Source organism: Streptomyces sp. BK022, from assembly GCF_004217355.1.
GTDB lineage: Bacteria > Actinomycetota > Actinomycetes > Streptomycetales > Streptomycetaceae > Streptomyces > Streptomyces griseoluteus.
In genome coordinates this window covers 57,672-113,267 of sequence record NZ_SHKU01000006.1, presented here as the reverse complement: position 1 = coordinate 113,267, position 55,596 = coordinate 57,672, and the positions used below count along the sequence as shown (strand labels likewise).

Sequence of the window (55,596 nt, the reverse complement as noted above, 5' to 3'; positions counted from 1 at the left end):
CACCTCCGAGGTCATGCGGGAGTCCCGCGCCCTGATGGACGCGCGCGGCGGGGACACGGTGCAGGAGATGCTCGACCGGGACTTCGACTTCGCGCTGGAGCTGCTGATCGCGGGCATCGACGCGATGGTGGCCCGCGGCTGACCCCGTCCAGGGTCGGCCACGGGCCACCACGACGCTGCTCTACGAGTCGGACGCCGGCCGCGCCGGGAACCCGCCCGTCGCCACCGGCCCCCACCGCTGCGGTGTGATGCGGATGATGGACTTGCCCTGCTCGGCCATGGCCGTGCGGTACTCGTCCCAGTCCGGGTGCTCACCGGCGATGTTCCGGTAGTACTCGACCAGCGGCTCGACGGAGTCCGGCGTGTCGAGCACCTCGGCCGTGCCGTCGATCTGGACCCAGGGCCCGTTCCACTCGTCGCTCAGCACGATCAGGCTGACCCGCTCGTCCCGCCTGGCGTTCCGGGTCTTGGCCCGCTCCGGATACGTGGAGGCCACGATCCGGCCGGAGTCGTCCACCCCGCAGGTCAGCGGGGAGCCTTGCGGGGAGCCGTCGGAGCGCCGGGTCAGCAGGATGGCGCGATGGCGGGGGCGTACGAAGTCCAGCAGTTCCGGCAGGGTCACTTGGGTGTTCGTAGCGATGTTGGGTGCCATACCGCCGAGCCTAGGGCGTGTCCTGTCAGAGCGACGGCAGCGTGTCGCCCTGGACCGCCTGGATGTCCAGCTCGATCCGCAGGGTGGTGCCGATGGCGGCGATGCCGGCCTGGAGGACCTGGTTGTAGTTCATGGCGAAGTCGTCCCGGTGCAGCTCGGCCGTCGCCCGGAACGCGGCCCGCGTGCCGCCCCAGGGGTCGGCGCCGGTGCCGAGGTAGGCGAGGTCCAGGTCGACCGGGCGGACGATCCCGCGCATCGACAGCTCGCCGTGCACGGTCCACCGGTCGGGGCCGGCCTGGGTCAGCCCGGCCGAGCGGTAGGCCAGCTCCGGGTACGTCGCCACGTCCAGGAAGTCGGCCGAGCGCAGGTGGGTGTCCCGCATCCCGTTGCCGGTGTCGATGGACTCGGCCCGGATGACCGCCTCCACGCGGGACTTGGTGATGTCGTCGGGCGCGATCTCGATGCTCCCGCCGAACTCGGTGAACCGGCCCCGCACGCTGGAGATGCCCAGGTGCTGCGCGACCGCGCCGACCGAGGAGTGCACGGGATCGATGGTCCACGGGCCGGGCGGGGGCAGCTCGCTGCCGCCCTGCCGGGCCAGGGTGACCGCGCCGACCTCGGCCCGGCCGCTCGCGGTGACCAGCGCGCTGGAGGCGACGGGCGCGTACCCGACGGCGGTCACGATCACCGTGTACGCCCCCGGAGCCAGCGCGGTGTCGTCGCGCACCACGCCCTCGGCGTCGGCCTCGGCCCGCAGCACCTGCGTACCGGTCATGTCGGCCACCGTGACCACCGCGTGCGAGACGGCCCAGCCGTCACGGGTGCGGATCCTCGCGGTCAGTGCCATGGCGTTCTTCTCCCTGCGCGGCTGAGCGCGCGTAGATCAGGGGACCGGCCCGTGACCCGCTCTCAAGGGCGGGCCACGGGCCGGTCGGGGGAACTACTCGCCGGGGTGGGCGAGTTCGATGTCGTGGCCGTCCGTGCCGGTACCGGCGACGGTCAGCGCGGTGGCCACCGGCGGGTAACCCGTGGCGATCACGGTGTACTCGCCGCCGTCCAGGTCGGTGAAGGCGTACGCGCCGTCCGCACCGGTGGTGGCGGTGCCGACCACGTTGCCCGCCTGGTCGACCAGGGTGACGCGGGCGTCGGCCAGCGGACCGTGCGGGGCCCGGACGACACCGCTGAGCAGCGCGCCGGTGTCCAGGTCGACCTCCACCCGGGTGACCCCGGTGGTGGCGACCTCCACGGGCAGCGCGCGCGGCCGGTAGCCGGCGGCGTTGACCGCGATCGTCACGGTGCCGGGCACCAGCTCGGTGAACCCGAACTCGCCCTGCTCGCCGGTCTGCGCGGCGGCCAGCAGATCACCGCGCACATCGGTGACGACGACCATCGCGTCCTTCACCGGCAGCGCGTTGCCGGCCGCCCGGACCACACCGGTCAGCCCGCTGGTGCCGCTGAGCAGGATGTCGTACGACAGCGGCTCCTCGCCCACCACGACGGTGGACGCCTGCGGCTGGAAGCCGTCCGCGGAGGCGATCAGCACGTACGAGCCGGTGCCGGGGGCGGCCAGCGCGTAGGAGCCGTCGGCCTGGGCGACCGCGCGGCCGAGCTGGCGGCCGGCCAGCGAGATCAGCGTGACCGCCGCTCCCGGGACCGGGGCGCTCTCGGCGCCGCGCACGAAGCCGTGCAGCGGGGTGCCGCCGGCCGGAGCGGTCTCACCGGCCATGGCGACGGCCGTCACCTGCGGGGCGGTCGCGGCCGTGGCGGCCGTGCCGTCGGCCGAGGGGGCGCCCTCGGTGGTGGCGAAGGCCATCGCCGGGACCTGCTGGGCCTCGGCGACCGCGGGGGCGGCGGCCGGGTCCGTGACGGGGGCCTCGGACTCGGAGGACTGCGCGAGCGCGCCCTTCGTCTTCAGCGGGACCTCCTTGATGAACAGCGTGATCAGGAAGGCGACGGCGGCGAGGCAGCCCGCGATGAGGAAGACATCGGCGATGCCGTGGCCGTAGGCGCTCTCCAGCAGGTTCCGGATCGGACCCGGCAGCGTGTTCATGTCCGGGATGGTGTCGGTCGAGCCGGACTGCGCCATCGCGGCCTGGTACTTCGGGCTCAGCGAACCGATGCCGTCCGTGACGTAGTGCGTGATCCGGTGGGCCATCACCGCGCCGAGCGCCGAGACGCCCACCGCGCCGCCCAGGGAGCGGAAGAAGGTGACCGTGGAGCTGGCCGAGCCGAGGTCGGAGGGCGCCACCTGGTTCTGCGTGGCGAGCACCAGGTTCTGCATCATCATGCCGATGCCGAGACCCAGCAGGGCCATGAAGATGGCCATCTTCCAGTAGTCCGTGTCGTACCGGATGCCGCCCAGCAGGAGCAGTCCGGCGGTGACCAGGACGCCACCGCTGACCAGCCACGCCTTCCAGCGGCCGGTACGGGTGATGAACTGGCCCGAGACGGTCGAGGAGATGAACAGACCACCGATCATCGGGATGGTCAGGACGCCGGACATCGTCGGGGACTTGTCGCGGGCGAGCTGGAAGTACTGGCTGAAGAACACGGTGCCGCTGAACATGGCGACGCCGACGAACAGCGAGGCGAGCGAGGCCAGCGTGATGGTGCGGTTCTTGAACAGGCGCAGCGGGATGATCGGCTCGCTGGCCTTGGCCTCGACGAGCACGAACAGCGCGCCGAGCACGATCGACCCGGCCACCATCGCGTAGGTCTGCCAGGACAGCCAGTCGTACTTGTCACCGGCGAAGGTGACCCAGACCAGCAGCAGCGAGACGGCCGCGGAGATCAGCGCGGCGCCGCCCCAGTCGACCTTGACCTCGCGCTTGACCACGGGCAGGTGCAGGGTCTTCTGGAGCACGATCAGCGCGAGGACCGCGAAGGGGACGCCGACGTAGAAGCACCAGCGCCAGCCGAGCCACGAGGTGTCGGTGATGACGCCGCCGAGCAGCGGGCCGCCGACGGTGGCGACGGCGAAGGTCGCGCCGAGGTAGCCGGAGTAACGGCCGCGCTCACGCGGGGAGATCATCGCCGCCATGACGATCTGCGCCAAGGCGGACAGACCGCCGACGCCGATGCCCTGGACGACGCGGCAGGCGATCAGCATGCCGGGGTTCTGCGACAGACCGGCCGCCATCGAGCCGACGACGTAGATCACCAGGGCTATCTGGACGAGCGCCTTCTTGCTGTACAGGTCGGCGAGCTTGCCCCACAGGGGGGTGGCGGCCGTCATGGACAGCAGGGCCGCGGTGACGACCCAGGTGTAGGCGGACTGGCCGCCGCCGAGGTCACCGATGATGTGCGGGAGCGCGTTGGAGACGATCGTGGACGACAGGATCGCCACGAACATGCCGAGCAGCAGCCCGGAGAGCGCCTCCATGATCTGCCGGTGGGTCATCGGGGCCTCGTCGGCCCCGCCCCCGTGCTTGGCGTGAGCCCGCACACCGGATGGTGTGGTCGTTGCCATGGGCTTCCTTTACTTACGTGATCGCGGGTGTACGGGTTTCTGCGGAAACGGGGGCGGCCGGTCTCGGCACACCGGAGCGGCAGTCGCCGAACGACGCGCGCAGCCGGGTCATGAGCTGGATGAGCTGGGCGACCTCGTCGTCGGTCCAGTCGCTCAGCCGCTCGGCGAGCAGCCGGCTGGTGCGCAGCGACAGCTCCACGAGCTGGTCGTTGCCCGCGGGCGTCAGGCGCAGGATGCGCGAGCGCTTGTCCGCCGGGTCCGGCGACCGCTCGATCCAGCCGCGCGCGGCCACGTGGGCGACATGCCTGCTGGTCACCGACATGTCGACGGCGAGCAGCTCGGCGAGCTTGCTCATGCGCATCTCCTCGTGGCGGCCGAGCAGGGTCAGCACGGCGGCCGAACCGGCCGGGCAGTCGGGCGGGAGTATCCGCCCGATGTCGCGCTTCACGGCGCCGACGGCACTGAGCTGACGTGCCAGCTCCTCGAACTGCGCCTGCTCGGCCATCACACCTCCCGTATTCGTTGCTTTGGGCAACCATAGGGATACTTGGTTGCTGTAGGCAAATAGATCAGTGGCCGGCGGCGCAAAAACTTGGCAAAGACAAGTATTGCGATCGTAAATGTGCAGGTGAACGCGGGTGACCTGCCCGCCTCTGTCCCCATGGCCCCGCACTTGGGGTGGGCACCCGGATTCGCTAGTGTCTCGGCCCATGGCTAACACCCAGGGCCCCCAGGGCAATTACGACCCCGCAGGCAGCACTCAGATGTTCCGCGCGTTCGTCGACGAGACTCCCCCGGCTCGCCAGCAGGAGGCGGCTTCCTCCGGTCCTCGCGTCGGCCTGATCATCGGCGTCATCGTGGCCGTGACCGTCGTCGCGGCCGTCGCCTGGCTCGCGCTGAAGTGACCCTCCGGCTCCCTCCGGGAGCCCTGTGAAAAGGCCGCGGCCCGCGTCCGCGCCGAAGCGCGCGACACGGGCCGGGCGGGCCTTTCGGCCCGTCGGTCTGCGGGTCCGTCAGTCCGAGACGAGACCCTCGCGGAGCTGGGACAGCGTGCGGGTCAGCAGCCGCGAGACGTGCATCTGCGAGATGCCGACCTCCTCGCCGATCTGCGACTGGGTCATGTTGGCGAAGAAGCGCAGCATGATGATCCGGCGCTCGCGCGGCGGCAGCTTGGCCAGCAGCGGCTTGAGCGACTCCCGGTACTCCACGCCCTCCAGCGCCGTGTCCTCGTAGCCGAGGCGGTCGGCCAGCGAGCCCTCGCCGCCGTCGTCCTCGGGGGCCGGGGAGTCGAGCGAGGAGGCGGTGTAGGCGTTGCCCACCGCCAGACCGTCGACCACGTCCTCCTCGGAGACACCGAGCGCGGCCGCGAGCTCCGGCACGGTCGGGGAGCGGTCGAGCCGCTGGGACAGCTCGTCGCTCGCCTTGGTCAGCGCCAGGCGCAGCTCCTGCAGCCGGCGCGGCACCCGCACCGACCACGAGGTGTCGCGGAAGAACCGCTTGATCTCGCCCACGACCGTCGGCATGGCGAACGTCGGGAACTCCACGCCCCGTTCGCAGTCGAAGCGGTCGATCGCCTTGATCAGCCCGATGGTGCCGACCTGGACGATGTCCTCCATCGGCTCGTTGCGCGAGCGGAAGCGGGCCGCGGCGTACCGCACCAGCGGGAGGTTCAGCTCGATCAGGGTGTCCCGGACGTAGCCCCGCTCCGGGCTGTCCTCGCCGAGCGCGGCGAGCCGCAGGAACAGGGAACGGGACAGGGTGCGGGTGTCGATGTCCCCCGAGGGCACCGGCAGTTGCACGGCCTCCTCGGCGGCCGGGGCCGCGTCGGGCGCCGGTGCCGGGACGGCGGGGGCGGGCGCGGCGTCGAGGGCCTGAGCGCCCTCGAAGCCGTCGAGGACGTCGAGAGCGTCGAGCTTCTGCGGCGCTGCCACGGTCTTCGTGAGCACCTTCGAGCTGCCCTGTTCTGCGGACATGCCACCCCCTTTGGGTCGCGGGACGGTCGCGGCGCACTGCCCTGATCGGACAGCGCGGCCTTCACCTGAATACCGGCGCCGAAGCTCCGGCAAACGCGCTTCCCGCAGAATGTCACATGTCGGCAACGCGCTGTAGTGACATGTCGACACGTGAGACGCCAAAAAGCCCTGGCAGAACGGGGTCTGACGGGCTTTCGGCGCACAATTGCCGACACTGCCGACGTGCCGTGATTCGCTCCTGGCGGTGATCATTCGATCCCGCATGCGAACGGCTGCTACCTGCTGTTTTCCGTTCCGTGCTCCCGTGCGCCGGTCATGCCTCGATCCGGTTGGCCGATCTGAGGCGCTGGAAGCTCCGGGCGAGCAGCCGGGAGACGTGCATCTGGGAGACGCCGAGTTCGGCGCTGATCTGCGACTGGGTCAGGTTGCTGTAGTAGCGGAGCAGCAGGATGCGCTGCTCACGCTCGGGAAGCTGGACCAGCAGGTGCCGGACGAGGTCGCGGTGTTCGACGCCGTCCAGCGCCGGGTCCTCGTACCCGATGCGGTCCAGCAGTCCGGGCAGCCCGTCGCCCTCCTGCGCGGCCTCCAGCGAGGTGGCGTGGTACGAGCGGCCCGCCTCGATGCAGGACAGCACCTCCTCCTCGCTGATCCTGAGGCGCTCGGCGATCTCGGCGGTGGAGGGCGATCTGCCGAGCGCGGTGGTGAGGTCCTCGGTGGCCCCGTTCACCTGCACCCACAGCTCGTGCAGCCGGCGCGGTACGTGCACGGTGCGGACGTTGTCCCGGAAGTACCGCTTGATCTCGCCGACCACGGTCGGCATGGCGAAGGTCGGGAACTGCACGCCCCGGTCGGGGTCGAAGCGGTCGATGGCGTTGATCAGCCCGATGGTGCCGACCTGGACCACGTCCTCCATCGGCTCGTTGCGGGAGCGGAAGCGTGCGGCGGCGTAGCGCACCAGCGGGAGGTTGGCCTCGATGAGCGCCCCGCGGACCCGGTGGTGCTCCGGGGTGCCCGGTGTCAGGTTCTTCAGCTCACCGAAGAGCACCTGGGTCAGGGCGCGGGTGTCGGCGCCCCGGCGCTTCTCGGGAGGGGGTGCGGCGGAGGGTTCGGCGGAGGGCTCGGGGAGGGTCGCGGGCGCCTCCGCCTGGGGCGGCGCAGTACTGGCCGACACGGTCAACGCCACCTCTTCATCGGTCAATCATCCGTCAAAAGCGGTCATAGCATCACAAGACATGTGCACTGTGTGCAAGCACCGCATAACGCCGTGTTGGCCCTCAAACGACGCCAATGGATGGATCGCCGGACAGGAAAAAGCCCCCCGCCGTAACGGCGGAGGGCTTCTCGTTCCGGGGCCGCCGGGCCCTCAGAACTCGTAGTCGGCGATCACCCACGTGGCGAACTCCCGCCACAGCGCGACGCCCGCCTGATGGGCGGGGTGGTCCAGGTAGCGCTGGAGGGCGGCGGCGTCCTCGACGGAGGAGTTGATGGCGAAGTCGTAGGCGATGGGGCGGTCGGTGACGTTCCAGCCGCACTCCCAGGAGCGCAGCTCGTCGATCTGGCCGCCGAGCGCGCGGAAGGCGGCCACGCCCTCCTGGACGCGCGGGTCGTCGCGCTCGACGCCCTCGTCGAGCTTGAACAGGACCAGGTGCCGGATCATGCGGCGTACCTCTTGCTCTTTCGGCCGGTCAGTTCTTCGCGCCGCCCACGACCCAGGTCATGAAGTCCCCGATGGCCCCGGCGGCGTCCGATATGCCCTCGAAGGCTATCTGGACGTAGTCGGCCGCCTTGGCCGGGTCGGTGATGATCACGTACATGGCGAAGACCACGAGCGCGAACACGACGATCTTCTTGGCGTTCACCGCCACCGCGGCCTCCCCTGTCCCATCGGCCCCACTGACCTGCCTGCGGCGGCGAGTGTAACCGCCACGGGCCTTCGCGCACCCAACAGGACGGCCACGATTGTCGATTGGGAGCCCCGAGCCGGGACGCGGCCGGGACGCACGAAGGGCCCCGTCCGAAGACGGGGCCCTTCTCAAGCGGTAGCGGAGGGATTTGAACCCTCGGTGACTTGCGCCACACTCGCTTTCGAGGCGAGCTCCTTCGGCCGCTCGGACACGCTACCGAGGGAGACCTTACAGCAAGGTGCCCCATCGGCAGAAATCGATGGCCGGAGCCCCTCCCGGCAGGGCTTTCAGGGTCTCTCAGCGCCCTCTGAAGAACTCCGTCAGCGGCCGGGCGCACTCCTCGGCGAGCACGCCCTCCACGACCTCCGGCCGGTGGTTGAGCCGCCGGTCGCGCACGACGTCCCAGAGCGAGCCGGCCGCGCCCGCCTTGTCGTCGCGGGCGCCGTAGACGACCCGTTCGACGCGGGACTGGACCAGGGCGCCCGCGCACATCGTGCACGGCTCCAGCGTCACCACCAGCGTGCAGCCGGTCAGCCGCCACTCGCCGAGCGCGGCGGCGGCCCGGCGCAGCGCCAGCACCTCGGCGTGGGCGGTCGGATCGCCGGTCGCCTCACGCTCGTTGTGCCCGGCGCCCAGCACGGTGGTGCCGTCCGGGCCGAGCACGACGGCGCCCACCGGGACGTCGCCGCCGAGCGCGGCCCGCCCGGCCTCGGCCAGGGCGAGCCGCATCGCGGGACGCCAGGGGTCGCGCACCGGGTCCACGGTTCCTCGGGTCTCGTGCGGCGCGGTCAGCGGACGGTCTCCAGTACTTCCGAGGCGCCCAGCACCTCGGCGATCGTGCCCAGGGCGTCGTTCGCGTCCAGGGCGCGCAGCTCCTTCTCGCCGATCCCGAGATCGCCGAGGATCTCGCGGTCGCCGACCGGGCTGTGCGGGACGGCGTCGGTGTCCGGGGAGTCCTCGCCCTCCTCGGCCTCCCCGGACTCGCCGTCCTCGGTGCCGTCGAGGTCCAGGGAGTCCAGGTCGGGCCCGTCGTCCGCGCCGGGCTCCCGGCCCAGCAGCTCGTCGGTGAGGAGCAGCTCCCCGTAGGCGCTGCGGGCGGCAGCGGCCGCGTCGGAGACGTAGATGCGGGGGTCCTCCTCCCCGTCCACCCGGACGACCCCGAACCAGGAGTCCTCCTGCTCGATCAGGACGAGCACCGTGTCCTCCTCCGGCGACGCCTCGCGGGCGAGGTCGGCCAGATCGGACAGGGTCTCCACGTCGTCAAGCTCCGTGTCGCTCGCTTCCCACCCGTCTTCGGTGCGCGCGAGCAGTGCGGCGAAGTACACCGTGACTCTCCCACTGGTCATAGGTGTGCCGGTCGGGGGGTCCCCCCGGCGGAGGTCCGGGCGGGGGAGCAGCTGCACTCCGGGGTCCGCCCACTGGGAATCGTGGCAGAAACAAGTCGTTCAGGGGACGTCTTCGGCTCCCTGTGTCCGGCTGTTTCGGCCGGCCGTCACCAAACCGGCCGACCGTGGGTCCGTGAAGGGCTCACCAGCGCACCCGTTGCCGCCACCTGCGGATCGTACGCGGCGTCGCGAGCGCCGATCATCCTCGCCGGGAGCTTTGCCCGGTGCCTGCTGACGAGACCGTACGACGGCCGGGGCTACCAGCGGAACGTTCGCATGCGCATGGCGTGGCGCAGCCGGGCCGCCTTGGCGCGGCGCGGCTGGATCCGGTCGCGCAGTTGCCGGGCCTCGGCCAGGTCACGGAGGAACTGGGCCCGGCGGCGCCTGCGTTCGGCCTCCGTCTCGGGCCGTGGGGGCCGAAAGGGCCCGATCTCCCCGGTCGTCGCCGGGCCGTTGTTCGGCAGGTTCGGCAGGTCAGCCACGGTTTCACCACCCCGGTCGGTCCTGTGCGCATTCCCCCGGACGGGCGTTTTGATGCCGAGACGGGGCACAGGGCGGGCACGGTTACTGTTGAAGGCATGCGTCTCCACGTCGTCGACCACCCCCTGGTCGCTCACAAGCTCACCACGCTGCGCGACCAGCGCACCGACTCCGCGACCTTCCGTCGTCTCGCCGACGAGCTGGTCACCCTGCTCGCCTACGAGGCCACGCGCGACGTGCGCACCGAGGCCGTCGACATCCAGACCCCGGTCGCCCGGACCACCGGCGTCAAGCTCGCCCGCCCGCGCCCGCTGGTGGTGCCGATCCTGCGCGCCGGCCTCGGCATGCTGGACGGCATGGTCCGGCTGCTGCCGACCGCCGAGGTGGGCTTCCTCGGCATGATCCGCAACGAGGAGACGCTCCAGGCGGAGACCTACGCCTCCCGCATGCCGGACGACCTCTCCGGCCGCCAGGTGTACGTCCTGGACCCGATGCTGGCCACGGGCGGCACCCTCGTCGCGGCCATCCGCGAGCTGATCGGCCGCGGCGCGGACGACGTGACCGCCGTGGTCCTGCTGGCCTCCCCCGAGGGCGTGGAGATCCTGGAGCGCGAGCTGGCCGGCAGCCCGGTCACCGTGGTCACCGCCGCGGTGGACGAGCGCCTGAACGAGCAGGGCTACATCGTGCCGGGCCTGGGCGACGCCGGCGACCGCCTGTACGGCGCGGCCGAGTAGGTACGAGGACACCGGAAGGGGGGCCGCCCGGCCGGGTGGCCCCCCTTCTTCGTGCTTCCGGGTTCAGCAGGTCTTCTTCTTGGCGGTCGTGGCCGCGGCCACCTGCTCCGGCGCGGTCAGCTTGGTCACCGCGCTGTCGGCCGCCGGCCGCTGGGTCAGGGACGTGAACCTGTCCCCGATCACCAGGTCGAGCACCGCGCCCTTGCGGGCCGCGTCGGTCCGCCGCTCGGCGTCGGTGAGCTGGGTGCTCAGTACCGGCAGCGTGGTGTCGAGGGCGGTGGCGGGACCGATGAGCATCCCGGTGCCCTTGACCTTCTTGTCGAACTGCTTGTCCGCGTTGCCCACGTCGCCGATCTTGAAGCCGCGCTTCTTCAGCTCGTCCGCCGTCTGCTTGGCGAGCCCGGAGCGCGTGGTGGCGTTGTAGACGTTCACGGTGATGGTGCCGGGCTTGGGCAGGGCCTTGACCGGAGCCGCCTTGGCGACCTTGGTGCGGCAGTCCGCCGCGTGACCGGACACCGAGCCGTCGCCGCCGGTGAAGACGTCGATGAGCTGCAGCGTGCCCCAGCCGGCGACGCCCAGCGCGGCCACGGAGGCCACGACGGCGGCGACGAGCCTGCCGCGTCGCCGGGGCGGGCGCATCCGAGGGTAGGTGTCCCCTGTGATCCGGTATTTACCGCCCATGCCGGGGGGAGTCAGCATGCTCATGAGCGCAGCGTAGTGCGCCGAGGCCGCGATGCCTATTAGATGATCAGTCCATCCGGCGTAGCCGCACCCGAAAGGGGTAACCGGCGGTCCGTACGGGCCAGTCGGGCTTGCCCGGAAGGCCCGTCAGCCCAGTTCGAGGACGCGGGCGTGCAGCACCTGGCGCTGCTGGAGCGCGGCGCGGACCGCGCGGTGCAGCCCGTCCTCCAGATAGAGGTCGCCCTGCCACTTCACGACGTGGGCGAAGAGGTCGCCGTAGAACGTGGAGTCCTCGGCGAGCAGCGTCTCCAGGTCGAGCTGCTGCTTGGTGGTCACGAGCTGATCGAGGCGGACCGGGCGCGGCGCGACATCCGCCCACTGCCGGGTGCTCTCCCGGCCGTGGTCGGGGTACGGCCGGCCGTTTCCGATGCGCTTGAAGATCACACGGAAAGCCTACCGGCCCAGACGTTCCGGGCGCAGCCATGGCGGCGGAGTGCGACGCTGAAAAAGACACGGCAAAGCGGGCATTACGGCGACTACCGGCAGTAGCCGTCGCCGGGACGAGGGGCCTTGAGATGAGCGACCGCGCGACCACGCCCGCCCCCGGCGGTCCCGGCCCGGCACAACTGCCCGACGCGGCACGCCCGATCGCGGCCGGCTACGCCTTCACGGGCCCCGCGCTGGACCTCGGCGCGCTGCTGTGGGACGGGGTGTGCCACCCGGAGGCGCGCGTACGGGTGCCCCTGCCGATGCTGAACCGGCACGGCCTGGTCGCGGGCGCCACCGGCACCGGCAAGACCAAGACGCTCCAGCTCGTCGCCGAGCAGCTCTCCGCCCAGGGCGTCCCGGTGTTCCTCGCGGACGTCAAGGGCGACCTCTCCGGTATCGCCCGGCCCGGCCAGGGCGGGGACCGGGTGAGCACGCGCGCGGCTCAGACCGGGCAGAGCTGGTCGGCCGAGGGCTTCCCGGTGGAGTTCCTGGCGCTCGGCGGGATCGGCCACGGCATCCCGGTGCGGGCCACCGTCACCAGCTTCGGGCCCGTCCTGCTCTCCAAGGTGCTGGGCCTGAACCGTACTCAGGAGCAGTCCCTCGGCCTGATCTTCCACTACGCCGACACCAAGGGCCTGGAGCTGATCGACCTCAAGGACCTCCGCGCGGTCGTCGCCTTCCTCACCTCCGACGAGGGCAGGCCCGAACTGAGGGGCATCGGCGGCCTGTCCACGGCCACGGCCGGGGTGATCCTGCGTTCGCTGACCGCGTTCGAGGCGCAGGGCATGGCGGACTTCTTCGGCGAGCCCGAGTTCGACACCGCCGACCTGCTGCGCCTCGCCCCGGACGGGCGGGGCCTGGTCTCCGTACTGGAGCTGCCCGCGGTGCAGGACAAGCCGCAGTTGTTCTCGACGTTCCTGATGTGGCTGCTGGCCGACCTCTTCCACGACCTGCCCGAGGTGGGGGACGCCGACAAGCCGAAGCTGGTGTTCTTCTTCGACGAGGCGCATCTGCTCTTCCACGACGCCTCGGCCGCGTTCCTGGACGCCATCACGCAGACCGTGCGGCTGATCCGGTCCAAGGGCGTCGGCGTCTTCTTCGTGACCCAGACCCCCAAGGACGTCCCCTCCGACGTGCTCGGCCAGCTCGGCAACCGCGTCCAGCACGCCCTGCGCGCCTTCACCCCGGACGACCAGAAGGCGCTGAAGGCGACCGTGAGGACCTTCCCCGACTCCCCCTACGACCTGGAGGAACTGCTCACCGGGCTCGGCACCGGCGAAGCCGTGATCACCGTGCTCAGCGAGAACGGCGCCCCCACCCCGGTCGCCGCCACCCGGCTCTTCGCCCCGGAGTCCCTGATGGGCCCGGTGGACGCGGCCGAGCTCGACCGGGCGGTGCGGGAATCGCCGCTGCACGGACGTTATGCACAGGCTGTGGACCGCGAGTCGGCGTACGAGAAGCTGACGGCGGCCCAGGCCCGGCCTCCCGCCTCCGCCGAGGCACCCGGGACCAGGCGGGAGAAGGCTCCGGCCGAGGAACCCTCGCTGGTGGAACAGGTCGTCGGCAGCGGGATGTTCAGGTCGCTGGCGCGCTCGGTGGGCACGCAGCTCGGCCGGGAGATCACCCGCTCGCTCTTCGGCACGGCACGGCGGGGGAGGTGAGCCGCCCCCGCCGGTGCGTCAGCGGTGCTTTTCCTCGGTCGGCCGCTGACGCTGGGCCGTCTCGTCCCGGTGGTGGGGCGCGTTGCGCCGGGCCTCGGCGCGCAGCAGGGCGCGCAGGACCGCGTAAGGGTCGGTGGGCATGGCTGTGGTCCTCCTGTTTCGGAGCTGACATGGGCGGTGCCGACTGCTCGGCCCGCTCAGCAGCGCAGGACGACCGTGCTCAGGAGGGGGGTGGTGTACGGGGGCCGCGTGCGCTCCGGGCCCGGTGCCGCGCCGGCCGAGGCGGACGCGGGGGCGGGCGGGGGAGCGGTGCGGTCGGGGGCGTCGGCGTGGTGCCGGGGGCGGGCGCCGGGGCGGGCCGGGGTGGCGTGCACGTCGTGCTCGTGCTCCTGGGCCATGCCCGGCACCGGGCCGGTCTGCGCGAGGGCCACATGGCCGCCGGACACCGACAGGGCGAGCAGCAGCACGAGCGCCCGGAACCAGCTCCGGGCGCGCGAGGCACGAGGACGCGCGGTGCTCACGCGGGATTTCTGCCCGCCGGAACCCCCCGCTCCGCCTCCGGCCGCCCAAGTCCGCCCGCACGGCGTACGACGACGGCGGGAGGTTGACGACCGGAGACGGAGCGGAGGGAACCCGGGATCAGACCGTCTGCGGGATGTCCTTGGCGCGGCCCTTGATCCGGATGGAGGTGATGATCTCGACGATGCCGACGACGATCAGCCACCAGCCGCCGACCAGGGTCAGCACGGCGATCGACTCGAAGGGGGAGTCGATCAGCACGATGCCGGCGATGAAGGTGACGACGCCGAGGAAGATGTGCCAGCCGCGCGCCGGCATCCCCTTGTCGGAGACGGCGGCCATGGTCTGCGTGACACCCCGGATCAGCCAGCCGATGCCGATCCACAGCGCCAGCAGCAGGATCGACTGCATCGGCCCTCTGAAGCAGAGCAGGCCCAGCAGGATCGACAGCCCGCCGCTGAGGAAGGCCAGCACCCGCAGCGAGGTCTTCTTGTGCGTACCGAAGGCGGAGACCAGCTGGAAGACGCCGCTGACCAGCAGATAGAGGCCGAACAGCACGCCGACCGCGACCAGCGTGGCGCCCGGCCAGACCAGCACCAGGATGCCGAGGATCAGCGACGCGATACCGGTGAGCAGCACGACCTGCCAGGCCGCCTGGGACAGCATGTGCAGCGGTCCCTCGAACGGCTCCTCCTGGTCGTGGCGCTCCCGCTCCGCGCGCTCACGGTCCTTGTCCATCCGGACCGCGTCGGGGCCGGGAGCGGTACCGGGCTGGGCCTGGCCCGGGCCGGCGTTCGGTTCGTACGGGCCGCCCTGCGTGGGGCCGCCGATGGGAGGCTCGGTCATATTCCATGCTTGGACCGAACGGGGACATTCCGCCACTCGGGGGGCGCCCGGCGGGTGTTACTCCGCGGGCCTGGCCGCCTTCGCCGCCTTGGCCGCCGCCTTCATCTCCTGCTTGTGCGCCCGCACCTTGGCCAGCGACTCCGGCCCGGTGATGTCGGCGACGGAGCGGTACGACCTCGTCTCGCCGTACGCCCCGGCCGCCTCCCGCCACCCCTTCGGCGTCACGCCGAGCTGCTTGCCGAGCAGGGCGAGGAAGATCTGCGCCTTCTGCCTGCCGAACCCCGGCAGCGCCTCCAGGCGCCTGAGCAGCTCGGCCCCGCTGCCGGCGTCCCGCCACACCGCCTCGGCGTCACCGTCGTAGTGCTCGACCAGGTACTGGCACAGCGCCTGCACCCGCTTGGCCATCGACCCCGGATAGCGGTGCACGGCCGGCTTCTCGGAGAGCAGCGCGGCGAACTCCTCGGGGTCGCGGGCGGCGATGTCGTGCGCGTCCAGGTCGTCGGCGCCCATGCGGCGCGCGATCGTCTCCGGGCCCTTGAAGGCCCACTCCATCGGGATCTGCTGGTCCAGCAGCATCCCGGTGAGCGCGGCGAGCGGGCTGCGGCCGAGCAGCGCGTCGGCGTCGGGGTCCTGGGCGAGGTGCAGGGTCACGTCCATGCGGCCATGATCCCGCGCGCGGGTTCAGTCCGCCCGCCAGTACCCCTGCGCGTGCACCCGCTGCCTGGGCACGCCGAGTTCCCTGCGGACGTACGAACCGAGCGCGCGGGTGGTCGCGGTGTCGCAGGCGATCCAGACGTACGGGTGCTCGGTGCCGGACAGGATCTCGGGCAGCTCGGCGCGGACCCGCTCGACCAGGTGCCTTCCGGCCTCCTGGCGCGGTACCTCGCGGATCTCGTGCCGTTCGGGATCGGCGACGGACGGGAGTCCGTCGAGGGTGCCCTCGAACCAGACGGTCGCCGGGGCCGAACCCAGCGCAGTGAGAAGGGAGTTGATCGCGGGAAGCGAGGCGGTGTCGCCGACCGCCAGGATGTGCGAGGGGTCGGGGTCGGGGCGCTGGAAGCCGGTGCCCTGGACGGTCGCCTCGACGGTGTCGCCCTCCTTGGCCGCGCGGGCCCAGTCCGAGGCGCACCCCTCGTGCAGGGCGAACTCCAGGGCGAAGGTGCCGGTCCCGGGATCGGGGTCGACCAGGGTGTACGCGCGCTGGTGGGGGCGGCCGCCGGCGGAGAACCACAGGCGGGCCCACATCGTGGGGTGCACGCCGGTCGCCGCGAGCAGTCCGCCGTCGGTCATCCGCAGCCGGCGGTAGTGCGGGGTGACGTCCTCGGTGCCGGTCACCGTGAACGTGAAGTCCCTCGCCCGCAGCAGTCTGAGTACCGCGCCCTCCCAGCCCCGGCCCTGACCCATCGTGTCCCCGCCCCTCGCGTACGATTCCCTCACCTGACTGTGAAGTTAGGCAAGGCTAACCTAAAAGGGAAGGGTGCTCCAGGGTGACCACCGAGACCTACCGCGACGCCTGGGGCATTCCCCATCTGCGCGCCCCCAGCGCCCGCGAACTCGCCCGCGCCCAGGGACGGGTGACCGCCGTCGACCGCGCCTGGCAACTGGAGGTCGAACGGCACCGCGCGCGGGGCACCTCGGCCTCCTTCCTCGGCGCCTCCGCGCTCCCCTGGGACGTCTTCGCCCGCCGTGCCCGCCTCGACGACACGGCGAGACGGTGCTTCGCCGCCCTGGAGAGGCGGGACCCGGAGACGGCGGACTGGGTCCGCGCCTACGCCGACGGCGTCAACGCGGGCCTTGCCGAAGGGGCCGCGCGCACACCGGAGTTCAGGCGGGTGGGCCTGGCTCCCGGTCGCTGGGAGCCGTGGACCCCGCTCGGCGTCTGGCTGGGCACGCACATCCTGTTCGCCGGGTTCCCGGCCAAGCTGTGGCGCGAGGAGGCGATACGGCACCTCGGTCCCGACGCGGTCGGCCTCTTCGCCACGGACGGCCCCGGCACCGCGGGCAGCAACGGCTGGCTCCTCTCCGGCACCCGCACCACCACCGGCCTCCCCCTCCTCGCCGGCGACCCCCACCGCTTCCTGGAGGAACCCGGCGTCTACCAGCAGATCCGCCTGTCCTGCCCCGAGTTCGACGTCGTCGGCCTCGCCGTCCCCGGCGTCCCCGGCACAGCCCACTTCGCCCACACCGGCCCCGTCGCCTGGTCCATCACCAACGCCATGGCCGACTACCAGGACCTCTACCGGGAGCGCCTGCGCCGCACGGGGGCGGGGGTCGAGGCCCTCTCCCCCGAGGGGGTCTGGCAGCGGGCCGTCCGCCGGGTGGAGGTCGTCGAGGTCGCGGGCGAGCCGGCGGTGGAGGTCGAGGTCATCGAGACCGAGCGGGGACCGGTGATCGCGGGGGGCCCGGAGGGGCTCGGCGGGCTGGAAGGGACGCGGGTCCCCTCAGGGCGTCCAGGTGACGTCGACGCCACGGCCATCGCCCTCCGCTACCCGCCCCGAGTGACCGAGGACCTCGGCTTCAGCGCCCTCCTCCCCCTGCTCAGGGCCCGCACGGTCGCCGACGTGGACAGGGCCCTGGACGCCTGGGCCGAGCCCGTCAACGTCGTACAGGCCGCCGACACCACGGGCGCCGTGCTCCACAGGGTCGCCGGCCGAGTCCCCGTACGCGCCCGTGGCAACAGCCTTCGCGTGGTCCCCGCCTGGGAGAAGGGCCACGCATGGCAGGGGTGGCACACACCCCCGCACGCCGCCGTGGACGACGGCATGGCCGTGATGGCGAACCAGCGCGGCCCCGCCGGCCCCCTCGGCGTCGAGTTCGCCCCGCCCCACCGGGCCACCCGCATCCGCACCCTCCTCGGACAACGCCCCGCCTGGTCCGCCACCGACCTCCCCGCCATCCACACCGACACCCACCTGGCCTCGGCCGCCCCCCTCCTGGCCCGGCTCGCGACCCTGACCGCCCTCACCCCGGAAGCCGCCCGCCTGCGCGACCGGCTGCTGTCCTGGAACCGCCACATGGACGCCGACAGCACCGAGGCCGCCGTGTACGCGGCCCTCCGCACCGCAGTGGTCCGCCGCCTCGCCGCCCACCCGGCATTCGCGGCCCTCACGGAACCCCCGGCCTACCCGGAGGTCCTCCTCCCCTGGATGTCCCTCACGGCCCGCGTCGGCTTCGCTCTCGAACACCTCCTGGCAGCGGAGGAGTTGTACGGCATAGACCGCAGCGAGACCGTGCGCGGAGCCCTGGAGGAGATCGCGGAGGCGCCCCCGGCCACCCCGTGGTCCGACGCCCACCGAGTGGCCCCCTGGCGCGCGCTGCCCGAACCTCCCTACACGGAACCGGGCCTGGCCGGCGACCACGACTGCGTCAACTGCACCACCGCGGTCCCCGGCATCACCGACCTGGCGGCCCGAGGCCCCGCCGCCCGCTACGTCTGGGACCTCGACGACCGCGAGAACAGCCGCTGGATCGTCCCCTTCGGCGCGGACGGCGTACCCGGCAACCCCCATCACCGCGACCAACTCCCGCTGTGGCTGGGGGGAGATCTCGCCCAGGTCGTCACCGACTGGACCCGGCTCACCCTCGAACACACCGACACCCCCGAGGAATCCCATGCCTGAGACCCCCCGCCACGAACAGCACGTCCCCGACTACGGCACCGTGGGCATCCGCCCCCTGGACCCCGGGGCGGACGCCGCGGTGATCCACACCTGGGTCCGTCAGGAAAGAGCCGCCTTCTGGGGCATGACGCACCTCACCGAGGCCCAAGTGAGCGAGATCTACGCCCACATGGCCACCCTCGACACCCACCACGCCCACCTCGTCACCAAGGACGGCGAGCCCGTGGCCCTGCTCCAGACCTACGACCCCGCCGCCGACCGGGTGAGCGAGTGCTACGAGGTCCGCCCGGGAGACATCGGCGTCCACCTTCTCGTCGCCCCCGCCGCCCCCGACGCCCACCGCCCCGGCTGGACCTCGGCCCTGCTGACCGTGGTCGCGGAGTACGTCCTGCGCGTACTGGACCGCAGCCGCGTCGTGGTGGACCCGGACGTGCGCAACACCAAGGCCGTCACCCGCTTCGAACGCCAGGGCTTCGAAGCGGGACCCGAGGTCGTCCTCCCCGAGATCGACCTGCCGGACGTGTACCTGCCGGAGAAGCGCGCCCGGCTCGCCTTCCTCACCCGCGAGACCGCCTTCACGGAGGCCACCGGTACGGTTTGAGCGCCCCGCCGCCGGCATCCGTACAGGCGGGGGACAGGGGCGGGGTCGAAGACGGAGGCGGGACGACGTGCGCGACCGTGAAAGAGCGCTGAGGCGCGTGCTGCTGGCGGCCGCGAGCCTGCTCCTGCTCGTCCTCGGCACCGCGTCCCCCGCCTCCGCGCACGCCGCCCTGCGCGCGACCGACCCCGAGGACGGAACGATTCTCCAGCGCGCCCCGCGCGCGCTGACCCTGACGTACACCGAGTCGGTCGGCCTGCTCACCGACTCGTTCCGGGTCTACGATCCCGAGAACCACCGCCTGCGCACCGGCCAGGCCGACCACGCCCCCGGCCGGGCGGACACGGTACGCGTCCCGCTGCCGGCGCGGATGGCGAAGGGCACGTACGTGGTGGCCTGGCGCGTGGTCTCCGCCGACAGCCACCCCGTCTCCGGCGCGCTCACCTTCTCGGTGGGCGAGCGGACGGTGACGACGGCGACGGCTCCCGGCGCGGCGGAGAACGGCACGACCACCAGCCTGTACAACATCGCCCGCTACCTGGCGTACCTCGCGGTGGCGCTGGTGCTGGGGGCGGCCGCGTTCGTCGCGTACTGCCGCCCGCCTCATCGGGCCGCCCTGCGCCCCCTGTTCGTCTTCGGCACCGCCGCGCTGCTCGTCTCCACGCTGGCCCTGCTCCTGCTGCGCGGTCCGTACGAGGAGGGCACGGCACCGGCGTTCACCGCGCTCGGCCGCACCCTGACCACACGGCCCGGTGAACTTCTGCTCGTCCGGCTGGCGTTGCTGCTGTCGGCGGTGGCCGGCGCGCTGGTCCTGCGCCGCCGGCCCGTACCGCGCCGGGCCGCCCTGACGGCGGGCGCGACCCTGGCCGTGGCCCTCGCCCTGACCTGGTCGGCCGCCGAACACGCCTCGGCCGGCATCCAGGTCCCCCTCGCCATCGCCTCCACCACCCTCCACCTCCTGGCCATGGCGTCCTGGTTGGGCGGCCTGGCGGCCCTGCTCGTGACCCTGCGAGCCGCGGCCGTCCCCCCGCAGGTGGTGACCCGCTTCTCGCGCCTCGCCCTGACCTCGGTGATCGTCCTGGTCGTGACCGGCGTCTACCAGTCCTGGCGCGGCCTCGGCTCGTGGCAGGCGCTGACGGACACGACGTACGGGCGGGTACTGCTGGCGAAACTGGTGGCGGTCGGGGTGCTGCTGGGGGCGGCGGCGTGGTCGCGGAGGTGGACGGGACGGCTGGCGAAGACGACGGAGGCGGCGGTGCCGGTGCCGGTGCCGGCGGGGGGCCCGGCCCTCCTCCCGGAACCACCCGCCCCCGAGACGGGCCTCCCGCTCCGGCACCTGCGCCGCCCCGTCCTCGCGGAGGCGGCCGTGGGCGTGGTCGTCCTGGTCCTGACGACCCTCCTGACCAGTACGCTTCCGGGCCGCGCGGCCGAGGAGGCGGCCACCGCGGAGACGGGCATCCCGGCGGCCTCGGTCACGACGGTCCCGTTCACGGTGGGCGAGAACGGCCGCGGCAAGGTCCAGATCACCTTCGACCCCGGCCGAGTGGGCCCGAATTCCGTCCAGGCCGTGGTCTACGGCGCGAACGGAGCCCTGGCGGCCGTGCCCGAACTCCGCATCACCATGACCCTGCCGGCCCAGCGCCTGGGGCCCCTCGACACGGGGATCACCGACCGGGGCGGCTACTGGGCCACGAACTCCTTCAACCTCCCGATCCCCGGCACCTGGACCATGAAGGTGACGGTCCGCGTCTCCGACCTGGACCAGGTGACGGTCTCCCGCCGGGTACGGGTGGCACGCTGAGGGGCGATGCACACGGAGCGAGTGACGATCGAGGGCGCGGCCTTCCTGACCACGCTGCACCTGGCAGGCCCCATCGGCCTGCTGGCCCTGCACGGTTCGGTGGAGGGCGGCACGGCGGAACTGGCGAGGGAGGTGGCGGCCCGCACCGGAGCCACCCTGCTGACCTTCACGCAGCCGACGGGTCCCCCGAGACACATCCCCTCCACCCGCATGTCCCCCTGCGCCCCCCTGACCGCCTTCCTCACCCACACGACCCTGACGGTCTCCCTCCACGGCCACAACCGCCGCTCCGCCCCCCGAACGATCTACGTGGGGGGCTCCAACCGCCCGGCGGCCCGGCTCCTGGCCACCGCCCTGGCCGACTCGCCCTTCACCCCGGTCACCACCCTGTCCGGCATCCCCCACCCCCTGCGGGGCCTCCACCCGGACAACCCGGTGAACCGGACCCGTGACGGCGGAGTCCAACTGGAACTCCCGGTGCGGGCCCGCACGACCCACCCCGTGCGGACGGAGCCGGAGGTCCCGCCGCGGGTCGTCGTGGACGCGCTAGAGGCGGTGGTACGGACGCTGATGGAAAGAGAGGGAAGTCACCGGTGACCCCCCGACGCACCCTGCTCACGACCTTCGGATGTGGACCACGGAGGATGTGCTGTGGCAGTTGTACCTAGGGTTGCGGAACCGTCGTGCCGTATGCGTCGTAAGCGGACTTGGCGTCTGCGCGCATCCTGTCCAGCGCGGCTCGGGTTTCCTCATGCGACAGCACGGACAGCATGACCAGCTCAGCACGAGCCGCGCGCTCGATGTCGGACCAAGCCTTGTGTGCTCGCTTGTTGTTGGCGATTCTCTGGTCCGGCCTGACGAACCCCAATGCCGCGGTCAGGGACGCGGATACGAGGGCCAGAACGCCAGCAAGGACTCTCAAGCCCGCTTCTGCGAGTCCTGTGCCGCCTGCCGCCGCTGCGGCCATGGCGGCAGCACTGCCAAGCGCCACGTGTGCGAAGTTCCAGAACCGCAGACGCTGCTCTGCACCCTTGGCCTTCGCCGCGGCGGTATCGCGCATGGTCTCGAAGTACTCTCGGGCGCCGCTCTCCACGTTGTCCGGTGCCGTCATGAACAAAGACTGGCACCTCTAGGAGCGAGGCAGAAGGGGGCGTATCCGGCATCCACCACCAAGAGCAGCGATCTCGTGCACTGTCTCCATCGGGGGCTCCCCGCGCACGCCCCTGTACGCCCGCAGTCGGCGACGGCCCCTCCCTCCCGGTGCCGACCGATCCCCCGTCGAAGGCATTGCCTTGACTGCGGGCCGCTCTCTGCGGTGCTTGGCCCCATGGCCTCTGGCCTTATCTACGTGTGGGCGCGCGTCGGCGAAGCGCGGTTCGTCCAGTCCGTTGGTGGTCCAGCGGCAGCATCCCCGCGCGTTCACCGGGTTTCACGCCCGTCCGCATGCGCAGCGGAAGTCGTCGGCAGGAACCGCCTGAACGACAGTGACCGTCGCTGGATGAGACGGAAACTGGGACGGAGGGACGCGGGCTGATCAGGGGCCGTTGGTCGCTAGCAGCAGGTGCGTCCTGCCGCTGCCGGGCTCTCCTCGGCGGCCTGGCCGGTGCGGCCGCCGGTGGCGTGGGGGTCGGCGCTCTTGCCGAGGGTGCCGGCGTCGGCCTTCACGACGTAGACCTCCCAGGGCTCCTTGCCGGGGCCGTGGACCCAGACCTTGTCCTGGAGGGCGTAGCAGCAGGAGGTGTCGTTCTCCTCGAAGGTCGCCAGGCCGGCGCCCTTGAGGCGGTCGGCAGCGGCGTTGACCTGGTCGGTGGACTCGACCTCGACGCCCAGGTGGTCCAGGCGGGTCTCCTCGCCGGGCTCCCCCTCGATCAGTACGAGCTTGAGCGGGGGTTCGGTGAGTGCGAAGTTGGCGTAGCCCTCGCGCCGCTTGGCCGGTTCGGTGCCGAACAGCTTCGAGTAGAAGGTGATCGACGCTTCCAGGTCACTGACACGCAGGGCGAGCTGAGCGCGGGACATGGCACGACTCCCGTCGGGTTGCATTGATATCCGTCGATGCAAGATTGTGTGTTGGATCGACAGCTGTCAACATAGAGGCATGTCGAATCAAGAGCTGGTGGTGCTCGGCCAGAGCGATGACGCCGGAGCGTGCTGCCCTGGGTTGCTGACCGCTCCCCTGGATGAGGACCAGGCCGTGGAGCTGGCGAAGGTGTTCAAGGCGCTGGGCGATCCCGTGCGGCTGCGCCTGCTGTCGATGATCGCCTCGCGGGCCGGCGGTGAGGTGTGCGTCTGCGACCTGACCCCGGCGTTCGAGTTGTCCCAGCCGACGATCTCGCACCACCTGAAACTGCTGCGGCAGGCAGGCCTGATCGACTGCGAGCGACGCGGCACCTGGGTCTACTACTGGCTCGTTCCGGAGATGACCGACCGTCTCGCCGGCATCCTCACGCGTCCCGCGGATGAGTCCCGGCCCGAGCGCACCGCCCCGGCGGGAGCTGCCTCGTGAGCACTGCCGCACCCGAAGGCGACGTGGCCGGACGCCTGTCCTTCGTCGACCGCTACCTGGCCGTCTGGATTCTCGCGGCCATGGCCGTAGGACTCGGACTGGGCCGCCTGGCCCCCGGCCTGGGTGACGCACTGGCCAAGGTGACCGTGACGGGAGTGTCCCTGCCGATCGCCCTGGGCCTGCTGGTGATGATGTACCCGGTGCTGGCCAAGGTCCGTTACGACCGCCTCGACACCGTCACCCGCGACCGCCGCCTGCTGCTGCCGTCCCTGCTGCTGAACTGGGTGGTCGGCCCGGCGCTCATGTTCGCCCTGGCCTGGCTGTTCCTGCCGGACCTGCCCGCCTACCGCACCGGCCTGATCATCGTGGGCCTGGCCCGCTGCATCGCCATGGTCATCATCTGGAACGACCTCGCGTGCGGCCACCGGGAGGCCGCCGCCGTCCTGGTCGCCCTGAACTCCGTCTTCCAAGTCATCGCGTTCTCGGCGCTGGGCTGGTTCTACCTCTCCGTCCTGCCCGGCTGGCTCGGCCTGGAGCGGACCGCGCTGGACGTGTCCGTCTGGGAGATCGCCCGCAGCGTGCTCATCTTCCTCGGCATCCCCCTCGCGGCCGGCTACCTCACCCGCCGCATCGGTGAGAAGGCCAAGGGCCGCGCCTGGTACGAGGCCAAGCTCATTCCGCGCATCGGCCCCTTCGCCCTGTACGGGCTGCTGTTCACGATCGTCATCCTCTTCGCCCTGCAAGGTGACGCGATCACCTCACAGCCGCTGGACGTCGCCCGCATCGCCCTGCCGCTGCTGGTCTACTTCGCCGTCATGTGGGCCGGGTCCATGGCCCTGGGCCGCGCGGTCGGCCTCGACTACCCGCGGACCACGACGCTGGCGTTCACCGCCGCGGGCAACAACTTCGAGCTGGCCATCGCCGTCGCCATCGCCACCTTCGGCGCCACCTCCGGCCAGGCCCTCGCGGGCGTCGTCGGCCCCCTCATCGAGGTGCCCGCTCTGATCGGCCTCGTGTACGTCGCCCTGTACGCGCGCCGCTGCTTCCCCGCGCCGGCCGCCGTCCCCACACCTCAGGAAGATCCAGCCCATGTCTGACACCGCCGCCCCGTCCGTCCTGTTCGTGTGCGTCCACAACGCCGGACGCTCGCAGATGGCAGCTGCCTTCCTCACCCACTTCGCGGGCGACCGCGTACAGGTGCGTTCGGCCGGCTCCGCGCCCGCCGACACCGTCAACCCGGCCGTCGTCGAGGCCATGGCGGAGGCGGGCATCGACATCACCGCCGAGGTGCCCAAGGTGCTCACGGTGAGAGCGGTCCAGGCATCCGACATCGTGATCACGATGGGCTGCGGTGACACCTGCCCCGTCTTCCCCGGGAAGCGCTACCTCGACTGGGAGCTCCCCGACCCGGCCGGGCAGGGCGTCGCAGCGGTTCGCCCGATCCGCGACGAGATCGAGAAGCGCGTACGCGGCCTGGTCGACGAGATCGCTCCGGTCAGCTGACCCGTCGGCGCAGCCGGAGGAAGCCGACCGGGACGGACAACGTCGAAGGGCCCCGCTGCAAGCAGCGGGGCCCTTCGACGTTAGTGCCCGGTGAGGCACTGGCGGAGGATACGAGATTCGAACTCGTGAGGGGTTGCCCCCAACACGCTTTCCAAATGTTCGTATGGGGGTCCGGCGGGGGTCGTGGGCGTCCTGACCTGTGGCGGAGCCTCTGGAGCGACTGCGTGCGGACGGGGTCGGACCGGGGTGAATGAGACCAGAACTGAGACCAATGAGAGTCGTGTCGAGGAGGCGGCTCACGCCTGCGCGGCGCTGTGCGCACCCGCGGCGACAGCCCGCCGGCGTGGATCAGGTGCTGTCGCAGGCTCCTGGGTCACTCGTCCTGGAGGCGGATAGCCAGCACTGTCCCGTCGGCTCGGATCGACACCGTGTTCCAGTACTTCGATGTGCTGCGCGGTGGCCACTGGCCTCGCAGGTCGTGTACCTGGCGACGGTACTCGTTGACGTGCCCGTGGTGGAGATGCGTGTAGAGACTTCTCTCGAGCCCGGAGAACGCTTCTACCCGGGTGCCGTTGAGACGGTAGATGTGATCAGTGCCGACGAAGTCGATGTCGTGGATGCGGTGCTCCGCGTCTCGCAGCCTGTCCGTGCCGGCGTGGGTGTCGTGCTGGAAGTGTCGTCGCCCTTGTTCCTTGGTCAGGAACTGGGCGGTGGGTTTGCCACCGCCGGTGAAGGCGGTGAGTGCGGCTGCTTCCGTCCGGGCCAGCACGACGCTGAACCAGGCGAAGGATTCGGGTAGTACCTGGAATCCGGGAATGGTCGCCCTGTCGCCATCGGTGGGCAGCTCGACATCGGGCATGAACTCTTTTTGCGCGAGTGCGAGGTCGAGGTCGATTCCTGGTTTCTCGCCGGGCGGGCGGAGCAGTGTCGTGCCCGGCGCTTCCAGAACATGCAGGGCGAGACTCTCCTTGGCGGGGATCTCGGTGCCTATGAGGAGGTAGGGGACAGTGCCGTAGGGGCCGATGTGGACTGACTCCACGTGGGCACTGGCGGTGCTGAGTTGCTTGTACACCTGGTGAACGCTGCTGTGCGTCCCCTTCGAGGACACCAGGAAGATCTTGGACGGCTGTCCGGGCTGCCAGGCTTCGACGAAGAAGTGGGGGCGTCGCTGCAACGGCTCCGGGCGAGGCCCGGTGCCAGCGCTGCGCAGGGTCCAGCCGGCTTTCAGGGCGATGTCCGCCGGGATCACGGAAACCGAGTGGTCGGGGTACCGGGACCTGACTATGTGCTCGGCCAGCAGCGAGGCGAAGCCGGTGCCGATCTCTCCGGACTGCGTGGCCTTGTAGAAGCGCAGGAGCTCGCGCCCCTCGGACGACAACTGCAGGAAACGCCCTCGGTCCGCTTCCAGTGCCTGGCTGTAGCGCAGGCTGCCCCAGTGCTCGGCGAGTCCTCGGCCGGCTCCCTGACGGGCCGCAGCAGCGCCGAGGCCGATGGCGTGCAGGACTTGCCAAGGGGTGAGTGACAGCGATCGCGGAGCTTTCCGAACGGCCCTGTAGTCAGTGCGCCTGCGCAGCGGGCCCCGACCATCCTCCGCGCGCTTCTTGTCTTCGTCTGAAGCCGCCTTGCTGACCTCGGCAGCGAGTTCATGGGACGAGCGGACCTGAATGTTGGAGGTGGCGCTCAGTTCGTCCAGGATCTCGGTGATGGTCTTGGTTCCGTCCTCGTTCACCAGCGCCCCCTCTGTCGTTGCCGTGTGGTGTGAGCCGTTGGACGCTAGAAACGTGGCGGGGAGCGCAACAAGTACGCACCAGGGGGCGCACGACTGGAATCAGCCACGGCCTCTTTGAGAACGAGCGGACACCATCTGCGACCACAAGGTGAGCCTGTGGCTGCTCTTTTCCCATGAGGTGGTGACGGGAACAACAGAGCTGGCTCAATAGACACATGGAGATGGGTGAGCACTGGGCGTACCGAGCGAGGCCGAAGGAGCTGGGTGGCGCGGTTCGCCGGGTCGAGATCGTGCGTGTGGGCGGGCGTGGCAGGACTGGGTGGCTCCACGTTCGGTTCCTCGAAGGCGATGATGCGGGACTACAGGAGTGGGTCAACTCAAGCTGCCTTGTGTCCCGCTGGGAGGGCGTTGAGACATTTCGCAAGGACGATGCGAGCGAGCTCGCGATGGCCGAGGCATCGCGGGAGGTACGGGGGACCGCGGACTTCGAGGCTGCGCGGATGATCCTCGGATTCGTCCGTCCGAAGAGCAAGCTGCGACTGCGTCGAGGCGTCGCGGACGCCGGGATCCTGGAGCTGAGCCGCCTCGAAGAGGGGGCCCGGCTTGTTGGGATGGATGTTGCGGACCTGCGAGGCGACCCGATGGTCTACGAGAACCGCGACGGTCTGTGTCTGGCCGGGTGGCCGGTCACTGAGCGCATCGCGCGTCACGTGGCCGGCCGTCTCGCCGACGACATCCTTCCGGAGGTGGACCGCAAGCAGCAGGCAGTCGAGCAGGAGCGCACGCAGTCGTCCTGGTATTCCTACCGCCGCCGGGACGACCGCAAGCTGGACGCGGAAGCAGCGGTTCTGCGGACCGTCCGGGAGTGGTGCGGCCAGGACAAGGCCGAGCGATACGACGAGTTGATCGCCCTGCGGGATGAGGTCGTCCGGCTCGGGAAACTCGTGGAGAGATCGGTGAAGGCGCTACGTGACCGCGGACACGGCGTCATCGCCTCCACCATTGAGCGCGACCTCGGGGTCCAAATCTCCAGCCTTGGTCCAGACGTTCGTCGGTGAAGTTGCGCCACCGCTCCGGTTCAGGTCGGGGCGGTTCGGCTTCCGCCTCAGGCTCTTCCCTCTTCGGAGGCTGCTCCTTTTTTGGCCGCTGCGGATGCCATCCGTCGAGGAACGGCCGTAGCTGGTCGCCTGTGGGCTCGACATGGAAGTTGTGGTCGGTAAGGCCCCTGCCGGGCGCGGTCGGATCGAGTCTGTTCGCCTCGGCCTTCCCCCACGCGGACCACTCGCGCAGCCGCTCGACTTCGTGGGTGTCGTCCGAGACGGAGGCAGCCTCGTCGAGCGCGGCGCAGAAGGCCCGCATCTCCCCTGCGGCTCGCCACTGCGCCAAGGCGGTACCGAATCGATCAACCCGCGCGGCATCCACTGCCTTGATCGTTGCGACGCTGATCGCTGCTTCCCACTCCCGCCGCGTGCGTTCCTTCTCCTCCGCTTCCTGCTGACGACGCTCCTCTTGTTCCTTGACTTCCCGCCGGTGACGTTCTTCTTCCTGTCGTTCTCGCTCCTCACGCTGACGTTGCTGCTCCGCCTCACGTGCCAGCCGAGCCTTCTCCTCTGCCTCCGCGTTCGCTTTCAGAGCTCGGAAGACGGAGTCGATCTGGCCCTCCAAGGGCTTCTTGGCGGTGTCGGCCCACTCCTGCTTCCAGCTGTGGCGGTAGCTGTAGCCCGAGCCCTGGCTCAGGGCAAGTTCCAGTTCGCCGGACGGTTCAAGCCGGTTTGCAGGGTTGACTCGCTGCCAGTCGTACGTCCGCCGTCCCGGTTGCGTGGGCACGTAACGGACCTGCTTCTGCCGCTCTTTGAAGCTGATCTCGTACGTCCTGCCGTGGACTGTGAGCAGCGGTCTCGGCTGTCTGCGTTTCTTCGACACCGCGATATCGCCGTGCCGTGCGAGGGCCTGTTCGGCGAGGAGCCGAAGGAGCGAAAGCACCCGTGGGAGTACCTCGTCCGAGATCTCGAAGGCGCTGTGGTCCGCGGTGACCGCCGCGATCACGTCATCGACATCGGTGATCACTCGGCTGCGTGCCAGGCGGATTCGGTTCCACTCAGTATCGTCTTCGCCCGTCACCCGGAGCAGACCGAGGAAGAAGTCTCCCTTCGCCCGGCCGCTGTACTTCAGGTGGTAGCCCTCCGGGGCGCACTGCCGGGCGGCGTCGAACGCCCGGCGATAGCGGCCCCTCTCCTCGGCGCTAGGGTCCGGGATCCGAAGGAACCGACCGGCCTTCTGCACCTCCGCGATCAAGGCCGCGCCGATTTCTGCGGGCGACTGCCGTGGCGGCTGCGTGGGACGCGCTGGCGGCGGCTTCGCCTCGGGTGGGCGTGTCGTCCCCCGGCGGGGAGGTTTCGCAGCCTCCGGCTTCGGCTCGTCGCCTACCTGACGTTGCTTGCGCGGGGTCGGTTCAGGCCGGTCCGGGTGGTGGCCGTGTTCCAGGTAGAAGCGACCGTCATCGGTGATCTCCGCCTGCCACTTCCCGCCACGCCTGGGCATGGTGATGAGGCCCCGGCCCTTCAGGGCACGGGCGGTGTGGGCAAGTTCCGGGCTAGCCGAGGTAACAGGATCCGTTCCCTCTCTGATGCGGGTGAGCAAGGTCAGCTGGCGATCGTTGAGCGGCGACCATCGGTGCATGGTGACTGTCGTACCGGGCTCGACAAGCCGCACACAAGCAGAAGGGTGAGGTTCCCGCTTCCGCTTGCCGCAGGGGCGGCGAAGCCACCAGTTATCTCGCATGATCAGGGCAGAGACGGGGCGGGTATTCAGCCGCAGTCTGAAGGGGCTGCCCTCTCCCCGCGTCGCACCGTCTAACCTGCGGAGCATGATTCGTGCGGTGGTGTTCGACGTGGGTGAGTGTCTTGTCGACGAGACCCGGGAGTACGGGACCTGGGCGGACTGGCTGGGAGTGCCGCGTCATACGTTCGCGGCGATGTTCGGGGCGGTCATCGCGCAGGGGCGTGACTACCGCGAGACGTTTCAGGAGTTCCGGCCGGGGTTCGATCTGACCGAGGAGCGCGAGAAGCGCGCAGCGGCCGGGAAGCCGGAGTGGTTCGGCGAGGACGACCTCTACTCCGACGTGCGCCCCACGCTGGCCACGCTGCGGGAGGCCGGCCTGTGGGTGGGCATCGCGGGAAACCAGACCGTGCGGGCCGGTGGCCTACTGCGCGGGCTGGACCTTCCGTCCGACCTGATCGCCACCAGTGATGACTGGGGGGCGTCGAAGCCGGACGTGAAGTTCTTCGACCACGTCATCGAGGCGGCGCCTGCCGAGGCGGGCGAGATCCTGTACGTCGGCGACCGGCTCGACAACGACATTCGCCCGGCCGTGCGTGCGGGGCTTCTGACAGCTCTGATTCGGCGTGGGCCATGGGGCACGATTCAGCAGCGTGACCCGGATGCGGACTCGATCACCACGATGCGCATCGACTCGCTCGCGGAGCTGCCTGAGAAGATCGCCAAGTTCAACGCTGGAGAGCGCTGACTGTCGTACCCCAGTCGTAGAGACGATCGTCAAGGTCTCGGACGCACTGCTCGTTCTGCCATGGGGCGAGCGTGCGTCGGACTTCGCGGATCCGCTCCATGCCCGTCGCGTACCAGGTGATGGCGAGCTGGTCGAGGGCTTGGACGGCGTACTGGCATGCCGCCTCCGGGTGGCGGTCCGCGGCCTCGACCGCGGCGAGATCACCGAGGATGACCGTGCGCTGCTTGTCCGACTCGGGTGGCAGGTCGTCGAGAACCTCCTGAAGGGTCTGGCGGGCCTGCGGCAGGTGGCCGGCCTTCAGCTGCGTGTTCCCCTTGAACGCGGACAGGCGCACCCGGCTGAACCAGTCCAGCCAGTCAGGAGTGGGGTGCTCCGGACCCGAGGAAAGGACGTCCTCGGCGTGATGGATCAGGCGGAGCGCCGCACGAGGGTCGCCGCATCGGGTCTCGCATTCCGCCTCCACCGCGTCCAGCCATGCCCAGAGCTCCGCGGAGGCGTCTCCACGTCGAGCGTAAGTGCGGGCCGCCACCATGCGCTCGATCGCCGTTTCGCGGTCATCGGCCCAGCCGGGGGCGAAGGCCATGTGCGCGAGGATGGCCGATCCGAGAAGAGGATCGTCCGCTTCACCCGCCGCCTGCAGGGCACGCAAGAGGGTTTCCGAGGATTGCTCGGACTGGCGTAGGTCGAAGAACTCGATGCGGCCGGCCAGAAGATAGGACTCGGCGAGTGCGCCGGCGAGGGTCTGACGAGCAGGGTTCGGCGTCTCGGGCAGGAGAGCGCATCCCAGACGGGCGTGCTCCAAAATCGCGGGGTGAAGTACGGCCGGGGCCACGGACCAGTAGAGGTGCCGATGGGAACGGGTGACGGCCTCGAAGTCCCTGCCTACCGTGACCGGCTGCCTTGTGATGCCCGTCTGCGCGGGGACGCTGGCTAGCCGTGCACCCGTCAGGGGGGTACGAGGCGTGCTGCGGACCGTCGAGCCGGCAGGGCGGCTCTCGGTTCCCCAGGGCGGGGTGAATCCCAAGTCCTCCATGCTCTGACCCAGGAGATGGGTCAGAACTCGGTGGACGTCAGGCTGTGGCCAGGGCGGTGTGGCGGACTCCCAACGCCGGATCTGGCGGACGCCGACAGCGAGCCCCCTGATGCCCAACTTGGGTGCTGCCTTGGTGATGGCGTCGGCCAGGGCCTGTTGCGAGTTGTATCCGGCAGCCAGGCGAGCGGACTTGAGTCGGGTGTTGCCTGCGGGACGGGACATGAATCTCCTCCGGGACGAACTCTCGTCTGAGAGTGACACGCGGTGTCCCCATCGCGGCGCAAAATCATCCACGAGAAGTCAACAACGCCCTTTGGAAGTCCTTTTGATGTCCTGTCAGAGCCCTCGAATGGGACTCGTAGGGCCCGGATAGTTGCCATCTCCGCAAGTCTCAGTAGCGCTCGTCCCTGTCCTGTCCTCCGGTGAACGGGAGTTCGTGATGCCTCGTACGAGCACGACCATCAACCACAGCCACCTCGTCATCGACACCGGCTCGGCCACGCCGGACGCGACGACCATCGTGGAGCGCAAGGGCCTCGGCCACCCGGACACCCTGGCCGATCACCTCGCCGAGCGGCTGTCCCGCGCGTACAGCCACTACACCGTCCAGCGTTTCGGCGCCGTGCTGCACCACAACTTCGACAAGCTCGCCCTCCTCGGCGGGGCCAGCGAGGTCCGATACGGAGCCGGCCGGATCACGGACCCGGTTCGCGTCCTGGTCAACGGGCGGGCCGCGCCCATGTGCGGGGGTGAGAAGATCCCCGTCGAGGAGATCGTCGAGGCCGAGGTCCGCGCGTTCTTCGCCGAGAGGCTTCGCGAGGTCTCGGACCATCTCGACATCAAGTTCAACATCACCAGCAATTCCAGCCCCGGCGCCGTCCTCACCGGCGACGAGGTCCCGGACCGCACCCGCTGGTTCAACCCCCGCTCCATTGACGACCTGCGCGAGCGGCGGGTCCGGCTGTCGAACGACACCTCGCTCGGGACCGGATGGGCTCCGGAGAACACCTTCGAGTCGTTCGTCCGCGAACTGGTGAACCACTTCTCCGGCGAGAGCGAGTTCACGCTTTCCCACGCCTGGTGCGGCTCGGACGTCAAGCTCATGGGCTACTGGGACGGTGACCAGGCCGATGTCGTCCTGTGCGTGCCGCAGAAGTCGCGCCACGTCGACAGCCGCACCGAGTACGTCCGGAACGCCGAGAGCGTCCTCGCCGAGTGTTACCGGCTCGCCGGCCTCAGGCTTCCCGGCGCCGACGCCCGCTTCCGGCTCAACGCCCGCGACGTCCCGGAGAAGGACGAGCTGTACCTCACCTACACCGGCAGCTCGATCGAGTCCGGAGACGAGGGCGTCGTCGGTCGCGGTAACCGCGTCAACGGGCTCATCACGCCCCTGCGGCCGATGAACCTGGAGGGCGCCAATGGCAAGAACCCCGTCTATCACGTCGGCAAGCTCTACAACATAGCCGCCCAGCGCCTGGCCCAGCGGCTGCACGAAGCTACCGACGGCCACGCCGAGGTCCACCTGGTCAGCACCACCGGCAAGCGTCTCGACCAGCCATGGCGCATTCTGATCCGGCTCTCCTCTCCGCACGTCGAGACCGACAAGGTCCAGGCCATCGTCGCCGAGACCCTGGAGGGATTCCCCGCCCTCACGGACGAGCTGGTCTCCGACGGGATCGTGCTGAGCTGATGGCCAGGCGCACGCTCGGAGATGTGCCGTCGGGGTGTCGGGAGCGGTTGCTCACGCACTACGGCCCTTCGGTCGAAGAGTGGCTGGACACTGCCCCTGGCCGCCTGGCCCAGGCGGCCAGGCGGTGGAACCTCTCGCTGAGGAGCTACCACGACGCGGGACACGCCTCGGCGGTCGCGCTCGCCGTGGCCCCTGATCGGAGCCGCTTGGTGCTGAAGGCGTGGGTGGAGCCCGCCCGCTACCGCCAAGAGACGGCCGCCTTGCGGGTGTGGGCCGGTGGCCCGACCGCGAACGTTGTCCACGCCGGGGATGACCTGTCGGTGGCTGCCCTTGAGCTTGTCGGCGGGCAGCCTGGGGGCGATGTCCGTCCCGTACGCGAGACACAGGCGGTGGCCGCCGCGATCCACAGGCTTCACACGCTCGGCCGGCGTACGCCCGGACCGGGCGTGCCCAGCCTGGATGACTTCCTTCACGAGGTCGTCCTACCGCGCGTCCACCGACGGATGCGCGTCCTCGACCTCGGCTCCCACGGAGGAATCGCGAGGCAGGTATGCCACGAGCTCGCCGGCCTGCGCGAGGTCCCCACCCGGACGACGGTCCTGCACGCCGACCTGTACACGGAGAACGTGATCTTTGACGTGGAGCAGCGCCCTCATCTGATCGATCCCCACCCTGTGGAGGGTGACGCGGTCTTCGACTGGGCCTTCTGGAGCGTCTACTACGACCTCGAACAAGGGATGGCCGATCGGCTCGCCACGGCCGCCCGGATCTCCCGCATCCCCGTACCGGAGATCACGCCCTGGTGCAGGGCGCTCGCGCTCGACGGGCTTCTCTACTACACGGAGATCGGCGACCCCGCGAGGCCGAAGATCGCGGCGGTGTTGTCCTCTCTGATGGCAGTCGGGACGGCGACGTTCGGGACGGGGCGGGACCGATGACGACGTACATCCTTCGCCACGGCCAGACGAACTACAGCAAGCGCTACCTCGTCAACGGCGACCCGGAGAAGGGCATCCACCTCGATGAGGAAGGCCGGGCGTCCCTGAGCCACGCCTGGACCACGCTCCCCCTGCACTCCGTGGCCACCTGGCTGACCAGTGAATTCCCCCGGGCGCGGCAGACCACGTCGCTGTTGATGGGCGTTCCGTCCGCCGGGCTCGTCGTCGACGCGCGGCTCAACGAACTCGACTACGGGCAATTCGAGGACGGCCCTTTCCTCGACTATGCCGTCTGGCTCGACGCCCACGGAGCCGACGAGCGTCCGCCCGACGCGTCCGAGTCCCAGCGCGAGGGCATCCGGCGGATGCTCACCGGGTTGCTCTCCGCCTGTGAGCACCCCGGTCCCAGGGTGCTCGTCGGCCACGGCCTCATGGTCTCCGTCCTCCTCTGGTACCGCGAGCGCGGCGAGGGGGAGCCCATGCCGCTGTTCCTTCCCGAGGCCCCGTACGTCGAACCGATCGCCATTCCCGACGATGAGCTGCCCGTTCTGATCACCACCCTCCTGGATGATCTTGATTCGAGCATGTGCGAAAAGATCAGCGGCGCCGGTGGCACGGCCATATTCCGGATCAGCGAGGGGCCGGCGGTTGCTACCGTCGATTCGGTATCCCCATCCCATTCGCTGGATAAAAAGGATCTTCCTCATGCATGACGCCCGCGCCCTGATCGAAATGGGTGCCGAAGCTGTTCGTCGGCTCGCTCGTCGCGGCTACTCCCTGGACCTGCCCGAGCTGGAGTCCCTCCAGTCCCGGCGCAACCAGAACATCCGCTCTGCCGACGAGCTGCGGGCGGAGTCCAAGCGGGTGGCGAGCGAGGTCCAGCAGACCGCGAAGCAGGGCGGGGACATCGGCAAGCTGAAGGAGCGCGCCCGCGAGCTGAAGGACCAGATCCGCGACATCGAGGCCGAGCAGGAGGGGATCGAGGCCCAGCTCCGTGACCTGCTCCTGAGCATCCCGAACCTGCCGGACGATTCCGCCCCGGACGGCGACTCCGAGGAGTTCGCCATCGAGGTACGCCGCGTCGGTACGCCCCCCGCGTTCACCTTCGAGCCGAAGGACCACGTCGACCTCGGCGAGGCCACCGGCATCCTTGACTTCGGCAGGGCGACGAAGCTCTCCGGGCCGCGTTTCGCGGTCTCCCGCGGTGCCGGTGCCGCCCTGGAGCGGGCGCTGGCCACGCTCTTCCTCGACCTTCATACCCGTCGCCACGGGTACACCGAGTACGCGGTCCCCTACCTGGTCACCCGCAAGACGATGACCGGTACCGGCCAGCTCCCGAAGTTCGAGGAGGACCTGTTCAAGACCGGCGTCGCCGACCGCGAGCTCTTCCTGATCCCGACGGCTGAGGTCCCGCTGACCAACCTCTACGCCGACGAGATCATCCCGCCGGCCGAGCTGCCGCTGGCCATGACCGCCCACACCCCGTGCTTCCGCTCCGAGGCCGGCTCCTACGGCCGGGACACCCGCGGTCTGATCCGCCAGCACCAGTTCGCCAAGGTCGAGATGGTCAAGATCGTCGACCCGGAGACGGCGGACGCCGAGCTGGAGACGATGGTCGGTCACGCCGAGGCATGCCTGAAGGAACTCGGCCTCGCCTACCGGGTCATCGAGCTGCCCGCCGGTGACACCGGCTTCTCCGCCCAGCTCACGTACGACATCGAGGTCTGGATCCCGAGCCAGAACACGTACCGGGAGATCTCCTCGGTCTCCAACTTCGGCACCTTCCAGGCCCGCCGCGCCAACATCCGGACCCGAGGCGAGGACGGCAAGCCCAAGCTCGTCGCCACCCTCAACGGCTCCGGCCTGCCCGTCGGACGCACGCTGGCCGCGCTCCTCGAACAGTGCCAGCAGGAGGACGGCTCGCTCGTCCTGCCCGAATCCCTCTTCCCGTACCTCGGCTTCCGCCGGATCAAGGCGGACGGAACACCGGAGGCATAGCGTGCTCGTCGGCGTCTGCGATTTCCCTGGTAGCTACGCCTTTCCGCCCGCCGGCTACGGCGGGATCGAACGATGGCTGTGGGCGGTCGCCGTAGGCGCCCGGGCCGCAGGCGCCGACGTACACCTCCTCGGGCCGGGCTGGCTCACGGACCTGGAGAACGACTGGGTCCGCAAGCCGGTCCGCCTGGAGGACATCACCCCCGGATCGCTCGCCGAGCGCGACGTCCGCGACACCAAGTACGACCTCCTGATCGTCGGGCACGAGTACCCCTCGCTGCCCGCCTGGACCCGCACCTGGAACGCGCTGGACTGCGACGTCGCCACCTTCCAGCACTCCCCGGTCTTCCAGCACACCCCCACCACCTTCGACGGCAGACGCTCCCGGCTGTACTGCTACTCGCCCGAGATGATCGAGCGGTACGCGGACCACCGGCCGATCCCCGAGCTGGCCGTACACCTCGGCCTCGATGAGGAGGAACCGCCGGCGACCGCCGGACGCGACCTCGTCTGGCTCGGCCGGATCGACGAGGACAAGGCACCACACATCGCCGCCCGCGCAGCGCAGATCCTCGGTCGGCGCCTCCAGATCGTCGGCCCCGTCTTCGACGAGACGTACGTTCGTCGCCACGAGCGCCTCCTCACCGCCAACCACGTGAAGTGGGGTGGCGAACTCGGCGGCCCCGCCAAGACCGCCGCCATCGCCGAGGCGTCCGTCTTCGTCTACACGTACGCCCGGTCGTACGTGGAAGCCGGCGCCGCCGTCTTCGGCGAGTCCCTCCGTGCCGGCACTCCCATGGCCGCGCTCACCTGGCGTACGGGCACCTGTGCCGAGGCGGCCCTCTGCGAGCAGACGGGCGCCATCACCGTGGCCGACCCGGACGAGGACGCCGAGACCGCGGCCCAGCGGCTCGCGCTCGCCATCGAGCAGGCGGAGACCCTCGACCACCGGCGGGTCCAGGAGATCGGCCAACACCGCTTCGACCCAGCCCGGCACTTCCTGGCGATGGCGTCGCGGTCGTGCTGACCAGCACAGCTCGTACGACCGGAGACGCGCTGGCCTCGCGGATACCCTCTGTACTCCGTGAGGCGTTATCCCACCCTCAGTGGGAGTTCACCATCGACGGTCCCCACGTCGCCATCCGACACCAGCGGCGAGACACCCCTTACCGCCCACCGCGCCAGCCATCCTCGTGGAGGGAGTTCCTCCGCAGCGTGGAGACCGCCTTCGCCCACGTCGGCGCTCCACGCGATGACTGTCTCCCGCTCCGCTGGGGGCGCGACACGGAGCTGACCATCTCGGCGATCCAGGCCCTCGACCCGCTCCTCAAGGACGGAAGACCCCAGACCTACCGAAGGGGCTTCCTCCCCCAGCCCGTCGTCCGCTTCACCGGTGAACGCGATACCTCCGGCGACCTCTGCGACGGCTTCCTGACTTCCTTCGTCAACATCTCCCGCGTCCAACCGGTCGAAGGGCTCGACGAGTACGGCGCGATTCTCGACGGCTGGTTCTCCGTCCTCTCCCAACTCGGCTTCCACGCCCGCCACCTGAGCATCCACGGGACCTTGACACCCTGGCGCCGGCGCGAGGTCGCGGGCATCACACTGCACTTCCGCCACCTCGGGCTCGATCTCGGCGACATCGTCCTGCTGTGGAATGCCAATGACCCGACCCACATGGCCGTCGATCTGGGAACCGGACTGGAACGTCTCGCCTGGGCACGCACCCAGCAGCGCTGGCGCGACCTGGTCTACGGAGACTTCGCCGGCTCGGCACCGCCCACCACACTGGACGCCATCCGTACGGCCACGCTCCTCTTGGGCAGCGGGATCAACCCCGCACCTCGTGGGGCCGGGGGTATCGCCCGGCGGGTCATAGGCACGATCGACCCCGAAGCGGTACGCCTAGGTGTCAGCGCCGTAGTTCGCGAGGCGCACGGCTACTGGTCACTCTTCGGTGCCCTACGTGCTCCGTGGCCGCATATTGCTTGTGCCATCGAGGAAGAGGTCCGCAGATGAGGGAAGGGGGCCAGCGGCCCATCGCCGCAGCCATCGTCGTCCATGAGGGGCGCGTGCTGATGGTGCGCCGCCGCGTCAGCGAGGGACAGCTCTCCTGGCAGTTCCCGGCTGGTGAGGTCGAGCCTGGCGAGGCCCTCGAGGACGCCGCTGTGCGGGAGGCCCGGGAGGAGACTGGGCTGACCGTGGCCGCTGTGAAGCTGCTCGGCGAGCGCGTTCACCCGAAGACGGGCCGGCTGATGTCGTACACGGCCTGTGACGTGTTGGGCGGAACCGCGTACGTCGCGGACACCGAGGAACTGGCCGAACTGGCCTGGGTCGCCCACGGCGAGATCCCGCAGTACGTGCCGTACGGACTGTTCGAGCCGGTACAGGAGTACCTGGACTCGGTTCTTATCTCCTGATTGGCCCTGGGGTCAGGCCATGTTCGTATCGCGGTCCTGGGATACGCCGAAGAAGGCCATGGATCGCTAGGAACCAGTTGACTTGGCGCGGGTCCGCTTTCACCCGGTGAGCTTCCCGCGAAGACGTTCGTTCTCCTCTTCCAGAGCCTTGAGGCGTCGTTCGAGCTGGGCTCGTGTCGGCTTCTTCGGAGGTGGCGGAGGCGTGGGTTCCGTTGGTTCCGGTGGCTCGGCGCGCAGTCCGATGGGTTCGAAGGCCACGATCGTTTGCTCGTCTTCCCCGCACTCAGGGCATCGCTTGCTGTATGCCCCAGCGGAGATGGGGTCGGTGTACGTGTAGTGGGCTGCAATCTCGATGATGTGGCCGCAGTACAGACGGACACGCCACCGCATGATCTCGTGGTCCTGCTTCTTGAAGGACTGCATCAGTTTGGCGGCTGCCTCGAACGCCTGGCGGCGGCGCTCCGCCCTCGCCGGGTCTGCCCGGCATTTGGCGTTGTCCTCCTCGACCTGAAGCCGAATCGACTCGCCGGTCTCCTCGCTCTGATTCTGACGGCGGTGGTCCCTGCGGGTAAGTGCGTATTCCTCCAACGGAACGCCACTGCTCCGGTATTCGACTTCTCGCATGACCGGCACCGTAGTAACGGCATACCGCCCAGCCGTGAAGGAGAACGGTCTTGGTCGACGATCTTGCGGTTTCTGTGGCGAGATGCCGCGAGAAGCCCAAGTGTGACCGTCGGGGGATTTTTGCGTACCGGCCCCGGGTGGCGTCGGGCCGACCTCCTTACATCCGTGGACGGTTGATCGGATTCACGGTTACAGGAGTCGAGGCTGGCTGTGTCGCGTACGTCCCGAGGCCGGTCGCATGCGTTCGAGTGGTGGTGCGTAGCCGGGCGGCTTCAGCGCGGGGGTTAGGGGCGGGGTTGCGGCTGGTGTGCTGGATGCGGGTGATCAGCACGCGGGCGGGTTGGCGGGCGGTGGTGAGTTCACGCTGGGCGGCGGCCTCCTTGAGGAGCTGGTGGGGTTTGTGGCCGCCGGCCTCGGCATCAGCCAGGACGGTGGCGAGGGCCGGCCAGGCGGGGTCGGTCAGGATGCGGTCGGCGTGGTCGGGGATGGCGGCGCGGACGTCGTGGGTTAGGGTCCGGTGCGCCTGGTCGCTCGGCTGACGGGCCGCGAGGTTGTCGACGACGGGCGCGAGGGCGTCATCGGCGGCAGTCTTCAGGTGGTGGAGGGTCTGGCGGGCGGCTTCGGCCTGGTGGGCGTGGTTCTTCGCCTCGTGCCAGCGGGCGGCGATGATCGTGGCCCAGACGAGGGCGGTGAGCAGGGCGGCCAGGGCGCTGCCGTCGGGGCCGGTGGCGGTGTGGGCGATGTCGCGGGCGGCTTTGCGCAGGGTGTGGGCGGCCTGGTTCTCGGCGCGGATCTGTGAGCGTTGTGCGCGGGCGAATGCCTTTGATGCTGCTCGTAGTTCGGCTTGGAGGTGGGCGGGGGCTTTCTGGGCGGTGGCTTCGATGAGTTCACCGAGCGCGGTGATGTGGGCCTGGACGTGGGTGTCGTCGGCCATGCCGGCGTGGAAGGTGTCGAGGGCATCGGTGGCCTGGTGCCAGGGGGTGCTGGGCCGGTTGCGGCGGGCGGTGGGATGTTCCTCTGGCGCTGCGGTTTCGAGGCGGGCCTTGAGCTTGGGGAGGGTGAGGTCGGGGGCGATCTTTCCGCCGGGGTGGAAGATCTGTTCGCCGTCCTTGTTGAGGTCGCCGGGGCGGCCGACGGCGTAGCCGAGGAGGTCGCCGGACGGTCCGCGGCGAGGTTTGACCGCGATGCCGTCGGCTTGGAGGTAGGCGAGGAGTTCTTCAGCGCTGCTGGCGTGGGGGATGGCGGCGCGGATGCGGTCCTGGAGCCATGCGCGGCTGGTTTGCTCCCAGCCGAGGCGTTGGGCCTTGTGCATCTCGGCCTGGGTGGGTCGGCCTTCGGCGGTGCGGTCTCCCTTCTTCAGTTGGCGCAGGCTGTAGTCCTTCTCGATCTGGCGGCAGGCGTCGCCGACGCGGATGCCGCTGTCATGGAGCTTGGGGCGGCGGCCGTCTTCGCGGACGGTGGTGGCGAGGATGTGGATGTGGTCGTCTGCGTGACGTACGGCGATCCAGCGGCAGGCCAGGTCGTCTCCGGGCGGGGCGATGCCGGCTGCTTCGACGATGCGCTGGGCGATGTCGGCCCATTCGGCGTCGGAGAGGTGACGGTCCTCGGGTGCGGTGCGGACGGGGCAGTGCCAGACGTGGTCGGTGATCTTCCTTCCGAACTCGCTGTTCCGGAGATGAACGGGCTCGTCGAGGTGGTGGGCGAGCTGGGTCAGGGTGGCGTCTTGGTCGCGGCCAGGGTCGGGCATGCCGAGCATGGCGAAGCCGGCGACGATGTGCGGGTCGTTGTGCTCGTCGTGCTGGCCGGGGCCGTAGAGGTAGGCGAGCAGACCACGGGTGTTGGACCCAGCCTGTTTGATGGCGGCGATCACGCGGCCTGGTCCTTCCTGGAGTCTGCCGGTTCGCGCAGGGCCTCGGCGATCAGCTCCAGCAGGCGGTGCAGCTCGTCGAGTCGGTGGCGGATGCCGGGCGGGGTGAGGTCGCTGTTGAGGGCGCGGGCGATCTGGTTGACGTTGACGCCGATGCGGTTGAGCTCGCGCAGCACCTGGGCGCGGAACATGTGGGTGCGGCGGCGGTCCTCGGACAGCGGCAGGTTCGCGGTGAACCGACCGGATACGAAGGCGAGGACGATGTCGGCGGCGAAGCCGGATTCGCCCTTGTATCCGTGCTCGGCGGCAGCCTCGTGGAGGTCGGCGTGCTCGTCGCTCGTGAAGCGCAGCGGGCCGACGCGTACGGTCCGCTTGGTGCCGGTGAAACGGCGGATCGTTGGCTGGATGCTCTGCGCCGCTCGCTCGCCGGCCGTCGGCTCGGCGGCAGGTGCGGGGTGCAGGATCTGCTGCTGGACGGCGTGAAGCTCTTCCGAGTCGGGGCCGCCCTCGGTCCCGGCTACCTGGTCCGGCGCCCCCTGGCGCTGGGCCGTCTCCGCCACCCCCGGGGCGGAGACCCCCGAAGACCGGCCTTGAGTCGGACTCGGGGTACTACTGGCTCCGCCAGGAGCAGCCCGTCCGAACGCACGCCGCAAACGTCCCAGCAGCGTAGGCGACTGCGCCTGAGGCAGCAGTACGTCGGGGTTGTGATCGGTGTGGTGGGGGTCGTGCGTCACGATCGGGTTCTCCGTGAGGGGCGGGAGGATGGGCGAGGTGGTCGTCAGCCTTGGCGGGCGGTGCTCAGTTCGGCCTTGACCGCGCGGACGATTTCGCCGGCGTGGTCGCTGGCGACGCTGTATCCGTCGCCGCGTACGACCTGTTCCAGGAAGTCACGGGACAGGCGACCGTGCTCGTCATGGAGACGGTGGGCGTAGCCGCGAAGGATCTCGTCGGAAGCGCGGGGTTTGCGGCCCGAGCGCTTCGGATTCGGCGTAGAGCTCTGGGCCGGCGGGGTAGGTGAGCCGCTGCCCGTGGGCGGCGGAGCTGCCTCCTGCGGGCTGGCTGTTGTTTCCGGGCGAGAACGGGCGCCCGGAAGGGGTTCCTCGTCGCCCGGATCCGATGGGTGCGGGCGGGGTCGGTCTGCCGCCCGCCCGTCGCCTTCCGCCCGCCCGTCGCCTTCCGCCCGCTCGTCGGCGTCCGCCCGGGAGTGGTCGCACGGTGCTGCGGGCGGGCTGGTGGGCTGCTCGGCGGGCGTCGTCCAGCGCCCGGGCATGTCGACGGTGGCCAGAGCGGCTGCTTGGCGGCGGGTGGCGAGCTGACGTAGCAGCTGCTCGTTGCGGCGCGGGTCGGCGTCGATGCCCGAGCGAGCGAGGGCCTTGGACAGGCGGCGCACAGTGCGCCTGCCTGCCCGCCCGGTGCGCTGCTCCGGTGCCATCTCGGCGAGGCGGGCGGCCAGGGCGACGGCCCGGTGCATGGCCCGGTCGTGGATGATCTGGGCGGCTTCCCGGTCCTGCTCGACAATTCCCAGACGGGCGAGCAGCCGTTCGCGGGCCTGCCGTGTGAGGACCGCGGCGAGTCCGCGGGATGCGGCTTCGGGGGTGCGCTGGCGCAGTTCGATGCCCATGGCCAGATGCCACAGCACGGCCGCCATTACCGGGCCGGTGAAGGCGCGCATGGTGCCGCCGACCGGGCCGGACTCGGCGTAGGCAGGGATGGTCTGCATGGCGGTGAGCACCCAGACCAGGACTCCGGGTAGGCCGGCCTCTTGCTTCGGCCCGTGCAGGTTTTGGCGGGCCATCAGTGCCATCGAGAACAGGGCGAGTTCGGCGGCGGCGAACATCGCGGTGCGTTCCGCGGTGTTGCGCATGTCGAGGTAGTGGGCGGCGAACCGCCAGCTGGTGTCCGCGCTATAGGCGGTGCACACGAGCGCTGCCACGGCAGCGGTGACGACTGCGGCCGAGATGCGGGGCTTTCGATCGTGGGGGCGGTGTTGCCTACGTCGGGCGATCAGGCCCGCAAGCAGCCCGCCGGCGGCGATGGCCAAGACGGCCACAGGCAGGAGCGGACTGTTGAGGGAGGGGAGCCAAATGGTGGCGAGCGTGCCGGTTATCGCGGGCGGCATGTACGGGGCTACTCCGAGGGAGGGTGGGGAGGCGATCACGGCGTTCACGGAGGGGGCGTACACGCGGGCCCCCTTCTAAAAGGGGGCCCCGCGCGTGATCGCTTGGGTGCGTGTACGGCGTGGACGCTCGTGTGATCGCTCTACCTGCGGTTTTGCGGTGAGCGTGTGCGCTGTGAGCGGTTCACGGCTGTGTGCGGGCGCAGGGTCCGCGTGTACGGTCGCGTGAACGCTCCGCCGGGGGCTGGTAGAGGGTTCAGCCGACGGCGGTGAGGTGGCGGGCGGAGGCGTAGTAGCGGGCCTGCTGGCCGCCTCCGGCCCCTCCTGCGATGCCGTCGGCCTTGGTGGCCAGACCGCTGTCGACGAGGCGGCCGAGGTGGCGTCGCGCCTTCTCGATGTCGGCACGTTCGGGGTCGCCCCCGCCGATGAGGACGGTCGCCAGGTCGCGTGCGGTCAGCCCGTTGGGGGCGTTGCGTAGCAGGACAGCGGGGTCCTTGGTGGGGTCGACGGTCGTGGTGCCGCGCACATGGTCGTGTGTGACGTCCAGAGGGCCGACTTCACCGGTGGGGGTCTTGAGGTGGTGCAGGGTGACGGCGGGGTCGCCTGCCCGGCCGGTGACGAACAGGACGCTGCCCGCGCCGGCGGTGATCCAGGTGGAGCCATAGACCTGGTCCAGGCTGGGACGCTGCCCGCGCGGCGCGTCGGCGGTGGCCTTGCGCTGGTGGTGCAGCTCCATGATCTCCACACCGTTGCGCAGGGCGCGCATGCGGGCGTTGTGGAAGGCGACCGCGAGGCTGTCGTCGACCATCGTGCTGACCGCGTCCTTGAGGCTGTCGATCACGATGGTGTCGGCCTGGTGGGCGGCGGCGAGGTCGGCGAGGAGGTCGGGTTCCTTGTCGAGCGTGGCGGGCAGCGGACCTTCCCAGACCACGAGCCGCTCGCGCAGGATCTTCTCGTCCGTGGGGAAGACGCGGCGGGCCATGGCCTTGGCGATCTGCTTGGGACGGTCCATGGCCAGGTAGAGCACGCGCCTGCTGGGGGCGACGGGCATCTCCAGGACCGTCTCCTGCAAGCCGAGGCGAGCGAAGATCACCTGGTGGGCCAGGGTGGTCTTGCCGACGCCCGGAGCCCCGACGATCATCAGGCTCTCGCCGGGGGCCCAGACGGTCTTCTCGCGGGTGCCCCACAGGGGCTCGGCGTCTGCGCCGCTCTCTTTGACGAACGACCACCCGTCAGTGGCGAAGCGGGACAACCGCCCCTGTCCTGAGGCGAGCGCGCGCTCGCGTTCGGCGCGTACCTCCGCTTCGACCTCGCTGCGTATCGCCTCGGGGTCGGCGCCCGGCTCCTGGGCCCGTTGTACGGCACGTACGGCGGAGGCGAGCAGACGGCGTAGGTCGGCCTTCTTGCGGACGATCTCCGCGTGGTACTCCGCGCTGCCGGCGTCGTAGAGCATGCGAGCGAGCTCGTGCAGGTAGACGGCGCCGCCGACACGTTTCAGGTCCCCCTGGCCCGTGAGCAGTTCGGTCAGGACGATCGGGTCGGTCGGCCTGCCCTCTCGGTGCAGGGCGAGCAGCGCACGCCAGATCGTTTCGTGCGCGGGCCGGTAGAAGGCGTCATCGCCCAGGACCGGTCGGACGGTGTCGATTACGTCGCTGTAGAGCATGCAGGCGCCGAGCACCGCGCACTCGGCTTCCACGCTGTAGGGCGGCTCCATCGACGTGGGGTCATCGTCGAAGCGGGATGGCGTCTGGGTCGGCAGGGTCGTACCCTGAGGCATAGAGCTCCTCACCCGGCAGGCCATTACGGGGCGGCAACCCCGGCCTCCGGTTTCGATCGTTCAGGGATGGATGGTTGTGCGGTGGAGCCTCTACTTCGGCCCCGGTGTTCGTAGCACCGGGGCCGCTTGCGTGTGCGGATCCGTCCACCGCTGTACGGCGGACTACGACCATAGCCGAGAATTTCGGCAACGCAACGCCTTGCATTTCATTCCGCAACGAGGTTTAGTTGTGGACGCTGGCCCCAATGGACCCGGTTGTCGTGTGAAGGGAGGTGCGCATGAGCGGTGAGGAAGGCGCGGAGCGCTCCGGCCCTGGTCGGCCGGTGCCGGAGGACCACGTCGCCGCACGCATCAAACTGGAGCGAGAGGTCCGCGGTTGGAGCACCGTGAAGCTGGCCGAAGAGATGGCCGCTGCCGGCCATCCGATCAACCAGTCAGCGATCTGGCGCATCGAGAGCGGCAAACCCCGTCGCAGGGTCAACCTCGACGAGGCGCTCGGCTTCTGCAAGGTCTTCGACGTCACCATGCAGGACCTGACCGGACCGCCAGGTGAGCTGGCCACACCCCGTATCCGCCAGCTCGCCCGCGAGTACGTCCAGATGACGCGGGAGTACCGCCAACTGCGAGCCGCGATCGACCAGAACCAGATGCAACTGGGCGAGCTCCAGAGGGAACTCGACGCCTACGGGGACAAGGGGCCTGAGCAGAGGGGGCAGGTCGACGAGCTCCTCCGGCTCGAAGAACGTGCCCTGCAGAGAAACCTGCACCCGTCCCGGGCGCACCTGCGAAACCAGGGGCAGCCCCCCGCTGGCGAATAGCCAGCCGCTGCCTCGTCCACGGCGCTACGAACGCCGAGAAACCTCACGCACGGCGGTCTCCACCGCCGACGATCACCACCCACCCATCCATCCCTGAACGACACCACCGGCCGGGCCGACGGGAGTTGCCGCTCCCGCGACGCCGCGATGCCGGCGGGAGGAGTATCCCCATGCCGCAGCCCGCGCTGCCCATTTCCCAGATAGCCCAGTTCCTGGACGTCCCTGAAGATGCCCTGCGCACCCTGATGGCCGAGCGGCGATCCGCTGGCGACGCGACCCTGGTCGCCCTCACGGTCTCCGAGGCCGCCCGCCGGATCGGCATCGGCCGGACCAAGCTGTACGAGTACGTCTCTTCCGGCGAGATCGCCTCGGTCAAGATCGGCAGTCTCCGACGAATCCCAGCGGAGGCGGTGAACGACTTCCTGACCCGCCGTCTTGACGCGTCGGACTTCGGGACCGCCGCGTGACCGAGCCTCGTACTGCGAAGACCCGTCAACCCAACGGCGCCTCCTCGATCTTCCAAGGGAAGGACGGCCGATGGCACGGTTACGTCACCGTCGGCGTCAAGGACAACGGTCGCCCCGACCGCCGCCACGTCGGCCGCAAGACTCGTGCTGAAGTCACCAAGGCTGTTCGGGAGCTGGAGCGCCAGCGCGACAAGGGCACCGTACGCAAGGCCGGTCAGTCGTGGACCGTGACGACGTGGCTCACCCACTGGGTCGAGAACATCGCCGCCGTGCATGTCTCGGAAAACACGATCGACGGCTACCGCGTGGCGGTCTATCACCACCTCATACCCGGCCTGGGCGCCCATCGCCTGGAGAAGCTGCAACCTGAACACCTGGAGCGCTTCTACAAGAAGATGCAGGAGAACGGCAGCGCGGCCGGTACCGCACACCAGGCGCACCGTACGGCCCGCACTGCCCTCAACGAGGCCGTACGCCGTCAGCACCTCACCTCGAACCCGGCCTCCATCGCCAAGGCCCCCAAAATTGAAGAGGAGGAGGTCGAGCCGTACACGGTCGAAGAGGTGCAGAGCCTCCTTGCCGAAGCGGTCAAGCATCGCAACACCGCCCGCTGGGTTATCGCGCTCGCGCTTGGCCTCCGCCAGGGCGAGGTGCTTGGCATGCAGTGGGACGACGTCGACTTCGAGCTCGGGGTCATCCGCGTACGGCGCGGCCGGCTGCGGCCTCGCTACAAACACGGCTGCGGCGATCGTTGTGGCCGCAAGCCCGGCTACTGCCCTCAGAAGATCAACACCCGTCGCGAGACGAAGAGTGCCAAGTCTCGCGCCGGTCAGCGGCCCATCGGTGTCCCTGATGAACTCCTCCAGCTGCTGCGGCAGCACAAGCAGGAGCAGGCCCGCGAGCGCACCGTCGCCCGAGACCTGTGGACCGAGAAGGGGTACGTGTTCACCTCACCTACCGGCGAGCCCCTGAACCCGAACACCGACTACCACAAGTGGAAGGAGCTGCTGAAGGCCGCAGGCGTCCGCGACGCCCGACTCCACGACGCTCGCCACACCGCGGCTACCGTCCTGCTTATCCTCGGCGTCGCCGACGCGGTTGTTGACGCCGTCATGGGCTGGGGGCCCGGCAAGTCTGCTCGGATGCGCCGCCGCTACCAGCACCTCACCAGCCGCGTCCTCAAGGACACCGCCGACAAGATCGGCGGCCTTCTGTGGGGCACGGACCAGACCGGAAGTGCTGTGCTGAGTGCCGACCAGAGCCCCGTCCCCGTTGAGCTGGTGGTACACGTCGCCCGCCTCGGAGAGCGGCGCGTTCCGTTCCTCCACCGCGAGCACGCCCACGAGGTCGCCGCACGGTGGAGCGAGGACTGGCCCGATCACACCGCATTGGTCGAGGAATGGGACCGCTGGCGCTGGGAGCACCAGGGGCCCGGCGGCGAGAGCGCCATTCGCGACTGCATTCCGGAGCGGGCCGTCGTCTTCCACGCCCGAGCCCTGTTCCTCCCTGGCGGGAAACGCATGGATGCTGGACTCCCCGAGCAGTGGTCTGTGCCAGCCTGGGAGTTCGAAACGGGCGCCTACACCGATCGAGTCTCCGCCTGGCGTACGGCCCGGCGCCCCGGTTCAGGCCAGGAGGTCGAGGCCCAGGTGCGGGGCACGGACAAGGCGGCCGTGGAATCGGCCTTCGCCGAGGCTTGCGCACAGGCTGTGGATCGCGCCAAGAACCCGGGGAAGTACGGCGATACTGACGAGTGGTGACCTGGGCGTGGCCGAACCAACCGAATGGTTCGGCCACGCTCCACGTTCAGCCCGCAGGCTTCCTCACCCAGCCCGTCAAGATCAGAGGGCACCGTCGGTGGGGCTCGCTGTCAAAGCTCTGCGGGGTGGACCGACCGGAAGCGCCGTTTCTGCTCATCCGCCCCCCACGGCTCCGCGTAGTGCATCTCAGCCAGGACTGTCCGCAGATCGGTGTGCTCGAAGTAGCCCTTGTCAGCCAGATGAATGATCACGCCCATCAGCTCGCGGTAGGTCCGCAGGCGCCCTACCTCGAACCCGTATCCGTCCCAGTGCTCTGCCGGACGACACCGATAGTGATGAACCACCCACTGGGCGCGGGGTGGAATGTCGCGTGGATTGATGCTGAGGGCTCTGAAGTCGTCGGGTTTGGCAGCGGCGATCAGCTCCCGCCGCTCGCGCTCGAATGCCTCGCGGGCTTCCTGCGCCCTCGCGTGCTCGCCCCTGCTGAGCGACAGCTCCCCCTCGCCGGAAGCGACCTCTTGGCCGCACTGTTGGCAATAGGCCGTGATCTCTGCAACCAGTTGCCGTCGGGCTTCGCTGTACGGCTCGCCTGTCTGAGCCATCCGGGCTCGGATTTCCTGCTTGCGGACGCGGTCTCTGGTCATCGTGTGTCCTCGCTGACGGAGCCCCACACACGCCGTCGCACCACGGTTGACCTGGGCAAACAACCTCGTGCGAGTCGGTGACCCTTGTCCTCGTCGCTACTGGCGGTGTGGGCGCGTCTGTAGCTCGGAAGCGGGCGCGCACGAGGCGCCGCTACCGGCGGAGTATAGCGACGCTGCCTCCTGGTGCGCTGCTCCTCGAAGCGGTGCCGAGCTCGCCGCCGCGCAGTGGCGGTCAGCCTTCGTTAGGTGCAACGTGAAGGCGCGAAGGGGGAGCCATGCTGGCGCCTGGCCGATGACGCCAACTGCAACCAAAACTGCAACCACGCACGTCGAAGGGCCCCACTGCGAACAGTGAGGCCCATCGACATCGTGCCCGGTGAGGCACTGGCGGAGGATACGAGATTCGAACTCGTGAGGGGTTGCCCCCAACACGCTTTCCAAGCGTGCGCCCTAGGCCTCTAGGCGAATCCTCCGAGGGAGACATTACATGACCGGAAGGAGTGGTCGCGAACTCGTCCCCCCGCCCCCGGATCAGGTACTCTTTGCGCAGCCCCTCACGCGGCGCTATCTGACTGAACTCCCCCAGGGCCGGAAGGCAGCAAGGGTAGGTTGGCTCTGGCGGGTGCGTGGGGGGCCCTTGCGTTTCCGGGTGCGGAGGGATCGCGGCCGGTCCGGATGCCCCGGGTGGACCTACGGGTGCGCGGGAGATGCCCAGGCCGCTGACCTGCGCCGGAGTCCGCGTCGAGTCCGGATGTCCGTGGGCGCCTATAACCTCGTACGCGTGTCGTCTCTCGCCTTGTACCGCCGCTATCGTCCGGAGACCTTTGCCGAGGTCATCGGGCAGGAGCACGTAACCGACCCGCTGCAGCAGGCGCTGCGGAACAACCGGGTCAATCACGCGTACCTGTTCAGCGGGCCGCGCGGCTGCGGCAAGACGACCAGTGCCCGCATCCTGGCCCGTTGTCTCAACTGCGAGCAGGGTCCCACCCCCACCCCCTGCGGCGAGTGCCAGTCCTGCCGCGACCTCGCACGCAACGGACCCGGTTCGATCGACGTCATCGAGATCGACGCCGCCTCCCACGGTGGTGTGGACGACGCCCGTGAGCTGCGGGAGAAGGCGTTCTTCGGCCCCGCAGGCAGCCGGTACAAGATCTACATCATCGACGAGGCCCACATGGTCACGTCGGCGGGCTTCAACGCGCTGCTGAAGGTCGTCGAGGAGCCGCCGGAGCACCTCAAGTTCATCTTCGCCACCACCGAGCCCGAGAAGGTCATCGGGACCATCCGCTCGCGTACGCACCACTATCCCTTCCGGCTCGTCCCCCCCGGCACCCTGCGCGAGTACCTCGGCGAGGTGTGCCAGAAGGAGGACATCCCGGTCGCGGAGGGCGTGCTGCCGCTGGTGGTGCGCGCGGGCCAGGGGTCCGTGCGTGACTCCATGTCCGTCATGGACCAGCTCCTCGCGGGTGCCGCCGCGGACGGTGTGACGTACCCCATGGCCACCTCCCTGCTCGGCTACACCGACGGGTCCCTCCTCGACTCCGTGGTCGAAGCCTTCGCCACGGGGGACGGGGCCGCGGCCTTCGAGGTCGTGGACCATGTCATCGAGGGTGGCAACGACCCCCGCCGCTTCGTCGCCGACCTGCTGGAGCGGCTGCGCGACCTGGTGATCCTCGCCGCCGTGCCCGACGCCGCCGACAAGGGGCTCATCGACGCCCCCGCCGACGTGATCGAGCGCATGCAGGCCCAGGCCGAGATCTTCGGCGCCGCCGAGCTGAGCCGCGCCGCCGACCTCGTCAACCAGGGCCTCACCGAGATGCGCGGCGCCAACTCGCCCCGTCTCCAGCTCGAACTCATCTGCGCGCGCGTGATGCTTCCCGCCGCGTACGGGGACGAGCGGTCCGTCATGGCCCGCCTCGACCGCATCGAGCGGGGCGTGAACTTCTCGGCGGGTACGGGTGCGCCCGCCATGCAGTACGTGCCCGGGCCCGAGGCGCACCCTGGTGCGGCGGCTCCGGTCGAGAGTCCTGCGCCGTCCGGCGGGGGCCCGGCTGCCGCGCGTGCGGCTGTACGGAACCCCGTGGGACCCGGCGGGGCCACAGCGCCTGCCCCTACGCCTGCCCCTGCCAGTACGCCTGCCCCTGCCCCTGCGCCTGCCCCTGCGGCGCAGGCCCCCGCGTCCGCCCCGCCGCCCGCTGCCGCCCCGGCACCTGCGCCGGAAGCCGCCCCCGCCGCTCCGGCTGCTCCCGGCGCCTGGCCCACCGCCGCTCCGGCCGGTGGCGGCCGGCGCTCCGGCGCGTGGCCCACCGCCACCCCGGCGGGCCAGGGACCGAGCCAGCCGCAGCAGCAGACCCCGCCCAGCCGGCCGCAGGCCCCGAGCCGGCCCCAGCAGCCCGCTGCCCCCGCGCCCGCTGCTCCCGCGCCCGCGCCCACCCCTTCCGGTGGGCTCGACCCCCGCATGCTCTGGCCGAACATCCTGGAGGCCGTCAAGAACCGTCGCCGTTTCACCTGGATTCTGCTCAGCCAGAACGCCCAGGTGACCGGTTTCGACGGCACCACCCTCCAGCTCGGCTTCGCCAGCGCCGGTGCCCGAGACAACTTCTCCGCCAGCGGCAGCGAGGAGGTACTCCGGCAGGCGCTGGCCGAGCAGTTCAACGTCCAGTGGAAGATCGAGGCGGTCATCGACCCGTCCGGCGGCGGCTCGGCTCCTCCGCCCTCGGGAGGCGCGCCCGGCTTCGGCGGAGGGGGTGGCGCGGGCGGCTACGGCGCTCCGGCCCCCGCCCGCCCCGCGGCTCCTCAGCAGAGTGCCCCGTCCCAGAGCTCCCAGCCGGCCCCGGCGCCGAGGCCACCGGCCCCCGAGCCGCCTTCCGTCTCCCTCGAGGACGACACCCCCGAGGACGACGACCCCGACCTCGACGAATCCGCTCTCTCCGGCCGCGATCTGATCGTCCGCGAACTGGGCGCCACGGTCCTGGACGAGTTCTCCCACGACCAGTAGCACGAGTGCGCGCGGCGCATCCGGCCGGCGGACGGAGGTGGGTGCGGCTGGAGTGGGCTGCGATGTCCTGCCTCCGCACCTCGCGGCTGTGCGGGGCGCGGAGGCGGCTGACGGCCCGTCGTGGCCGGTCGCGCAGTTCCCCGCGCCCCTGAGGTGGGTGCGGGCCAGGTCAAGAGGGGCCGTCCGCTGCCTCACCGCCTACTTCCGCCATGCCACCCCAGAGGCGCGGGGAACTGCGCGCCCAGCACCACCCACCCGCGGCCGCCCACCCTCAAGGCGTGCCTCGGCGAGTGAGCGGGCCCGGCCTTCCGGCCTGCTCCCACCGCACCCACCCCAGGGGCGCGGGGAACTGCGCGCCCAGCCACCACCCACCCGCACCCAGCCAACGAACCCCCGCGCCCCCAACTCAGGGCGCCCGCCCCCCACCACCCCCCTCGTAGGTTCCTACAACTTCCCCACCCCCCAGCCTTCGGCAACCCAGCCGATAAGCTGACCCGCGTGAAGGTCCTCGTCATCGGCGGCGGCGCCCGCGAACACGCCCTGTGCCGCTCTCTGTCCCTAGACCCCGACGTCACCGAAGTGCACTGCGCGCCCGGGAACGCGGGCATCGCCGAGGTGGCCCGGCAGCACCAGGTGGACGCGCTCGACGGCAAGGCTGTCGCGGCGCTGGCCACGGAGCTGGAGGCCGGCCTGGTCGTGATCGGCCCGGAGGCCCCGCTGGTCGCGGGCGTCGCCGACGCCGTGCGCGAGGCGGGGTTCCCGGTGTTCGGCCCGTCCCGCGAGGCCGCCGTGCTGGAAGGCTCCAAGGCGTTCGCGAAGGACGTCATGGCCGCGGCCGGCGTGCCCACCGCGCGCTCGTACGTCTGCACCACCCCCGACGAGGTCGCCGAGGCGCTGGCCGCCTTCGGGGCGCCGTACGTCGTGAAGGACGACGGGCTGGCCGCGGGCAAGGGCGTCGTCGTCACCTCGGACGTCGAGGAGGCCAAGGCGCACGCGGCCGGGTGCGAGCGGGTGGTGATCGAGGAGTTCCTCGACGGCCCCGAGGTCTCGCTCTTCGCGGTGACGGACGGCGAGACGGTCGTACCGCTCCAGCCCGCGCAGGACTTCAAGCGCGCGCTCGACGGCGACGAGGGCCCCAACACCGGTGGCATGGGCGCGTACTCCCCGCTGCCGTGGGCCGATCCGGAGCTGGTGGACGACGTGCTGCGCACCGTGCTCCAGCCGACCGTGGACGAGCTGCGCAGGCGCGGCACCCCCTTCTCCGGCCTGCTGTACGCGGGGCTCGCGATCACTTCGCGCGGGGTACGGGTCATCGAGTTCAACGCCCGCTTCGGCGACCCGGAGACCCAGGTCGTGCTGGCCCGCCTGAAGAGCCCGCTCGCCTCCCTCCTCCTCGCCTCCGCCAACGGCACCCTCGCCGACCTGGAGCCGCTGCGCTGGAGCGAGGACGCGGCCGTCACCGTGGTCGTCGCCTCGCACAACTACCCCGGCACCCCTCGCACCGGCGACCCGATCACCGGCCTGGCCGAGGTGGCCGCCGAGGACGCCCCGCACGCCTACGTCCTGCACGCCGGGACGAGGCAGGACGCGGACACCGTCGTCAGCGCGGGCGGTCGCGTGCTGTCCGTCACGGCGACCGGTGAGGACCTCGTCGAGGCCCGCGAGCGGGCGTACCGCGCGGTGGCCCGGATCGGTCTCGACGGCTCGCACCACCGCACCGACATCGCGGCGAAGGCGGCCGGGACGGCCACGACCGTGGCGTAGGAGTCCCTTTCCCCACCCCAGGCCCCGGACCCCGAAATCCGGGGCCTGACCTTTGCCGTCTGTCACCCAGCTCTGACCAAGGCCATTCCATCGAGTGAGCAATGCGCCATCCGGCTGACGGGGGCCGGGGCCCCAACTATGGTGCGGCGCAAGCGGTCCGGCACTTGGCCCACCGGCATTGCGATGTCAGTGACGGGTGCCACAGTGGGGGAGTGGGCACCGCCAGGACAGCACGCGATCGGCAGGCAGGGGGTGAGGGTCGCGCATGACCGGAACCGGTGGGGAGCTGGGCGCCAGGGCCGCGCGTTCGCGCGCGCTGGCCGTGCTGCGGGTGCGCAGCAGGGCGCTGGCCGTGGCGCTGCTGCCCGCGGCCGCCGAGGTGATCCTGCTGACCGGCGCGGCCACCGGCCAGTTCACCGGCCAGGGCTGGGACACGGCCCGCTGGGTGGTGGGCGTCCTCGCGGTGCTGGTGCTGCTGGCGGCCGGCGGCATCGCCCTGGTCGTGGCCCGCGCGCGCCCCGCGGCGAGCCCCACGGTCGCGGTGTCCGAGCGCTCCGCCCCCGACCTGTACCGGATGGTGCGCGACCTGGCCGACCGGCTGGACGTGCCCGCGCCCTCCGCGATAGCGCTCACCCCGGACTGCGACAGCTGGCTCGAGGACCGTACGCACCCGGCGCACGCCCCGCCCGTCACCCGCGCGCATGACGAGCCGGTGGTCCCCGGCGCGCGCCCGGAGCGGCGTCCTGCCGTCCCGGCGCCGGTGCTGGTGATCGGGTCGCCCTTCCTGTGGTGGATGCGGGTCGCGGAACTGCGCGCGGTGCTCGCCCCGGTCGTCGCCGGTACCGGCCCGTCGGCGCAGCCCGACATAGCCGCCGCCCGCCGCTTCGTGCGCGGTCTGGACGCGGCGGTGGCCGTGGCCGACGCGCCGGGCCGCGGCCCGCTGACCCGTGGGGTGTACGCGGCCCTCGGCCGGGTCGCCCGGCTGCTGCTGCGCGGCTGCCGTGAGCATGCCGCGCTGATGGAGCGCGGGGTCGCCACGGCCGCCGCCGAGCGCGCCCAGGCGGTCGACTACGGCCCCCGGATCGCCGCCCAGGAGCAGGTGGGCCTGGCCTACGCGGGCTGGGACCGGCTGCTGACCAAGGTGGCGCTGCCCGCCTGGCGGATGGGCCGCTGGCCGTCCCGGCTGGACGTGGGCGTGGCCGCCGCGCTGACCGAGCTGTCCCGGCGCGACCGGCTGGCCGACGGCTTCGCCGCCCGGCTCGGCGAGCGCCCGGCCTGCGATCTGCTGGAGGAGCCCGGCGTGGTGGACGAGGCGGTCTCCCTGCTCACCGCCCGCCTCTTCCACGGGGGCCCGGCGGAGTCGGGCCCGAGCTGGGCGCCGGTGGACTGGCAGGCGTACCCGGAGGAGGTCGTGGACCGCACCTGGCGCGCGGAGGCGGCCCGGCTGCACCGGGTACTGGACTCCCTGGGCGTCAGCCCCAGCCTGGACCCGGCCACCCCCGACCCCGGCGGCCCGACCCTCGCCCGCGTCCTGGACCACCTCACCGAGCCCGTCGCCGGCACCGCCCCCACGGTCCCGGCGCCCACCGCTCCCCTCGACAACGAAAACGGCGAAGTCGGCGAAGACGACGAAGCGAGCGCAAGCACCCCCGACGGCGCGGACGCCGACCCCGATCCCGCCACCGAGCGCAGTGCCCTCCTCGCGGCCGGCCTCAGCGCGGCCCTCGCCCGCGAGGAGCGCGAGGAGAGCGCCGTACCGCAGGGCGCGAGGGCCCAGGGCCCCGACAGCGCGCTCTGGGAGGACGGCGACCTGCCGCTGTTCCCGCTCCAGCCCCCGCGCACCGGACGCGAACTGCTCGCCGCGCACATCACCGCGATGATCTGCTGCGCCGCCGTCGACACCGCCGGAGCCGCCCCCGGCCTGGACTGGCTGGACGGCCCCACCCTGCTGCTGGACGGCGAGCGCGCCGCCGACCTCACTCCCAAGGTGCTCAGCCTGATCGAGGAGGGCGATCCGGTCCCGCTCCGCGCCTGGCTGGCCGAGTCCGGGATACGGCCGGAGAAGCCGGTCCGGCTGGTCTGAGCCAAGCGGCACAGAAGTCGTCACCGGGTACCAGGAGTCCCGGCCGTCCACCGGTGTAACGGAGCAGCCCCTTCCACTTCAGGCCAATTCACAACGAACAGTGACCGGAGTCGTGCGTTATGTGATGTGCTGGGACCGACACGCACATGGCACGGGCATACGACACACGCCCGCACGGCCGAGCGATCCGGCGCACCGAGCACACCCGAGACGGCAGGCGACGACACCGGGTTCCGGTCCTGGCACCACAGACAACGCCATCTTGGCAACGGGGGACACGAGGGAGGGGGCGTCCATGACCTCGGAGCACATCCGCCGGTGGGAGTCCGGAGCGCTCGCGCACGCCGTCACCGATCCCTTCGGCCTAGGCCCGGTGCCCTGGCTGCGCGGCAGTGAGACCTACTTCGACGACACCGGACACGTGGTGCCCTGGTACGTCGACCCCATCCAGCCGGCCACCGCCCGGTCCCGCCGGCCCGGCGCGCGCGTCCCGGCGCCCCGTTCGGCCGGCCCCGGCCCGCGCTCGGCC

The 55,596-nt window shown here is 70.6% G+C and carries 56 protein-coding genes, 2 tRNA genes and 1 other RNA gene (2 of these 59 running past the window's edge); 28 read left to right on the top strand and 31 right to left on the bottom strand.

The window, feature by feature from the left end; translation table 11 throughout:
- A protein-coding gene (locus tag EV284_RS24285; protein WP_242625811.1) for a TetR/AcrR family transcriptional regulator crosses the window boundary here: on the top strand, positions 1-142 show its 3' end. The gene continues 635 nt to the left of window position 1, outside the view; 142 of the gene's 777 nt are visible here — the last part of the coding sequence; the start codon falls outside the window, past its left edge; it ends in the stop codon at positions 140-142.
- 39 nt (positions 143-181) lie between these two features.
- On the opposite strand, the gene EV284_RS24280 is transcribed toward EV284_RS24285, so the two are convergent.
- From EV284_RS24280 to EV284_RS24265, 4 genes are all read right to left on the bottom strand, one after another.
- Entirely contained in the window at positions 182-652 is a 471-nt protein-coding gene (locus EV284_RS24280; RefSeq protein WP_130337681.1) for a PPOX class F420-dependent oxidoreductase, read from the bottom strand.
- 25 nt (positions 653-677) lie between these two features.
- A complete protein-coding gene (locus EV284_RS24275) occupies positions 678-1,499 on the bottom strand; it encodes a YceI family protein (RefSeq protein WP_130337679.1) in 822 nt (273 codons plus the stop codon).
- 93 nt (positions 1,500-1,592) lie between these two features.
- Positions 1,593-4,121, bottom strand: a complete 2,529-nt coding sequence (locus tag EV284_RS24270) for an MFS transporter (RefSeq protein WP_130337677.1) — start codon at positions 4,119-4,121, stop codon at positions 1,593-1,595.
- A gap of 13 nt (positions 4,122-4,134) precedes the next feature.
- Positions 4,135-4,626: a MarR family transcriptional regulator gene (locus tag EV284_RS24265; RefSeq protein ID WP_086690073.1), complete on the bottom strand. Its 492-nt coding sequence runs from the start codon at positions 4,624-4,626 to the stop codon at positions 4,135-4,137.
- Positions 4,627-4,831: 205 nt separating this feature from the next.
- On the opposite strand from EV284_RS24265, the gene EV284_RS24260 reads away from it, so the two are divergent.
- Positions 4,832-5,026: a hypothetical protein gene (locus tag EV284_RS24260; protein WP_165425634.1), complete on the top strand. Its 195-nt coding sequence runs from the start codon at positions 4,832-4,834 to the stop codon at positions 5,024-5,026.
- A 108-nt stretch (positions 5,027-5,134) separates the two neighbouring features.
- Here the strand turns inward: EV284_RS24260 and EV284_RS24255 are convergent, their stop codons facing one another.
- The 8 genes from EV284_RS24255 to EV284_RS24220 all read right to left on the bottom strand — a co-directional run bounded on the left by EV284_RS24255 (position 5,135) and on the right by EV284_RS24220 (position 9,865).
- Complete coding sequence (locus tag EV284_RS24255; protein ID WP_130337673.1) at positions 5,135-6,094, bottom strand: RNA polymerase sigma factor SigF; 960 nt, start codon at positions 6,092-6,094, stop codon at positions 5,135-5,137.
- Between the two features lie 313 nt (positions 6,095-6,407).
- Positions 6,408-7,271, bottom strand: coding sequence for an RNA polymerase sigma factor SigF (locus EV284_RS24250; RefSeq protein ID WP_130338417.1), 864 nt, complete (start codon positions 7,269-7,271; stop codon positions 6,408-6,410).
- Between the two features lie 186 nt (positions 7,272-7,457).
- Positions 7,458-7,751, bottom strand: coding sequence for a Dabb family protein (locus EV284_RS24245; protein WP_130337671.1), 294 nt, complete (start codon positions 7,749-7,751; stop codon positions 7,458-7,460).
- A gap of 28 nt (positions 7,752-7,779) precedes the next feature.
- Positions 7,780-7,959 (bottom strand): hypothetical protein, encoded by a 180-nt coding sequence (locus tag EV284_RS24240; protein ID WP_130337669.1) that lies wholly within the window; start codon positions 7,957-7,959, stop codon positions 7,780-7,782.
- Positions 7,960-8,131: 172 nt separating this feature from the next.
- Positions 8,132-8,216: transfer RNA gene (locus EV284_RS24235), tRNA-Ser, on the bottom strand.
- A 79-nt stretch (positions 8,217-8,295) separates the two neighbouring features.
- Positions 8,296-8,727, bottom strand: a complete 432-nt coding sequence (tadA, locus tag EV284_RS24230; RefSeq protein ID WP_030806339.1) for a tRNA adenosine(34) deaminase TadA — start codon at positions 8,725-8,727, stop codon at positions 8,296-8,298.
- Positions 8,728-8,786: 59 nt separating this feature from the next.
- Positions 8,787-9,323 carry a hypothetical protein gene (locus EV284_RS24225; RefSeq protein ID WP_130338415.1) on the bottom strand — a complete coding sequence of 179 codons (537 nt, stop codon included), beginning with the start codon at positions 9,321-9,323 and terminating at the stop codon, positions 8,787-8,789.
- A 317-nt stretch (positions 9,324-9,640) separates the two neighbouring features.
- Positions 9,641-9,865, bottom strand: a complete 225-nt coding sequence (locus tag EV284_RS24220; protein WP_130337667.1) for a hypothetical protein — start codon at positions 9,863-9,865, stop codon at positions 9,641-9,643.
- 96 nt (positions 9,866-9,961) lie between these two features.
- Here EV284_RS24220 and upp point away from each other — a divergent pair, with 96 nt between their 5' ends.
- Entirely contained in the window at positions 9,962-10,597 is a 636-nt protein-coding gene (gene upp / locus EV284_RS24215; protein WP_130337665.1) for a uracil phosphoribosyltransferase, read from the top strand.
- 63 nt (positions 10,598-10,660) lie between these two features.
- Here upp and EV284_RS24210 read toward each other — a convergent pair whose 3' ends face one another.
- On the bottom strand, positions 10,661-11,302 hold the full coding sequence (locus EV284_RS24210; protein WP_130337663.1) for a LytR C-terminal domain-containing protein: 642 nt from the start codon (positions 11,300-11,302) through the stop codon (positions 10,661-10,663).
- Positions 11,303-11,425: 123 nt separating this feature from the next.
- A complete protein-coding gene (locus EV284_RS24205) occupies positions 11,426-11,722 on the bottom strand; it encodes a type II toxin-antitoxin system VapB family antitoxin (RefSeq protein WP_003986294.1) in 297 nt (98 codons plus the stop codon).
- A 131-nt stretch (positions 11,723-11,853) separates the two neighbouring features.
- Here EV284_RS24205 and EV284_RS24200 point away from each other — a divergent pair, with 131 nt between their 5' ends.
- Positions 11,854-13,428 (top strand): helicase HerA-like domain-containing protein, encoded by a 1,575-nt coding sequence (locus tag EV284_RS24200; protein WP_130337661.1) that lies wholly within the window; start codon positions 11,854-11,856, stop codon positions 13,426-13,428.
- 18 nt (positions 13,429-13,446) lie between these two features.
- Here EV284_RS24200 and EV284_RS33610 read toward each other — a convergent pair whose 3' ends face one another.
- From EV284_RS33610 to EV284_RS24180, 5 genes are all read right to left on the bottom strand, one after another.
- Positions 13,447-13,569 carry a hypothetical protein gene (locus tag EV284_RS33610; RefSeq protein WP_278045868.1) on the bottom strand — a complete coding sequence of 41 codons (123 nt, stop codon included), beginning with the start codon at positions 13,567-13,569 and terminating at the stop codon, positions 13,447-13,449.
- 56 nt (positions 13,570-13,625) lie between these two features.
- Complete coding sequence (locus tag EV284_RS32820; protein ID WP_165425633.1) at positions 13,626-13,949, bottom strand: hypothetical protein; 324 nt, start codon at positions 13,947-13,949, stop codon at positions 13,626-13,628.
- 118 nt (positions 13,950-14,067) lie between these two features.
- Complete coding sequence (locus EV284_RS24190) at positions 14,068-14,793, bottom strand: HdeD family acid-resistance protein (protein WP_130337659.1); 726 nt, start codon at positions 14,791-14,793, stop codon at positions 14,068-14,070.
- Positions 14,794-14,850: 57 nt separating this feature from the next.
- The gene (locus EV284_RS24185) at positions 14,851-15,450 is read right to left on the bottom strand and encodes an HhH-GPD-type base excision DNA repair protein (protein WP_130337657.1); all 600 of its coding nucleotides are present in this window, start codon (positions 15,448-15,450) and stop codon (positions 14,851-14,853) included.
- 24 nt (positions 15,451-15,474) lie between these two features.
- Positions 15,475-16,197 carry a siderophore-interacting protein gene (locus EV284_RS24180; protein WP_130337655.1) on the bottom strand — a complete coding sequence of 241 codons (723 nt, stop codon included), beginning with the start codon at positions 16,195-16,197 and terminating at the stop codon, positions 15,475-15,477.
- Positions 16,198-16,280: 83 nt separating this feature from the next.
- On the opposite strand from EV284_RS24180, the gene EV284_RS24175 reads away from it, so the two are divergent.
- The 4 genes from EV284_RS24175 to EV284_RS24160 all read left to right on the top strand — a co-directional run bounded on the left by EV284_RS24175 (position 16,281) and on the right by EV284_RS24160 (position 21,409).
- The gene (locus EV284_RS24175) at positions 16,281-18,413 is read left to right on the top strand and encodes a penicillin acylase family protein (protein WP_130337653.1); all 2,133 of its coding nucleotides are present in this window, start codon (positions 16,281-16,283) and stop codon (positions 18,411-18,413) included.
- Entirely contained in the window at positions 18,406-19,014 is a 609-nt protein-coding gene (locus tag EV284_RS24170; RefSeq protein WP_130337651.1) for a GNAT family N-acetyltransferase, read from the top strand. The genes EV284_RS24175 and EV284_RS24170 overlap by 8 nt, the downstream gene beginning before the upstream one ends.
- 67 nt (positions 19,015-19,081) lie before the next feature.
- Positions 19,082-20,812 carry a copper resistance protein CopC gene (locus EV284_RS24165; protein ID WP_242625810.1) on the top strand — a complete coding sequence of 577 codons (1,731 nt, stop codon included), beginning with the start codon at positions 19,082-19,084 and terminating at the stop codon, positions 20,810-20,812.
- Between the two features lie 6 nt (positions 20,813-20,818).
- Entirely contained in the window at positions 20,819-21,409 is a 591-nt protein-coding gene (locus EV284_RS24160) for a poly-gamma-glutamate hydrolase family protein (protein WP_130337649.1), read from the top strand.
- A 67-nt stretch (positions 21,410-21,476) separates the two neighbouring features.
- On the opposite strand, the gene EV284_RS24155 is transcribed toward EV284_RS24160, so the two are convergent.
- Both EV284_RS24155 and EV284_RS24150 read right to left on the bottom strand, forming a co-directional pair.
- A complete protein-coding gene (locus EV284_RS24155) occupies positions 21,477-21,923 on the bottom strand; it encodes a hypothetical protein (protein WP_130337647.1) in 447 nt (148 codons plus the stop codon).
- Positions 21,924-22,363: 440 nt separating this feature from the next.
- Positions 22,364-22,828: an ArsI/CadI family heavy metal resistance metalloenzyme gene (locus EV284_RS24150; protein ID WP_130337645.1), complete on the bottom strand. Its 465-nt coding sequence runs from the start codon at positions 22,826-22,828 to the stop codon at positions 22,364-22,366.
- 79 nt (positions 22,829-22,907) lie between these two features.
- Here EV284_RS24150 and EV284_RS24145 point away from each other — a divergent pair, with 79 nt between their 5' ends.
- The 3 genes from EV284_RS24145 to EV284_RS24135 are packed head-to-tail and all read left to right on the top strand — an operon-like array spanning position 22,908 to position 24,818.
- Positions 22,908-23,315 (top strand): metalloregulator ArsR/SmtB family transcription factor, encoded by a 408-nt coding sequence (locus EV284_RS24145; RefSeq protein ID WP_130337643.1) that lies wholly within the window; start codon positions 22,908-22,910, stop codon positions 23,313-23,315.
- A complete protein-coding gene (gene arsB / locus EV284_RS24140; RefSeq protein ID WP_130337641.1) occupies positions 23,312-24,412 on the top strand; it encodes an ACR3 family arsenite efflux transporter in 1,101 nt (366 codons plus the stop codon). Before EV284_RS24145 ends, arsB begins: the two co-directional genes overlap by 4 nt.
- A complete protein-coding gene (locus tag EV284_RS24135) occupies positions 24,405-24,818 on the top strand; it encodes an arsenate reductase ArsC (protein ID WP_130337639.1) in 414 nt (137 codons plus the stop codon). Before arsB ends, EV284_RS24135 begins: the two co-directional genes overlap by 8 nt.
- A 373-nt stretch (positions 24,819-25,191) precedes the next feature.
- Here the strand turns inward: EV284_RS24135 and EV284_RS24130 are convergent, their stop codons facing one another.
- Entirely contained in the window at positions 25,192-26,547 is a 1,356-nt protein-coding gene (locus EV284_RS24130; RefSeq protein WP_130337637.1) for a hypothetical protein, read from the bottom strand.
- Positions 26,548-26,762: 215 nt separating this feature from the next.
- On the opposite strand from EV284_RS24130, the gene EV284_RS24125 reads away from it, so the two are divergent.
- Positions 26,763-27,605, top strand: coding sequence for a PE-PGRS family protein (locus tag EV284_RS24125; RefSeq protein WP_130337635.1), 843 nt, complete (start codon positions 26,763-26,765; stop codon positions 27,603-27,605).
- On the opposite strand, the gene EV284_RS24120 is transcribed toward EV284_RS24125, so the two are convergent.
- On the bottom strand, positions 27,535-29,259 hold the full coding sequence (locus EV284_RS24120; RefSeq protein ID WP_242625809.1) for a PE-PGRS family protein: 1,725 nt from the start codon (positions 29,257-29,259) through the stop codon (positions 27,535-27,537). The genes EV284_RS24125 and EV284_RS24120 overlap by 71 nt on opposite strands.
- 154 nt (positions 29,260-29,413) lie before the next feature.
- Here EV284_RS24120 and EV284_RS24115 point away from each other — a divergent pair, with 154 nt between their 5' ends.
- Entirely contained in the window at positions 29,414-30,073 is a 660-nt protein-coding gene (locus tag EV284_RS24115; protein WP_130337633.1) for an HAD family hydrolase, read from the top strand.
- On the opposite strand, the gene EV284_RS24110 is transcribed toward EV284_RS24115, so the two are convergent.
- Positions 30,054-31,328 carry a transcriptional regulator gene (locus tag EV284_RS24110; protein ID WP_130337631.1) on the bottom strand — a complete coding sequence of 425 codons (1,275 nt, stop codon included), beginning with the start codon at positions 31,326-31,328 and terminating at the stop codon, positions 30,054-30,056. The genes EV284_RS24115 and EV284_RS24110 overlap by 20 nt on opposite strands.
- Before the next feature lie 217 nt (positions 31,329-31,545).
- On the opposite strand from EV284_RS24110, the gene EV284_RS24105 reads away from it, so the two are divergent.
- The 7 genes from EV284_RS24105 (at position 31,546) to EV284_RS24075 (ending at position 38,149) form a co-directional block, all read left to right on the top strand.
- On the top strand, positions 31,546-32,796 hold the full coding sequence (locus EV284_RS24105) for a methionine adenosyltransferase (RefSeq protein ID WP_130337629.1): 1,251 nt from the start codon (positions 31,546-31,548) through the stop codon (positions 32,794-32,796).
- Positions 32,796-33,734: an aminoglycoside phosphotransferase family protein gene (locus EV284_RS24100; RefSeq protein ID WP_130337627.1), complete on the top strand. Its 939-nt coding sequence runs from the start codon at positions 32,796-32,798 to the stop codon at positions 33,732-33,734. Before EV284_RS24105 ends, EV284_RS24100 begins: the two co-directional genes overlap by 1 nt.
- Positions 33,731-34,447: a histidine phosphatase family protein gene (locus EV284_RS24095; RefSeq protein WP_130337625.1), complete on the top strand. Its 717-nt coding sequence runs from the start codon at positions 33,731-33,733 to the stop codon at positions 34,445-34,447. Before EV284_RS24100 ends, EV284_RS24095 begins: the two co-directional genes overlap by 4 nt.
- Positions 34,440-35,732 carry a serine--tRNA ligase gene (gene serS, locus EV284_RS24090; protein WP_130337623.1) on the top strand — a complete coding sequence of 431 codons (1,293 nt, stop codon included), beginning with the start codon at positions 34,440-34,442 and terminating at the stop codon, positions 35,730-35,732. The genes EV284_RS24095 and serS overlap by 8 nt, the downstream gene beginning before the upstream one ends.
- A 1-nt stretch (position 35,733) precedes the next feature.
- On the top strand, positions 35,734-36,756 hold the full coding sequence (locus tag EV284_RS24085) for a glycosyltransferase (RefSeq protein ID WP_130337621.1): 1,023 nt from the start codon (positions 35,734-35,736) through the stop codon (positions 36,754-36,756).
- Between the two features lie 188 nt (positions 36,757-36,944).
- Positions 36,945-37,748: a hypothetical protein gene (locus tag EV284_RS24080; RefSeq protein WP_242625808.1), complete on the top strand. Its 804-nt coding sequence runs from the start codon at positions 36,945-36,947 to the stop codon at positions 37,746-37,748.
- Positions 37,745-38,149 (top strand): NUDIX hydrolase, encoded by a 405-nt coding sequence (locus EV284_RS24075; protein WP_130337619.1) that lies wholly within the window; start codon positions 37,745-37,747, stop codon positions 38,147-38,149. Before EV284_RS24080 ends, EV284_RS24075 begins: the two co-directional genes overlap by 4 nt.
- A 99-nt stretch (positions 38,150-38,248) precedes the next feature.
- On the opposite strand, the gene EV284_RS24070 is transcribed toward EV284_RS24075, so the two are convergent.
- From EV284_RS24070 to EV284_RS24050, 5 genes are all read right to left on the bottom strand, one after another.
- Positions 38,249-38,773 carry a hypothetical protein gene (locus EV284_RS24070; RefSeq protein WP_130337617.1) on the bottom strand — a complete coding sequence of 175 codons (525 nt, stop codon included), beginning with the start codon at positions 38,771-38,773 and terminating at the stop codon, positions 38,249-38,251.
- A 157-nt stretch (positions 38,774-38,930) separates the two neighbouring features.
- Positions 38,931-40,643, bottom strand: a complete 1,713-nt coding sequence (locus EV284_RS24065) for a mobilization protein (RefSeq protein WP_130337615.1) — start codon at positions 40,641-40,643, stop codon at positions 38,931-38,933.
- Positions 40,640-41,200, bottom strand: a complete 561-nt coding sequence (locus tag EV284_RS24060; protein WP_130337613.1) for a MobC family plasmid mobilization relaxosome protein — start codon at positions 41,198-41,200, stop codon at positions 40,640-40,642. Before EV284_RS24060 ends, EV284_RS24065 begins: the two co-directional genes overlap by 4 nt.
- 218 nt (positions 41,201-41,418) lie before the next feature.
- On the bottom strand, positions 41,419-42,759 hold the full coding sequence (locus tag EV284_RS24055) for a hypothetical protein (protein ID WP_130338407.1): 1,341 nt from the start codon (positions 42,757-42,759) through the stop codon (positions 41,419-41,421).
- A gap of 253 nt (positions 42,760-43,012) precedes the next feature.
- Positions 43,013-44,533 carry a DnaB-like helicase N-terminal domain-containing protein gene (locus tag EV284_RS24050; RefSeq protein ID WP_130337611.1) on the bottom strand — a complete coding sequence of 507 codons (1,521 nt, stop codon included), beginning with the start codon at positions 44,531-44,533 and terminating at the stop codon, positions 43,013-43,015.
- Positions 44,534-44,811: 278 nt separating this feature from the next.
- Between EV284_RS24050 and EV284_RS24045 the strand changes: the two genes are divergently transcribed.
- From EV284_RS24045 to EV284_RS24035, 3 genes are all read left to right on the top strand, one after another.
- Positions 44,812-45,351, top strand: coding sequence for a helix-turn-helix transcriptional regulator (locus EV284_RS24045; protein ID WP_207229122.1), 540 nt, complete (start codon positions 44,812-44,814; stop codon positions 45,349-45,351).
- A 170-nt stretch (positions 45,352-45,521) separates the two neighbouring features.
- Complete coding sequence (locus EV284_RS24040) at positions 45,522-45,818, top strand: helix-turn-helix domain-containing protein (protein ID WP_130337609.1); 297 nt, start codon at positions 45,522-45,524, stop codon at positions 45,816-45,818.
- Positions 45,815-47,578: a tyrosine-type recombinase/integrase gene (locus EV284_RS24035; protein WP_130337607.1), complete on the top strand. Its 1,764-nt coding sequence runs from the start codon at positions 45,815-45,817 to the stop codon at positions 47,576-47,578. Before EV284_RS24040 ends, EV284_RS24035 begins: the two co-directional genes overlap by 4 nt.
- 110 nt (positions 47,579-47,688) lie before the next feature.
- On the opposite strand, the gene EV284_RS24030 is transcribed toward EV284_RS24035, so the two are convergent.
- Positions 47,689-48,222, bottom strand: coding sequence for a hypothetical protein (locus EV284_RS24030; RefSeq protein ID WP_130337605.1), 534 nt, complete (start codon positions 48,220-48,222; stop codon positions 47,689-47,691).
- A gap of 385 nt (positions 48,223-48,607) precedes the next feature.
- Positions 48,608-48,695, bottom strand: a tRNA-Ser gene (locus EV284_RS24025).
- Between the two features lie 72 nt (positions 48,696-48,767).
- Here EV284_RS24025 and ffs point away from each other — a divergent pair.
- The 5 genes from ffs to EV284_RS24000 all read left to right on the top strand — a co-directional run.
- Positions 48,768-48,864: signal recognition particle sRNA small type (gene ffs / locus EV284_RS24020), an RNA gene on the top strand.
- A gap of 139 nt (positions 48,865-49,003) precedes the next feature.
- A complete protein-coding gene (locus EV284_RS24015) occupies positions 49,004-51,220 on the top strand; it encodes a DNA polymerase III subunit gamma and tau (protein ID WP_130337603.1) in 2,217 nt (738 codons plus the stop codon).
- A 498-nt stretch (positions 51,221-51,718) separates the two neighbouring features.
- Entirely contained in the window at positions 51,719-52,984 is a 1,266-nt protein-coding gene (gene purD, locus EV284_RS24010; protein ID WP_130337601.1) for a phosphoribosylamine--glycine ligase, read from the top strand.
- 265 nt (positions 52,985-53,249) lie between these two features.
- Complete coding sequence (locus tag EV284_RS24005) at positions 53,250-55,067, top strand: hypothetical protein (protein WP_130337599.1); 1,818 nt, start codon at positions 53,250-53,252, stop codon at positions 55,065-55,067.
- A gap of 295 nt (positions 55,068-55,362) precedes the next feature.
- A protein-coding gene (locus EV284_RS24000) for a N,N-dimethylformamidase beta subunit family domain-containing protein (RefSeq protein ID WP_130337597.1) crosses the window boundary here: on the top strand, positions 55,363-55,596 show its 5' end (the start). Its footprint extends 1,272 nt past the window's final position; the window shows 234 of its 1,506 coding nt (coding positions 1-234); its start codon is at positions 55,363-55,365; its stop codon lies beyond the right edge, outside the window.

Bases quoted from the DNA above. Each gene is read 5' to 3' on its own strand.
- EV284_RS24280 (WP_130337681.1), bottom strand. From the start codon at position 652: ATGGCACCCAACATCGCTACGAACACCCAAGTGACCCTGCCGGAACTG.
- EV284_RS24275 (WP_130337679.1), bottom strand. From the start codon at position 1,499: ATGGCACTGACCGCGAGGATCCGCACCCGTGACGGCTGGGCCGTCTCG.
- EV284_RS24270 (WP_130337677.1), bottom strand. From the start codon at position 4,121: ATGGCAACGACCACACCATCCGGTGTGCGGGCTCACGCCAAGCACGGG.
- EV284_RS24265 (WP_086690073.1), bottom strand. From the start codon at position 4,626: ATGGCCGAGCAGGCGCAGTTCGAGGAGCTGGCACGTCAGCTCAGTGCC.
- EV284_RS24260 (WP_165425634.1), top strand. From the start codon at position 4,832: ATGGCTAACACCCAGGGCCCCCAGGGCAATTACGACCCCGCAGGCAGC.
- EV284_RS24255 (WP_130337673.1), bottom strand. From the start codon at position 6,094: ATGTCCGCAGAACAGGGCAGCTCGAAGGTGCTCACGAAGACCGTGGCA.
- EV284_RS24245 (WP_130337671.1), bottom strand. From the start codon at position 7,751: ATGATCCGGCACCTGGTCCTGTTCAAGCTCGACGAGGGCGTCGAGCGC.
- tadA (WP_030806339.1), bottom strand. From the start codon at position 8,727: ATGCGGCTCGCCCTGGCCGAGGCCGGGCGGGCCGCGCTCGGCGGCGAC.
- upp (WP_130337665.1), top strand. From the start codon at position 9,962: ATGCGTCTCCACGTCGTCGACCACCCCCTGGTCGCTCACAAGCTCACC.
- EV284_RS24210 (WP_130337663.1), bottom strand. From the start codon at position 11,302: ATGAGCATGCTGACTCCCCCCGGCATGGGCGGTAAATACCGGATCACA.
- EV284_RS24200 (WP_130337661.1), top strand. From the start codon at position 11,854: ATGAGCGACCGCGCGACCACGCCCGCCCCCGGCGGTCCCGGCCCGGCA.
- EV284_RS33610 (WP_278045868.1), bottom strand. From the start codon at position 13,569: ATGCCCACCGACCCTTACGCGGTCCTGCGCGCCCTGCTGCGCGCCGAG.
- EV284_RS24190 (WP_130337659.1), bottom strand. From the start codon at position 14,793: ATGACCGAGCCTCCCATCGGCGGCCCCACGCAGGGCGGCCCGTACGAA.
- EV284_RS24185 (WP_130337657.1), bottom strand. From the start codon at position 15,450: ATGGACGTGACCCTGCACCTCGCCCAGGACCCCGACGCCGACGCGCTG.
- EV284_RS24180 (WP_130337655.1), bottom strand. From the start codon at position 16,197: ATGGGTCAGGGCCGGGGCTGGGAGGGCGCGGTACTCAGACTGCTGCGG.
- EV284_RS24170 (WP_130337651.1), top strand. From the start codon at position 18,406: ATGCCTGAGACCCCCCGCCACGAACAGCACGTCCCCGACTACGGCACC.
- EV284_RS24160 (WP_130337649.1), top strand. From the start codon at position 20,819: ATGCACACGGAGCGAGTGACGATCGAGGGCGCGGCCTTCCTGACCACG.
- EV284_RS24155 (WP_130337647.1), bottom strand. From the start codon at position 21,923: ATGACGGCACCGGACAACGTGGAGAGCGGCGCCCGAGAGTACTTCGAG.
- EV284_RS24150 (WP_130337645.1), bottom strand. From the start codon at position 22,828: ATGTCCCGCGCTCAGCTCGCCCTGCGTGTCAGTGACCTGGAAGCGTCG.
- EV284_RS24145 (WP_130337643.1), top strand. From the start codon at position 22,908: ATGTCGAATCAAGAGCTGGTGGTGCTCGGCCAGAGCGATGACGCCGGA.
- EV284_RS24135 (WP_130337639.1), top strand. From the start codon at position 24,405: ATGTCTGACACCGCCGCCCCGTCCGTCCTGTTCGTGTGCGTCCACAAC.
- EV284_RS24125 (WP_130337635.1), top strand. From the start codon at position 26,763: ATGGAGATGGGTGAGCACTGGGCGTACCGAGCGAGGCCGAAGGAGCTG.
- EV284_RS24115 (WP_130337633.1), top strand. From the start codon at position 29,414: ATGATTCGTGCGGTGGTGTTCGACGTGGGTGAGTGTCTTGTCGACGAG.
- EV284_RS24110 (WP_130337631.1), bottom strand. From the start codon at position 31,328: ATGTCCCGTCCCGCAGGCAACACCCGACTCAAGTCCGCTCGCCTGGCT.
- EV284_RS24105 (WP_130337629.1), top strand. From the start codon at position 31,546: ATGCCTCGTACGAGCACGACCATCAACCACAGCCACCTCGTCATCGAC.
- EV284_RS24100 (WP_130337627.1), top strand. From the start codon at position 32,796: ATGGCCAGGCGCACGCTCGGAGATGTGCCGTCGGGGTGTCGGGAGCGG.
- EV284_RS24095 (WP_130337625.1), top strand. From the start codon at position 33,731: ATGACGACGTACATCCTTCGCCACGGCCAGACGAACTACAGCAAGCGC.
- serS (WP_130337623.1), top strand. From the start codon at position 34,440: ATGCATGACGCCCGCGCCCTGATCGAAATGGGTGCCGAAGCTGTTCGT.
- EV284_RS24075 (WP_130337619.1), top strand. From the start codon at position 37,745: ATGAGGGAAGGGGGCCAGCGGCCCATCGCCGCAGCCATCGTCGTCCAT.
- EV284_RS24070 (WP_130337617.1), bottom strand. From the start codon at position 38,773: ATGCGAGAAGTCGAATACCGGAGCAGTGGCGTTCCGTTGGAGGAATAC.
- EV284_RS24055 (WP_130338407.1), bottom strand. From the start codon at position 42,759: ATGCCGCCCGCGATAACCGGCACGCTCGCCACCATTTGGCTCCCCTCC.
- EV284_RS24050 (WP_130337611.1), bottom strand. From the start codon at position 44,533: ATGCCTCAGGGTACGACCCTGCCGACCCAGACGCCATCCCGCTTCGAC.
- EV284_RS24045 (WP_207229122.1), top strand. From the start codon at position 44,812: ATGAGCGGTGAGGAAGGCGCGGAGCGCTCCGGCCCTGGTCGGCCGGTG.
- EV284_RS24040 (WP_130337609.1), top strand. From the start codon at position 45,522: ATGCCGCAGCCCGCGCTGCCCATTTCCCAGATAGCCCAGTTCCTGGAC.
- EV284_RS24030 (WP_130337605.1), bottom strand. From the start codon at position 48,222: ATGACCAGAGACCGCGTCCGCAAGCAGGAAATCCGAGCCCGGATGGCT.
- EV284_RS24005 (WP_130337599.1), top strand. From the start codon at position 53,250: ATGACCGGAACCGGTGGGGAGCTGGGCGCCAGGGCCGCGCGTTCGCGC.